The 54,672-nt window shown below is 68.2% G+C and carries 52 protein-coding genes (2 of these 52 running past the window's edge); 13 read left to right on the top strand and 39 right to left on the bottom strand.

Annotated features, from left to right (window positions below):
- A protein-coding gene (locus tag AC07O4_RS24985) for a Bug family tripartite tricarboxylate transporter substrate binding protein (RefSeq protein WP_492741438.1) crosses the window boundary here: on the bottom strand, positions 1–857 show its 5' portion. 127 nt of this gene lie to the left of the window's left edge; 857 of the gene's 984 nt are visible here — the first part of the coding sequence; its start codon is at positions 855–857; its stop codon lies off the left edge, out of view.
- 8 nt (positions 858–865) lie between these two features.
- Entirely contained in the window at positions 866–1,978 is a 1,113-nt protein-coding gene (locus AC07O4_RS24980; protein WP_495305946.1) for an adenosine deaminase family protein, read from the bottom strand.
- A gap of 85 nt (positions 1,979–2,063) precedes the next feature.
- On the opposite strand from AC07O4_RS24980, the gene AC07O4_RS24975 reads away from it, so the two are divergent.
- The gene (locus AC07O4_RS24975) at positions 2,064–2,966 is read left to right on the top strand and encodes a LysR family transcriptional regulator (RefSeq protein ID WP_495305945.1); all 903 of its coding nucleotides are present in this window, start codon (positions 2,064–2,066) and stop codon (positions 2,964–2,966) included.
- Here the strand turns inward: AC07O4_RS24975 and AC07O4_RS24970 are convergent.
- Together AC07O4_RS24970 and AC07O4_RS24965 are read right to left on the bottom strand one after the other, a co-directional pair.
- On the bottom strand, positions 2,963–3,661 hold the full coding sequence (locus AC07O4_RS24970; protein WP_495305944.1) for an N-acetyltransferase: 699 nt from the start codon (positions 3,659–3,661) through the stop codon (positions 2,963–2,965). The genes AC07O4_RS24975 and AC07O4_RS24970 overlap by 4 nt on opposite strands.
- A 406-nt stretch (positions 3,662–4,067) precedes the next feature.
- Positions 4,068–5,288: a polyhydroxyalkanoate depolymerase gene (locus AC07O4_RS24965; protein ID WP_495305943.1), complete on the bottom strand. Its 1,221-nt coding sequence runs from the start codon at positions 5,286–5,288 to the stop codon at positions 4,068–4,070.
- A 91-nt stretch (positions 5,289–5,379) separates the two neighbouring features.
- Here AC07O4_RS24965 and AC07O4_RS24960 point away from each other — a divergent pair, with 91 nt between their 5' ends.
- Positions 5,380–6,036, top strand: coding sequence for a glutathione S-transferase (locus tag AC07O4_RS24960; RefSeq protein ID WP_062476661.1), 657 nt, complete (start codon positions 5,380–5,382; stop codon positions 6,034–6,036).
- 10 nt (positions 6,037–6,046) lie between these two features.
- On the opposite strand, the gene AC07O4_RS24955 is transcribed toward AC07O4_RS24960, so the two are convergent.
- A complete protein-coding gene (locus tag AC07O4_RS24955; RefSeq protein ID WP_495305942.1) occupies positions 6,047–6,874 on the bottom strand; it encodes a helix-turn-helix domain-containing protein in 828 nt (275 codons plus the stop codon).
- A 115-nt stretch (positions 6,875–6,989) separates the two neighbouring features.
- Here AC07O4_RS24955 and AC07O4_RS24950 point away from each other — a divergent pair, with 115 nt between their 5' ends.
- From AC07O4_RS24950 to AC07O4_RS24940, 3 genes are all read left to right on the top strand, one after another.
- The gene (locus AC07O4_RS24950; RefSeq protein WP_495305941.1) at positions 6,990–7,973 is read left to right on the top strand and encodes a tripartite tricarboxylate transporter substrate binding protein; all 984 of its coding nucleotides are present in this window, start codon (positions 6,990–6,992) and stop codon (positions 7,971–7,973) included.
- Between the two features lie 31 nt (positions 7,974–8,004).
- Positions 8,005–9,339 (top strand): Rieske 2Fe-2S domain-containing protein, encoded by a 1,335-nt coding sequence (locus AC07O4_RS24945; RefSeq protein ID WP_495305940.1) that lies wholly within the window; start codon positions 8,005–8,007, stop codon positions 9,337–9,339.
- Between the two features lie 83 nt (positions 9,340–9,422).
- On the top strand, positions 9,423–10,055 hold the full coding sequence (locus tag AC07O4_RS24940; RefSeq protein ID WP_495305939.1) for a phosphoribosyltransferase: 633 nt from the start codon (positions 9,423–9,425) through the stop codon (positions 10,053–10,055).
- Here AC07O4_RS24940 and AC07O4_RS24935 read toward each other — a convergent pair.
- The 6 genes from AC07O4_RS24935 to AC07O4_RS24910 form a co-directional block, all read right to left on the bottom strand.
- The gene (locus AC07O4_RS24935; RefSeq protein WP_095744544.1) at positions 10,052–10,399 is read right to left on the bottom strand and encodes a DOPA 4,5-dioxygenase family protein; all 348 of its coding nucleotides are present in this window, start codon (positions 10,397–10,399) and stop codon (positions 10,052–10,054) included. The two genes, AC07O4_RS24940 and AC07O4_RS24935, sit on opposite strands and share 4 nt — an antisense overlap.
- 7 nt (positions 10,400–10,406) lie before the next feature.
- On the bottom strand, positions 10,407–11,027 hold the full coding sequence (locus AC07O4_RS24930) for a DUF4166 domain-containing protein (protein WP_495305938.1): 621 nt from the start codon (positions 11,025–11,027) through the stop codon (positions 10,407–10,409).
- Positions 11,024–12,064: an SRPBCC family protein gene (locus AC07O4_RS24925; protein ID WP_495305937.1), complete on the bottom strand. Its 1,041-nt coding sequence runs from the start codon at positions 12,062–12,064 to the stop codon at positions 11,024–11,026. Before AC07O4_RS24925 ends, AC07O4_RS24930 begins: the two co-directional genes overlap by 4 nt.
- A gap of 30 nt (positions 12,065–12,094) precedes the next feature.
- The gene (locus AC07O4_RS24920) at positions 12,095–13,036 is read right to left on the bottom strand and encodes an SAM-dependent methyltransferase (protein WP_495305936.1); all 942 of its coding nucleotides are present in this window, start codon (positions 13,034–13,036) and stop codon (positions 12,095–12,097) included.
- 49 nt (positions 13,037–13,085) lie between these two features.
- Positions 13,086–13,517, bottom strand: coding sequence for a thiol-disulfide oxidoreductase DCC family protein (locus AC07O4_RS24915; RefSeq protein WP_495305935.1), 432 nt, complete (start codon positions 13,515–13,517; stop codon positions 13,086–13,088).
- A 69-nt stretch (positions 13,518–13,586) separates the two neighbouring features.
- Positions 13,587–14,189 carry a GbsR/MarR family transcriptional regulator gene (locus AC07O4_RS24910; RefSeq protein WP_139705802.1) on the bottom strand — a complete coding sequence of 201 codons (603 nt, stop codon included), beginning with the start codon at positions 14,187–14,189 and terminating at the stop codon, positions 13,587–13,589.
- 136 nt (positions 14,190–14,325) lie between these two features.
- On the opposite strand from AC07O4_RS24910, the gene AC07O4_RS24905 reads away from it, so the two are divergent.
- The gene (locus AC07O4_RS24905; RefSeq protein WP_492729733.1) at positions 14,326–15,420 is read left to right on the top strand and encodes a PA0069 family radical SAM protein; all 1,095 of its coding nucleotides are present in this window, start codon (positions 14,326–14,328) and stop codon (positions 15,418–15,420) included.
- A gap of 91 nt (positions 15,421–15,511) precedes the next feature.
- Here AC07O4_RS24905 and AC07O4_RS24900 read toward each other — a convergent pair whose 3' ends face one another.
- Positions 15,512–20,617, bottom strand: coding sequence for a DUF5801 repeats-in-toxin domain-containing protein (locus AC07O4_RS24900; protein ID WP_495305934.1), 5,106 nt, complete (start codon positions 20,615–20,617; stop codon positions 15,512–15,514).
- A 286-nt stretch (positions 20,618–20,903) separates the two neighbouring features.
- Between AC07O4_RS24900 and AC07O4_RS24895 the strand changes: the two genes are divergently transcribed.
- The gene (locus AC07O4_RS24895) at positions 20,904–21,734 is read left to right on the top strand and encodes a helix-turn-helix transcriptional regulator (protein WP_495305933.1); all 831 of its coding nucleotides are present in this window, start codon (positions 20,904–20,906) and stop codon (positions 21,732–21,734) included.
- Positions 21,735–21,847: 113 nt separating this feature from the next.
- On the top strand, positions 21,848–22,357 hold the full coding sequence (locus tag AC07O4_RS24890; RefSeq protein WP_493192925.1) for a gluconokinase: 510 nt from the start codon (positions 21,848–21,850) through the stop codon (positions 22,355–22,357).
- A gap of 139 nt (positions 22,358–22,496) precedes the next feature.
- On the opposite strand, the gene gnd is transcribed toward AC07O4_RS24890, so the two are convergent.
- Complete coding sequence (gnd, locus tag AC07O4_RS24885) at positions 22,497–23,918, bottom strand: decarboxylating NADP(+)-dependent phosphogluconate dehydrogenase (RefSeq protein WP_495305932.1); 1,422 nt, start codon at positions 23,916–23,918, stop codon at positions 22,497–22,499.
- Between the two features lie 128 nt (positions 23,919–24,046).
- Here gnd and AC07O4_RS24880 point away from each other — a divergent pair, with 128 nt between their 5' ends.
- Positions 24,047–25,036, top strand: a complete 990-nt coding sequence (locus AC07O4_RS24880) for an AraC-like ligand-binding domain-containing protein (protein ID WP_495305931.1) — start codon at positions 24,047–24,049, stop codon at positions 25,034–25,036.
- A gap of 7 nt (positions 25,037–25,043) precedes the next feature.
- Here the strand turns inward: AC07O4_RS24880 and AC07O4_RS24875 are convergent, their stop codons facing one another.
- From AC07O4_RS24875 to AC07O4_RS24850, 6 genes are read right to left on the bottom strand one after another with little or no spacing between them, the layout of a single operon-like run.
- Positions 25,044–25,829, bottom strand: coding sequence for an SDR family oxidoreductase (locus AC07O4_RS24875; protein WP_495305930.1), 786 nt, complete (start codon positions 25,827–25,829; stop codon positions 25,044–25,046).
- Positions 25,826–26,419 carry a cysteine hydrolase family protein gene (locus tag AC07O4_RS24870; RefSeq protein ID WP_495305929.1) on the bottom strand — a complete coding sequence of 198 codons (594 nt, stop codon included), beginning with the start codon at positions 26,417–26,419 and terminating at the stop codon, positions 25,826–25,828. The genes AC07O4_RS24875 and AC07O4_RS24870 overlap by 4 nt, the downstream gene beginning before the upstream one ends.
- On the bottom strand, positions 26,416–26,901 hold the full coding sequence (locus tag AC07O4_RS24865) for an aromatic-ring-hydroxylating dioxygenase subunit beta (RefSeq protein WP_495305928.1): 486 nt from the start codon (positions 26,899–26,901) through the stop codon (positions 26,416–26,418). Before AC07O4_RS24865 ends, AC07O4_RS24870 begins: the two co-directional genes overlap by 4 nt.
- Positions 26,898–28,253, bottom strand: a complete 1,356-nt coding sequence (locus AC07O4_RS24860) for an aromatic ring-hydroxylating dioxygenase subunit alpha (RefSeq protein WP_495305927.1) — start codon at positions 28,251–28,253, stop codon at positions 26,898–26,900. The genes AC07O4_RS24865 and AC07O4_RS24860 overlap by 4 nt, the downstream gene beginning before the upstream one ends.
- A 23-nt stretch (positions 28,254–28,276) precedes the next feature.
- Entirely contained in the window at positions 28,277–29,242 is a 966-nt protein-coding gene (locus AC07O4_RS24855) for a PDR/VanB family oxidoreductase (protein WP_495305926.1), read from the bottom strand.
- Positions 29,239–30,501, bottom strand: coding sequence for a dienelactone hydrolase family protein (locus tag AC07O4_RS24850; protein WP_495305925.1), 1,263 nt, complete (start codon positions 30,499–30,501; stop codon positions 29,239–29,241). The genes AC07O4_RS24855 and AC07O4_RS24850 overlap by 4 nt, the downstream gene beginning before the upstream one ends.
- Positions 30,502–30,689: 188 nt before the next feature.
- Between AC07O4_RS24850 and AC07O4_RS24845 the strand changes: the two genes are divergently transcribed.
- Positions 30,690–31,877 (top strand): ABC transporter substrate-binding protein, encoded by a 1,188-nt coding sequence (locus AC07O4_RS24845; RefSeq protein ID WP_489057511.1) that lies wholly within the window; start codon positions 30,690–30,692, stop codon positions 31,875–31,877.
- 10 nt (positions 31,878–31,887) lie between these two features.
- Here AC07O4_RS24845 and AC07O4_RS24840 read toward each other — a convergent pair whose 3' ends face one another.
- From AC07O4_RS24840 to AC07O4_RS24820, 5 genes are all read right to left on the bottom strand, one after another.
- Positions 31,888–32,913, bottom strand: coding sequence for an AraC family transcriptional regulator (locus tag AC07O4_RS24840; protein ID WP_495305924.1), 1,026 nt, complete (start codon positions 32,911–32,913; stop codon positions 31,888–31,890).
- 148 nt (positions 32,914–33,061) lie between these two features.
- Positions 33,062–33,781, bottom strand: a complete 720-nt coding sequence (gene arsH, locus AC07O4_RS24835) for an arsenical resistance protein ArsH (protein ID WP_307637953.1) — start codon at positions 33,779–33,781, stop codon at positions 33,062–33,064.
- Positions 33,765–34,196: an arsenate reductase (glutaredoxin) gene (gene arsC, locus AC07O4_RS24830; RefSeq protein WP_495305923.1), complete on the bottom strand. Its 432-nt coding sequence runs from the start codon at positions 34,194–34,196 to the stop codon at positions 33,765–33,767. The genes arsH and arsC overlap by 17 nt, the downstream gene beginning before the upstream one ends.
- Positions 34,197–34,231: 35 nt before the next feature.
- Complete coding sequence (locus AC07O4_RS24825) at positions 34,232–35,518, bottom strand: arsenic transporter (protein WP_495305922.1); 1,287 nt, start codon at positions 35,516–35,518, stop codon at positions 34,232–34,234.
- 303 nt (positions 35,519–35,821) lie between these two features.
- Positions 35,822–36,139: an ArsR/SmtB family transcription factor gene (locus tag AC07O4_RS24820; protein WP_354347296.1), complete on the bottom strand. Its 318-nt coding sequence runs from the start codon at positions 36,137–36,139 to the stop codon at positions 35,822–35,824.
- A 168-nt stretch (positions 36,140–36,307) separates the two neighbouring features.
- On the opposite strand from AC07O4_RS24820, the gene AC07O4_RS24815 reads away from it, so the two are divergent.
- On the top strand, positions 36,308–37,036 hold the full coding sequence (locus AC07O4_RS24815; RefSeq protein ID WP_495305921.1) for an alpha/beta fold hydrolase: 729 nt from the start codon (positions 36,308–36,310) through the stop codon (positions 37,034–37,036).
- A gap of 14 nt (positions 37,037–37,050) precedes the next feature.
- Here the strand turns inward: AC07O4_RS24815 and AC07O4_RS24810 are convergent, their stop codons facing one another.
- From AC07O4_RS24810 to AC07O4_RS24765, 10 genes are read right to left on the bottom strand one after another with little or no spacing between them, the layout of a single operon-like run.
- Positions 37,051–37,671 carry a 3'-5' exonuclease gene (locus AC07O4_RS24810; protein ID WP_495305920.1) on the bottom strand — a complete coding sequence of 207 codons (621 nt, stop codon included), beginning with the start codon at positions 37,669–37,671 and terminating at the stop codon, positions 37,051–37,053.
- Positions 37,668–38,054: a TfoX/Sxy family protein gene (locus AC07O4_RS24805; RefSeq protein ID WP_159272631.1), complete on the bottom strand. Its 387-nt coding sequence runs from the start codon at positions 38,052–38,054 to the stop codon at positions 37,668–37,670. The genes AC07O4_RS24810 and AC07O4_RS24805 overlap by 4 nt, the downstream gene beginning before the upstream one ends.
- Positions 38,051–38,446, bottom strand: coding sequence for a VOC family protein (locus AC07O4_RS24800; protein ID WP_307637958.1), 396 nt, complete (start codon positions 38,444–38,446; stop codon positions 38,051–38,053). Before AC07O4_RS24800 ends, AC07O4_RS24805 begins: the two co-directional genes overlap by 4 nt.
- A gap of 26 nt (positions 38,447–38,472) precedes the next feature.
- A complete protein-coding gene (locus tag AC07O4_RS24795) occupies positions 38,473–38,967 on the bottom strand; it encodes a GNAT family N-acetyltransferase (protein WP_223301265.1) in 495 nt (164 codons plus the stop codon).
- 46 nt (positions 38,968–39,013) lie between these two features.
- On the bottom strand, positions 39,014–39,892 hold the full coding sequence (fghA, locus tag AC07O4_RS24790; protein WP_495305919.1) for an S-formylglutathione hydrolase: 879 nt from the start codon (positions 39,890–39,892) through the stop codon (positions 39,014–39,016).
- On the bottom strand, positions 39,889–40,818 hold the full coding sequence (locus AC07O4_RS24785) for an alpha/beta fold hydrolase (RefSeq protein ID WP_495305917.1): 930 nt from the start codon (positions 40,816–40,818) through the stop codon (positions 39,889–39,891). Before AC07O4_RS24785 ends, fghA begins: the two co-directional genes overlap by 4 nt.
- A 19-nt stretch (positions 40,819–40,837) precedes the next feature.
- Complete coding sequence (locus AC07O4_RS24780; RefSeq protein WP_070059685.1) at positions 40,838–41,944, bottom strand: S-(hydroxymethyl)glutathione dehydrogenase/class III alcohol dehydrogenase; 1,107 nt, start codon at positions 41,942–41,944, stop codon at positions 40,838–40,840.
- A 52-nt stretch (positions 41,945–41,996) separates the two neighbouring features.
- Positions 41,997–42,647 (bottom strand): glutathione S-transferase family protein, encoded by a 651-nt coding sequence (locus AC07O4_RS24775; protein WP_495305915.1) that lies wholly within the window; start codon positions 42,645–42,647, stop codon positions 41,997–41,999.
- Entirely contained in the window at positions 42,644–43,489 is an 846-nt protein-coding gene (locus AC07O4_RS24770) for an aromatic ring-hydroxylating dioxygenase subunit alpha (protein ID WP_495305914.1), read from the bottom strand. The genes AC07O4_RS24775 and AC07O4_RS24770 overlap by 4 nt, the downstream gene beginning before the upstream one ends.
- A gap of 19 nt (positions 43,490–43,508) precedes the next feature.
- On the bottom strand, positions 43,509–44,183 hold the full coding sequence (locus tag AC07O4_RS24765; protein ID WP_495305913.1) for a Rieske 2Fe-2S domain-containing protein: 675 nt from the start codon (positions 44,181–44,183) through the stop codon (positions 43,509–43,511).
- A gap of 170 nt (positions 44,184–44,353) precedes the next feature.
- Here AC07O4_RS24765 and AC07O4_RS24760 point away from each other — a divergent pair, with 170 nt between their 5' ends.
- The gene (locus AC07O4_RS24760; protein ID WP_495305912.1) at positions 44,354–45,352 is read left to right on the top strand and encodes a LysR family transcriptional regulator; all 999 of its coding nucleotides are present in this window, start codon (positions 44,354–44,356) and stop codon (positions 45,350–45,352) included.
- Positions 45,353–45,399: 47 nt separating this feature from the next.
- A complete protein-coding gene (gene aroQ, locus AC07O4_RS24755; protein ID WP_062470706.1) occupies positions 45,400–45,840 on the top strand; it encodes a type II 3-dehydroquinate dehydratase in 441 nt (146 codons plus the stop codon).
- A 172-nt stretch (positions 45,841–46,012) separates the two neighbouring features.
- On the opposite strand, the gene AC07O4_RS24750 is transcribed toward aroQ, so the two are convergent.
- The 5 genes from AC07O4_RS24750 to dnaK form a co-directional block, all read right to left on the bottom strand.
- Positions 46,013–47,587 carry a SpoVR family protein gene (locus AC07O4_RS24750; RefSeq protein ID WP_223301264.1) on the bottom strand — a complete coding sequence of 525 codons (1,575 nt, stop codon included), beginning with the start codon at positions 47,585–47,587 and terminating at the stop codon, positions 46,013–46,015.
- Complete coding sequence (locus tag AC07O4_RS24745; RefSeq protein WP_070059680.1) at positions 47,584–48,876, bottom strand: YeaH/YhbH family protein; 1,293 nt, start codon at positions 48,874–48,876, stop codon at positions 47,584–47,586. Before AC07O4_RS24745 ends, AC07O4_RS24750 begins: the two co-directional genes overlap by 4 nt.
- Positions 48,877–48,957: 81 nt before the next feature.
- Positions 48,958–50,880, bottom strand: coding sequence for a PrkA family serine protein kinase (locus AC07O4_RS24740; protein ID WP_062470701.1), 1,923 nt, complete (start codon positions 50,878–50,880; stop codon positions 48,958–48,960).
- Positions 50,881–51,536: 656 nt separating this feature from the next.
- On the bottom strand, positions 51,537–52,676 hold the full coding sequence (gene dnaJ, locus AC07O4_RS24735) for a molecular chaperone DnaJ (protein WP_095744576.1): 1,140 nt from the start codon (positions 52,674–52,676) through the stop codon (positions 51,537–51,539).
- A 100-nt stretch (positions 52,677–52,776) separates the two neighbouring features.
- Positions 52,777–54,672: the 3' portion of a molecular chaperone DnaK gene (gene dnaK / locus AC07O4_RS24730; protein ID WP_495305911.1), read on the bottom strand. The gene runs 45 nt beyond the window's last position; the window shows 1,896 of its 1,941 coding nt (coding positions 46–1,941); its start codon lies beyond the right edge, outside the window; the stop codon is at positions 52,777–52,779.

The following is a 54,672-nucleotide window of genomic DNA, read 5'->3' as shown; positions in this document are numbered from 1 at the left end:
ACGCCTTCCTCCTGCAGCACCGCATTCAGTTCCTGGTTGAGCCGCGCCACCACGGCCGGCGGCGTCTTCGCGGGCGCGAAGATGCCGGTCCAGCTCACCATGTCGTAGCCCTTGAGGCCGGGCATCTCGTTGAAGGTGGGCACCTGCGCGAGCGCCGGCAGGCGCTGGCTGCCGGTGATGCCCAGGGCCTTCAGGCGCTTGCCGTTCACGTGCGGGATGGCGCTGGTGCTCACCAGCATCGCGAGGTCGACCTGGTCGCCGATGACGTCGGTGGCGATCTGCGCACCGCCGCGGTAGGGCACGTGGGTCACGAAGATGCCGCTGCGCTCCTTGAGCAGTTCCATCGCCAGCTGCAGCACGGTGCCCACGCCCGAGGTGGCGTAGTTGTAGTGGCCCGGCTGGGCCTTGGCGAGCTTCACGAAGTCGGCGTAGCTGCGCACATCGAGGCCGGGGCGCGCCACCAGCACCATCGGCGCGGTGTTGAGCAGGCCGACGGGCGCCAGGTCTTTCAGCGGATCGAAGCGGAAGGCCGAGGGGTTGACCAGCCGGCCGATGGCGATGGCGCTGTCGGGGCCGACCACCAGCGTGTAGCCGTCGGGCGCCGCGCTCACGGCCTTGGCCACGCCGATGGCGCCGCCCGCGCCGCTCACGTTCTCGATGACCACCGACTGCTTGAGTCGCTCGCCCAGGCGCTGCGCCACGAGACGGGCGTTGACGTCCACGCTGCCGCCGGCCGTGTAGGGCACGATCAGCGTGAGGGGCTTGGCGGCGGGCCAGGCCTGCTGGGCGAGGGCGCCCGTGGGCAGGGCGGCGCAAAGCGCTGCGGCGGCGAGGATCAGGCGGCGGTTCGTGGTCATGGCGGGGTTCATCCGGGGAAGGGAGTGGCGGAAGGCGTGGGCTCGCAGGGCAGGCGGGCGCGCAGCGCGTCGAAGTCGACGCTCCATTCGGCGCGCCACTGGCGGCGCTGCGTGTCGTCGATCCAGGCGCCGTCCAGGCCGTTGTGCATGAAGCCGCGCAGGTCGTCCAGGCCGAAGCCGAAGTCGCGCACCATCATCAGCCAGGCGCCCGTGGGCGTGACCTGGTGCAGCGTCGGGTCGTCGGTGTTCGGATGGATGCGCAGGCCCAGGCCGGGCATGCGGCGGATCGGGTGGTCCAGCGCCCAGCGCTCGGGCGGCAGCGTGCGCAGGTAGTAGGAGTTGGTCGGCACCACGGTGAAGATCACGCCGCGCTCGGCGCACTGGCGCGCGAAGTCGGGCTGGTCGACCACCGTGTAGCCGTGGTCGATGCGGTCGACCTGCAGCAGCTCGAGCGCGGTGCGCACATTGGTCCAGGGCATGCCGAACTCGCCGGCGTGCGCGGTGGTCTTCAGGCCGGCCTTCTTCGCATCGGCATACGCGCGGGCGAAGAGCTCGGGCGGCCGGTCGTTCTCGCGGTAGTCGATGCCGATGCCGATCACCTCGTCGCAGCGGTGGGCCCGGACCCACTCGACCATCTCCACGGCCGCTTCGGCGCTGGCCTCGCGGTCGATGGCGGCGATGAGCCGTCCGGTGATGCCGAACGCCTGCTGCGCATCGTGGATCGCGCGGACGATGGCGCCCTGCGCGAGCGGGTAGGCAATGCCCGAGCCGTGCACCGTGCCGGTCGGGTTCCAGAAGAACTCGGCGTAGCGCACCTGGTGCGAGGCCGCGTCCTGCAGGTATTCGAGCGTGAGCTGGTACAGGTCGTCGGCGCTGCGCACCAGCTGGGCGTCGAGCGCGCGCAGCACGCGCAGCACGCCCACGGGCTTTTCGCCGCGCGTGTAGAAGCCGTCGATTTCCGCGTCGGCCAGCGGCGCGCCGGCGCGCCGGTTGAGCTGGCGGAAGGTGTCGTGGCGCACGGTGCCGAAGAGGTGGCAATGCAGCTCCACCTTGGGAATCGCGCGCAGCATCGCTTCGAGCGTGAAAGGAGCGGCGGCGGGCGCAGGCGCGGCAAGGGTCATGCGGCGCAGTCTAGGCAGTGCGTGCTCATAAGGAAAATTTTGAATTTCTATAATTTGATTCATTGAATCGATAACCAGGACGCCCATGGCCGCCTTGCCCCTGCGTGCGCTCACGCTGCGCCAGCTGCAGTGTTTCTCGGTGCTGGTCGAGGAAGGGCACTTCGGCCGCGCGGCGCGCCGGCTCGCCATCACGCAGCCCGCGCTGAGCAACGCGATCAAGCAGATGGAAAAGCTGCTCGGCACCGAGCTGCTGACCCGCTCCACCCACCGGCTCGAAATCACGCCCGTCGGCGCCGAGGTGCTGGCGCGCACCAATTTCCTGGTCCACACCTTCGAGGTGGCGCTGCGCGACATCGAAAGCACGGTGCAGCGCGGCCGGGCCTATGTGCGCGTGGGCGTGATCCCCTCGGCCAGCGCGCGCGTCGCGGCGGCGGCGGCCGGGTTCCTGCAGCAGCGCGCCGAGATGGAGCTGGCCTGGCGCGACGCGCCCTCCACGGTGCTGCTGGCCGAGCTGCGCAGCGGCCAGCTCGACATGGCCGTGGCCGCGATCACCGAGCCGCCGGGTGGCCTGGAATGCATCGACCTGTTCCGCGACCCGCTGGTGCTCGTGGTGCGCAGCGACCATGCGCTGGCGGTGGCCGGCGAGGCGCGCTGGGAGGCCATCGGCAGCGAGCGCCTCGTGCTGTTCGAAAGCGGCAGCATGCCGGCGCTGGGCGACCCGGCGCGCGCGCAGTTCGCGCAGGGCGCGCAGCCGTACCGCGTGAGCTATTCCGAAACGCTCTACGCACTGGTGCGCAGCGGGCAGGCGCTGGGGCTGATGCCGCAGCTGTACACCTCGTCGCTGCGCGACCCCGAGCTGGCCGTGGTGCCGCTGTCGGCGCCGCGCATCGAGCGGCGCGTGGTGCTGGCCTACCTGCCGGGGCCGATGCGCAACGTGGCGGCGCAGGAGCTCATCGGGTTTTTGCGTGAGCGGTTGCCGCAGGCCTAGGCAGTCTCGAACATTGCCATGCGCGTTTCGCTGCCGAAGCGCTCCAGCGTCCAGCCTTCGCCGAGCATGAACATGCGCGTGTGCAGCTGTGACAGCGTGTCGCCGTCCACCTCGTCGCCGAGATAACTCAAGCGCTTCTCGCGCAGATCGACGAAGCCCGTCGTGTAGTCACGCCCCAGGCGCAGCCACAGCGCGTGCGCGCCCGGCGACTGGCGCGCGCCGCTCATCAGGCACATGCCGCTGCCCAGCGCCCAGCGGTACACGGCCGTGGCCAGGCCGCGCCGCTGGTAGGCGGGGTCGTACTGCGAATGCGGCGCGCGGATGTGGCGGTCGGCGCGGCGGTCGAGTTCGATCAGGCGGTTGAATACGGTGTAGCCGACCAGCCGCTGGTGGCGCACGTCCTCGATGTACACGTAGGTCTCGCCATCGGCCTCGCGAAAGCGCGCGCGCAGGTCGGGGTCGTCCAGGCGCAGCGCGGGCAGGTCCTGCACGCGCTCGCCCATGGCGCGCATGCGCTCGTACACGGGCGTCAGCGGCTCGCTCGGGCGGCCCTTCTTCGGATCGACGTCGATGCGCAGCTCGGCCGGCCGCAGCAGGCGGCGGCGCAGCGCGTCGAACGACAGCCACGCGGGCCAGGGCGGCAGGGCAGGCGAAGGCGAAAAAGGAACGGAAGGGGAGCAGGCAAGAGCCACCACGGGGAAATCCTCACGACGAAACACGACGGCGAAGCGGGCGAGGTCCTTCCGCACGGCACGGGGCCGGAGGCGGGAAGAAGGTCGGACGCTGGGGGAAGTGGTGCGTCGCCCGGGCGGATCAGAGCCAGGACGCGCGACCGCGCGGGGCGGGTGCCCGACGGTCGATGTGCGCTGAAGAAAAAAGGAGGCTGACCGCCGGGCTCAGGGATGTGCGAGGGTCTGCTGCGACCTCGCCGTCATCGCCGCGGGTGCGCGCACGCGCGCGTCGCCCGGGGCCGCAGAGGCCGCCGCGCGATCGAAACCGGGGATGAAAACCATGACGTTCATAGGGTCGATTGTAGGAAGCCGGGGGTGTTCGGGCAACCAAAGCCCCCGCGGTCTCTGCCAGATTGAACGCGGGTTGCGCTCAGTGCAGTTCGTCGGCCGCGTGGATCGTCTCGCGCACGCGCGGGTAGATCTGCGTGTTCCATTTGCTGCCGCTGAACACGCCGTAGTGCCCCACGCCGGCCTGCAGGTGGTGCGTCTTGAGGTACGGGCGGATGCCGCTGCACAGGTCTTGCGCGGCCACGGTCTGTCCGACCGCGCAGATGTCGTCGCGCTCGCCTTCCACCGTGAGCAGCGCGGTGCGCCGGATCGCCGCGGGGTTCACCGTGCGCCCGGCCACGGTGAGCACGCCGCGCGGCAGGTCGTAGGTCTGGAACACGCGCTCGACGGTCTCCAGGTAGAACTCGGCCGGCAGGTCGTTCACCGCCAGGTACTCGTCGTAGAAGTCGGCGATGGTGCGGGCCTTGTCGAGTTCGCCCTCGACCAGCAGGCGTTCCATGTCCTCGAACTGCTTCTTGTGGCGCTCGGGGTTCATGCTCATGAAGGCCGTGAGCTGCAGGAAGCCCGGGTACACGCGCCGCATCGCGCCCGCATGCGGCCACGGCACATGGCTGATGAGGTTGCGGCGGAACCAGTCGATGGGCTTGCTGGTCGCGAGCACATTCACGCCGGTCGGGTTGATGCGGCAATCGACCGGGCCCGCCATCAGCGTGAGGCTGCGCGGCGTGGCCGGGTGGTCGTCTTCCGCCATGAGTGCGGTCGCGGCCAGCGCGGCCACGCAGGGCTGGCACACGGCCACCATGTGCGCGCCCGGGCCCACGGCCTCGACGAAGCGCATCAGTTGCAGCGTGTAGTCGTCCAGCCCGAAGCGGCCCTGCCACAGCGGCACGTCGCGTGCGTTGTGCCAGTCGGTCAGGTACACGTCGTGGTCGCGCAGCAGCGTGCGCACGGTTTCGCGCAGCAAGGTCGCGAAATGGCCCGACAGTGGTGCGACCAGCAGCACGCGCGGGTGCACCGCTTCGGTGTGCGCCTTGCGAAAGTGCAACAGCGTCCCGAAAGGCGAGACCAGCGCGGCCTCTTCGTGCACGGGCACCTCGGTGCCGTCGACCACCACGCTGTCGATGCCGTAGGCCGGCCGCGTGTGGGTGAGCCGCATGCGCGAGAAGACCTCGCAGCGCGCGGCCATGCGCCGCAGCGCGGTGCGCTCGGTGCCGTCCTGCCAGAGGGCGCGGCCCAGGTACTGCGCGGTGAGCCGCCATGGCGAGAGCAGGTCGGCCTGGTTCTGGTAAGCGCGGTACAGCATGCACGGGCTGCAGGCAAGTTGCGGGCCAACACGCACGGCAACTCGTGGCACGGCGCTTGCACACAGCACGCATCGTCCAAGGAGTGTCGCGATGGCCAAACCCGTTCTCACGATCAGCAGCAAGAACTACGGCGCCTGGGCGCTGCGCGGCTGGCTGATGTGCAGGCTCGCGGGGCTGGACTTCAGCGAGAAGGTCATCCCGCCCGACGACCCGGCCATGAAGGCCGAGATGCTGCTGCTGTCGTCGTCGATGCTGGTGCCTTCGCTGCAGCACGGCGGCATCAAGGTGTGGGACACGCTGGCCATCGGCGAGTACCTGAACGAGATCAAGCCCAAGGCCGGCCTGCTGCCCGCCGACGCCGCGGCGCGTGCGCACTGCCGCGCCATCTGCGGCGAGATGCACTCGGGCTTTGCCTCGATGCGCGGCGCGCTGCCGATGAACATCAAGGCCCGCTTCAAGAACTTCAAGGTGTGGTCGCGCGCGCAAGGCGACATCGACCGCATCGTCGCCATCTGGCGCGAGTGCCTGAAGGCCTACGGCGGGCCCTTCCTGTTCGGCAAGCAGCCCGGCATGGCCGACGCGATGTACGCGCCCGTGGTCACGCGCTTCCTGAGCTACGACGTGGCGCTGGACAGCGTGTGCGCCGCGTACTGCAAGCGCGTGATGGAGCTGCCCGCCATGAAGGAATGGGTGGCCGCCGCGCTGCAGGAGCCCGACGAGATCGACGAGCTCGACGCGGAGTTCTGAGGCTGCTTCTTCACGCGCTCGCGGGCGGCAGGCCGAGGCCGTCCTGCCGCAGCCGGCGCTCGATGCTTTGCGCGGCCTGCTGCAGGTCGCCCAGGTGCGCCGACACGATCTCGCGCTCGCTCTTCACCGCCGGCAGCCACGCGCAGCTGAGGCAACCCACCACCTGCTCGCCCAGCCGCACCGGCACCGACACGGCGCCGAAGCGGTCGGGCGAATCGAGGCTGGTGGACGTGGGGTCGCGCGCGGCGTAGCCCTGGTCGCGTGCGTGCGCCACCATGCGGCGGATGCTGTCGGGGCGCCGCGCGCCGCGGTCGAAGTCGTTCGGTGAACGCGCCAGCGCGGCGAGGATTTCTCGTCGCTCATCCTCGGGGCAGAACGCGAGGTAGCAGCGCCCGAGCGACGACAACAGCATCGGCGGACGAAAGCCCAGCGCGCGGTAGTTCACCGCGAGGCCGTTGCGCGGCCGGTCGGTGTCGAGGATGAGCATCGCCGTGCCGTCGCGCACGCCCAGGTCGATCGGCCACGGCACCAGCCGCTGCAGCGTGGCGCGCGGCGATGCGGCCAACGCCGTGAGGCGTGTGCGCCACGCTGCAGCAGCCCCTGACTGGCCAGTGGCCGAGGTGGGCACGTAGCGCTTCTCCAACTCGTTGCGCTCCACCCATCCGGCCTGCTGCAGCGTCTTCAGGATGCGCAGCAGCGTGGCCTTCGACAGGCCGGTCTGCCGGTGCAGCTCCTGCAGCGTGACGGCCGACGAACGCTGGATGGCCAGCATCACGTCGAGCCCACGGCGCAGGGCGTCGATCGACTTCACGCTGTGCGCGCCGCTGGTGTCCGACATGCCGCCTCCGAAGAAAAAAGGTTCACTCAGTGAAACTATATCTTCTGGCCGCGCGGCGCCATTCCTACAGTCCGACGACACCCCCACGTCGTCTCACCGAGAAGGAAAACGCAAGATGTTCCACCAACGAAACATGGTCCGTGCCGCTGCAGGAGCCATTCTTTTGCTGTGCGCCGCGACAGCGGCGCTGGCGCAATCGTGGCCCGCGAAGCCGGTCACGCTGGTCGTCGCCTACCCGGCCGGCGGCGACACCGACGCCATCGCGCGCACCTACGCCGAGAAGCTCGCGCAGCGCCTGGGCCAGCCGGTGCTGGTCGACAACCGCCCCGGCGCGAGCGGCATGATCGGCAACGCCTGGGTCGCGAAGGCGCCGGCCGACGGCTACACGCTGCTCTTCACGCCCAGCACCTTCCCTATCGCGCAGCACGTGCTCAAGGCCGGCCCCGGCGTGGCGCACGACGTGGTGAAAGACTTCACCCCCATCGTCAAGACCGGCAACATCCCGGTGCTGATGGTCACGGCGCCCACGAGCGGCATCCAGAACGTGGCGCAGCTCGTGGCCGGCGCCAAGGCCGGCAAGGCCTTCACCTACGGCACGCCGGGCGCGGGCTCGCCGATGCACATCGCGGGCGAGCTCTTCAACAAGGACGCCGGCGTGGCCATTGCGCATGCGCCGTACCGCGGCGTGGCGCCGGTGGTCAACGACACGCTGGGCGGCCACGTGAGCGTGGGCTGGATCACGCCCGGCGCGGTGGCGGGCCACATTGCCGCCGGCAAGCTGGTGCCGCTGGCCGTGGCCGAGCGCCAGCGCACGAAGCTCATGCCCAACGTGCCCACCTTCCTGGAGCTGGGCTACCGCGACATGGACGTGAGCGCCTGGATGGGCCTGCTCGGCCCGAAGGCGATGCCGGCCGAGGTCGTGCAGACGCTCAACCGCCACGTCAACGAGATCCTGAAGATGCCCGACGTGCAGGCCCGCATGGCCGCGCTGGGCATCGAGCCCGTGGGCGGCGAGCCGGCCGTGCTGGCCCGCCAGATCGCCGACGACGACCAGCGCTTCGGCCGGCTGGTGCGCGAGTTCGGCATCCGCGCCGACTGACCCTACACACCCTCAGACAAGGAGACGATGCATGTTGAGCGAAGAAAAGAACCGCCTGCTGACCGAAGTCGGTCCGGGCAAGCCCATGGGCGATTACCTGCGTCGCTACTGGCACCCGATCGCCGGCGCCAGCGAGTTCGACGACAAGGCCGTGAAGCCGCTGCGCATCCTCGGCGAGGACCTCGTGCTCTACAAGGACCTGAGCGGCAACTACGGCCTCGTCGACCGCCGCTGCCCGCACCGCAACGCCGACATGTCGTACGGCTACGTGGAGAAGTGCGGCCTGCGCTGCAGCTACCACGGCTGGCAGTACGACACCAGCGGCCAGTGCATCCACCAGCCCTTCGAAGAAACGCTGGACCCCGACGCGCGCATGCGCAAGAACACGAAGATCAAGGCCTACCCCGTGCAGGAAAAGGCCGGCCTGCTGTGGGCCTACATGGGCCCGCAGCCCGCGCCGCTGCTGCCCGACTGGGAACTCTTCAACTGCAAGAACGGTTTCGCGCAGGCCGTGTTCGCCGAGATTCCCTGCAACTGGTTCCAGTGCCAGGAAAACTCCATCGACCCCGTGCACTTCGAGTGGACGCACAACAACTGGACCACGCGCCTGCAGGGCGACGAAGGCCCCTACGTGCCTACGCACCTGAAGCTCGCCTTCGAGGAGTTCGAGCACGGCTTCGTCTACAAGCGCCTGCGCGGCGGCGAGCGCGAAGACAACGTGATGTGGACCACCGGCCGCGTCACCCTGTGGCCCAACGGCTTCTTCCTCGGCCACCACTTCGAATGGCGCGTGCCCATCGACGACCACCACACGCTGAGCGTGCTGTGGGTGCTCAGCCGCGTGCCCACCGAGCAGGAGCCCTATGTGCAGGAACGCATTCCCTCGTGGTACGGCCCCATCAAGGACCCGGCCACGGGCCGCTGGATCACCAGCCACGTCGCCAACCAGGACTTCGTGGTGTGGGTGGGGCAGGGCACCGTGACCGACCGCACGCGCGAGAAGCTGGGCCAGAGCGACAAGGGCATCGTGATGATGCGCCGGCGCTTCTTCGAAGAACTCGAGTCGATGCAGTCCGACCCGGCGCACGAGCCCAAGGGCCTGATCCGCGACCCCGAAAGGAACCGCGACGTGTACCTGCCCTCGGCCTGCCGCGACGAGATGCTGCACGGCCTGTCGCGCGAGGAGCTGGCGGCGCATCCGCTGCTGGGGCCGTACCTGAAGGACTTCTTCGGGCAGGCCGGGCAGCCCGACGACGTGCGCGCGGCGTATGAGCAGGCCATCGGGCAGAAGGTCGAAGGGGCGCAGTTCTTCAAGGTCCACGGCGGCACATCGGACGCCGAGGTGGAAACGCAAGAGGCTGCGTAACGCACGCCGCGATCCGGGTCTTTGCGCCGGGGCTCGCCTCGACGCGAACAGCGTGTGAACATCCCCTGTCGGGAGCACACGCCGTGAAGTTTCGTGATCGCGCACAGGCCGGCCGCCAGCTCGCTGCGTTGTTGCAGCGGCGCGGCGGTTTTGCGGACGCCGTGGTGCTGGCGCTGCCGCGCGGCGGCGTGCCGGTGGCCTTCGAGGTGGCCCGTGCACTGCGCTTGCCGCTCGACGTGCTGGTGGTGCGCAAGCTGGGTCTGCCCGAACAACCCGAGTACGCCTTCGGCGCGCTCGCGGGCGACGGCGTGCCCGAGATCGACGAACACCTGGTGCGCACGCTGGACCTGCGTCCTTCGGAGATCGATGCCGTGGTCCGTGCTGAACTCGCCGAGTTGGCGCGCCGCACGCAGGTCTATCGCGGCGATCGCCCTGAGTGCGATGTGCGCGGCCGCACGGTGCTCGTGATCGACGACGGACTCGCCACCGGTGCCACGATGCGCGCCGCGGTTCGCGGGCTGCGGCGGCAGGGCGCCGGCAGCGTGATCGCCGCCGTGCCCGTGGCGTCGCCCGAGGCCTGTGAGACCTTGCAGCGCGAAGCCGACGACGTGCTGTGCGTGCGCTGTCCCACGGTGTTCCGGGCGGTTGGCGCCTGGTATGAAGACTTCTCGCAGACGACGGATGAAGAGGTCTGCGCGCTGCTGGCGCAGGCCTAGCGCCGGAACATCCGCAGATCGAGCGCGCTCTCTTCGCCCAGCCACATCGCATGCGCCGTGTGGTCCGCGAAGTCGTCGCCGGTCACGCCGTGCACGAACACGTCGAGGCCGTTGCGGTTGGCGTCGAGCCAGCCGATGACCTCGTCGAACTCGGCGGCGTCGAAGGCCAGCTGGCAGCTCCAGTGCGGGTGCGGGCCGACGAGGCGTTCGTGCACGCGACCCACCACCACCATCAGCTCGCGGCCGGCGCGCTCGCTGAGTTCGCGCGCCTGCGCCAGCGTGGCGGGGGCGAAGTAGATGTGGGCGTGGTACTGGGCGTAGAGGTTTTCGGGGCGGCGCGGCATGGTGGGCTCATTGTGAACCGAGGCGGAAGCGTCCGCTGTAGCGAAACACGTCGCCGAACCAGCGGTGGCGCAACAGCATCTTCATCGTGAAGTGCTCGGGATCGGATGGATCGGGCCGCTCCTCGACGTAGGCAGTGCCGAGAAAGAGGCCCAGCGGCAGCGGAATGCGCAGCCCCGCGAGGCGCCAGATGTAGCCCCGGTCGCGGAACACGAGCGCGCCGTCTTCCGCGCTCACCGCCAGGCGCATGCCGATGCCGAAGCGCACGTATTCGATCACCTCGCTGCCCTGTGCCGCGTCGTGCTCCATGTGCGATCGGAAATGAAAAGGCGGCCTGCCCGGGAAGTGGAAGACGCGGTCCCAGTAGAGGTGGGCGTTGTCAGGGTGGCAGCGGTAGTGCACCTCGATCGGCACCTGGGTACCCTGGTGCGGAACCAGCGCGCCGAACAGCCGGCCGAAGGGCATCAGCAGCGCGGCCCAGGGGGCGTGCCAGACCTCGCTCATCGTGCCGCGCACGCACACGTAGTCGTCGGAGAACGGCGCCATCGTGTAGTGCCGGCGAATCACGTCGCCGAGCCGGTCCCATGCGGGGCCGAGTGCCTGCTGGAAGACGGGGGGCGCGCTGCTCATCCCGCCACCGCCTGGGTGGCTTCGCTGCGCGCCTTGTAGAAGCGCAGGATGTTCTCGGAGGCGTCGCCCAGCAGGAACTGCATGACCGGGTCCGCATACCAGTTGAAGCGCGTGCTCAGCCGCCACGACACCGCGACGCGCAGCTCGGTGCCGCCGTCGCGCGGGGTCAGGGTGTAGGTGGCGTCGCGCAGGTCGAAATACTGGCCGCCGATCATCACGTGGTCGTCGAGCGCGCCGGCGGGGAAGGAGTCGGGCGTGAAGCGGAAGCGCCACTTCAGCAGGCGGTTTGGCTGCCACTCGGTGACGACCTCTTCGAAGTGCACGTTCTTCTGCCACTGCACCTGGCGCACGCGGCCCTCGGGCGTGTCGACGGTCACGCCCGACACCGGCATCGGCACGCCGACGCGGTAGGCCCATGCGTCGCCGACTTCGCTGGGGCGGATGTCGCGCGCGGCGTTGAGCTCGTGCCACACGCGGTCGGCCGGCGCTGCGATGAAGAGCGTGCGCGAGGTGTTCGAGAATTGGTCGGGGTTGGGCCATTGCGGCTCTATGCCGCCGAGCAGCAGCGGCACCAGGGCGACGCTGTACAGCGCGGGCTTCGGCCAGTTGGTGATGCGGCACACGATGCCCATGGCCAGCCCGCCGACGCTGCCCATCACCGCGAACAGCGGCACGATGAAGGCGGCGCAGATGATGCCCTCGATGAACACCATCAGCGTGCCACCGACGAACAGCGCGGTGGCCACCCACGGCGCCCAGAGGTAGTAGCCCCAGCTGCGCCGCTCGATGCGCTCGGCCAGGTACACCGTGACCGCGCCGCATGCCGCGGGCGCGAAGTAGACGAAGGAGCCCAGCATGGCCGAGAAGGGTTTGCCGGGGCCGCCGCTGAAGACGAGGCGCAGCACGAGCGCCAGCGCCGCGCCGGCGAACATGGGCCAGAACCAACCGAAGGGCATGCCGCGCACGGGCTTGGGGGCCGGCACTTCGGCGTTGGCTGGCAGGTCGGCGAGCTTGCTTTCTTCGGGGTCTGTGCGCATGGAAATTTCTTCTCCTCGTTTTGTGCGTTTTCAGCTGGCACTGCGCCGGGCCGTCACCATGGCGTAGTCGAAGTCGCGCCAGAACATGCCCAGCGCGAGCGCGCAGTAGCTGGCGACGATGTGCTTGCGGCGCCAGGGGCTGAGCCTGCCGCGGGCCTTCCACAGTTCGGCCAGCGTGAAGCGCGTGGCCAGCACGGGGATGTGCAGCGCGCTCGGTGCCACGCGCCAGCGCAGCGACGTGAATGCAATGTCCTCGAAGCCGTGCGCGCGCAGCGCGGCCGTGAAGTCCTCGCGCTGGGCCAGCGTGGGCACGGCCCAGCTGTCGGCCCAGAGGCGGTGCAGCCAGCCCGCGAGGCGGCCCGGCCGGCGGCGCAGCAGGAAGCCGTCGACCACCACCAGCCGCGCGCCGGGCTTGAGCAGCCGCGCGGCCTCGCGCACGAAGTCGGCCTTGGCGGTGCCCTCGGCATAACAGGCGCTTTCGAGCGCCCAGGCGCCGTCGGCCTGGGCGGCGGGCAGGCCGGTGCGGGTGTAGTCGGCCTCGACGTGCGCGACGCGGTCGGCCACGCCGGCCCGCGCGTCGAGCCGCGCGGCGATGCCGTTCTGCACCGGCACGTTGGTCACGGTGACCGCATGCAGCGTGGGGTCGTCGCCGACCAGCGTGCGCGAGGTGGCGCCGGCGCCGCAGCCGAGGTCGAGCACGCAGCGCGGGCCGGTGGTGGCCGTGTCGAGCCACAGTGCGCGGCCGACGGTGCGGTTCATCTCGATCAGCATGCCCTCGCGCCGCAGCGGGTTCAGGCCCAGGCGCCAGAAGCCGAAGTGCATGTTGTAGCTGGGGCTCCAGGCGCGGTAGTCGTCGGCGACCTCGGTGAAATAGTCCTGCGTGTCCTCGCGGCTCACGTGGCCTTCGACGGCAGGCGGCGCAGGCCGCGCGGTGCCGGGCAGGCGGAAGTCGGGCTGGAAGACGTCGGGCATCGAAAACTCCTTCAGGCGTGAGCGGGTGGTGTGTGACAGCGTGGGTTTTTTAGAGCTTGCAGTGGTCGTCGGCGCATGTCGCTGGCGCGATCGCACCGTGCCCCGCGAGCCGCAGGACCAGCCAGCGCGGCAGCCGGTAGCGGTTGCGGGCCAGCACTGCATACGCGCGGTCGGCCAGCCGGCCGACCACCGGCAGGTCGAGCACGGCGCCGCCGGCCGGCAGGCCCACCGCGGCGCGACAGGCGCGGATGGCGTCGACGCCCACGCGCAGCCGGCCTGCGGCATCGACCGCGTGCAGCGAACGCATCAGCGCCTCGCGCGGCGCCGGGCCGTCCGAAAAACCGGCGGGCGAGCAGTCGACCAGGCGCAGCCGCTCGGCACTGTCGCGCGCCTGCATGGCGCCCATTTCGGCCGTGCACAGCGGGCAGGTGGCGTCGAAGTAGACCGTGAGCGGGTAGGTGGCGGGGGCGAAGCGGGTCATGGTGCTTTTGGTTCTCGATATTTCAGTCAAAACAGAAATAAGAAGGCAAAAAAAAGGACGCGGCCTTTCTCAGATCATGGGCAGGCTGGCGTGGTGCGCGTCGGGGTCGTCGCCCTTGCCGGCGCCAGGAGGGGCGGGGGGCGGTGCGCTGTCGCCGCGCACGAACTTCTGCACGCTGGCGCCCAGCGTGAGCACCTTGTCGAGCGTGCCGGGCGACAGCCGCAGCATCTCGTCGGCCCAGGTGGCGAGCTTGGTCATGAGGTCCATGGTGGAGCGGATGCGGTCCTGCGCATCGGGCGGCTCCTTCTGGAAATCGGGGCTGGAAACGATCTCGCGCAGCACGCGGATGGTGGGGTCGAACTCGCGCTCCTTGCGCTCGCGCACCACGGTGCGGAACAACTCCCACACGTCGACGCTGGTCTCGAAGTAGTCGCGCCGGTCGCCCAGCGTGTGGGTGACGCGCACGAGGTTCCAGGCCTGCAGTTCCTTCAGGCTGTTGCTGACGTTGGAGCGGGCCACGCCCAGCGTTTCCGACAGCTCTTCGGCGTGCATCGGCTTGCCGTGCGCGAAGAGCAGGGCGTGGATCTGCGAGACCGTGCGGTTCACGCCCCACATGGAGCCCATCTCGCCCCAGTGCAGGACGAACTTGCGTTGAATGTCGGTGAGTTCCATGGCGCCGAGTTTAGGAATTCCTGAATTTCTGTCAAGACAGAAACAAAAAAACCGCTGCATGGTGGCCGCAAAAGTGAAATACTGTATGAATAAACAGTTGTTCGACTTGTTTCCTGTTTCCTTCCAAGGACTCGCCATGCCCGCCGCCCAGGTTCCCATCCACATCATCAAGGGCCGAGGCGCGGCCACGCGGCTCGCGCACCGGTTCTCCAAGGACGAACGCGACGCCTTCGACGACGGCTGGGGCACGCTGGAAGACGGCGAAGCCGAGGCCGCAGGGCTGCTGCCGCTGGCCACCGAGGTGCGCTTCGAGGACGTGAAGTCGGTGCTCAGCAGCAACGAGTCGCCCGACATCCCCTTCGATCGCTCGCTCAACCCGTACCGCGGCTGCGAGCATGGATGCATCTACTGCTTTGCGCGGCCCACTCACAGCTACCTGAACCTGTCGCCCGGCCTCGACTTCGAGACCAAGCTGATCGCCAAGCGCAACCTCGTCGAGGTGCTGCGCGCCGAACTCGGGCGCAAGGGCTACCGTCCCAGCAACCTCGCGATCGGCACCGCCACCGACTGCTACCAGCCGATCGAGCGCGAGCTGCGGCTCACGCGCGGCGTGATCGAGCTGCTGAGCGAGGTGCGGCATCCGTTCGCGCTGGTCACCAAGTCGAGCGCGGTCGAGCGCGACCTCGACCTGATCGCGCCCATGGCCGCCGACCGGCTCGCGGCCGTGTACGTCACGATCACCACGCTCGACGGCGAACTGGCGCGCAAGCTCGAGCCGCGCGCCGCCGCGCCGCACCGGCGGCTGCGCACCATCCGCACCCTGGCCGAGGCCGGCGTGCCGGTGGGCGTGAGCGTGGCGCCGCAGATTCCCTTCATCACCGAAGACATGGAGCAGGTGCTCGAAGCGGCCTGGGAGGCCGGCGCGCGCAGCGCCTTCTACACGGTGGTGCGGCTGCCATGGGAGGTGGCGCCGCTCTTCAAGGAATGGCTCGAACTGCACTACCCGCAGCGCGCCGAGCGCGTGATGGCGCGCATCCACGAGATGCGCGGCGGCAAGGACTACGACGCCGACTTCGCCACGCGCATGAAGGGCAGCGGCCTGTGGGCCGACCTGATCCACCAGCGCTTCCAGAAGGCGACGCACCGGCTGGGCTTCAACCGCGAGCGGATCGCGCTCGACACCGGCGCGTTCCGCCCGCCCGGCGCGCAAGGGCAGGGCAGCCTGTTCTGAGTGCGAGCAACGCTGACGCGCCCCGGCCCGGCCGCTGCGGCTGACGAGGGCGGTCGCTAGGGCCGCCCTCGCTTCCACGCAATGCCCGGGCCTACATGAAGAAGTCGTCCAGCGGTGGCGGCGCCACGACACCCACCAGCTGCACTTCGAAGTCGGCGGTGCCGTTGCCGTCGATATCGGCCTGCAGCGTCTGGGTGGCGACGTCGAACCTCAGCTGTCCGGCCACGTTGGTGAACGCCGCATCGCCGAGGTAGCTGAAGGCGTCGTCCGCGTTCGCGTTGCCCGAAATGGCGTCGATGCCCGACAGGTCGAGCGTGTCCGCACCGCTCATGAATCCGGTGACCACGTCCCGGTTCGCACCGGCCGCACTCTCGGCCACGGCATTGAAGTCGTAGATATCGTTGCCATCGCCCCCGGTGAGCGAGTCCTTGCCCAGTCCGCCGGTCAGCGTGTCGTTGCCGCCGCCGCCGTTGAGCGTGTCGTTGCCCGTGCTGCCCTGGATCGCTTCGTTGTCCGCGCCACCGGTGAAGGCGGTGCCGCCGACGATGCCGACGTCCAGCACCTGCGTCGCGGTGGCGTCGCCGTCGGCGTCCTTGACCGCCAGCGAGAACTGCAGGTTGGCGTCGAGCTGGCCGCTGTTGAGGGTGACGAAGCCGATGTCCGAGATCTTGATGACGTCGTTGTCGGACGTGGCCGCTTCGGGGTTGGCCGTGCCCGGTGTTCCCGAGAATTCCTGCAGCGTGGTGCTGTTGCCGCCGGCCCCGGTCAGTGCATTGAGGTTGATGGCCGTGCCCGTCACGCCTTCGGTCGACACCAGCAGCTGTGCCCCTTCGATGACGTAGTTCTCGGTGCCGGTGTTGAAGTCGTTCGACTCGATGATGACCGCGCCGTCGTTGTTGTCCAGCGAGATGCTGTACGGGGCCGGGATGGTGCCGCCGGATTTGATGATGTCGGCGTTGTCGATGATGATGGCCTTCGTCGTGCGGCTGCCGTCGTCCGGGTCCACCAGCTTGAGCACGAGCACCAGGTCCTCGCTGCCGATGCCGTCGAACTTGAGGAACATGCCGGCGGCCTGCGTGGTCGGCGTCGCAGTCGTGAAGCCGAACGGGTTCGCGGCGAAGAAGTCGAGGTCCAGCACCTCGCCCTGCTGGATCGTGTCGCCCGCCACGCCGTTGGCCAGGTTGGACACGCTCACCCACGTCCCTGCCTGCTTGAACAACTCGCCGTTCACGAAGGCGGTTCCGTTGGCCGTGCCCAACGGGGCTGCTGGAGCGATCGCCTGGATGTTGTTGGCACCGGTGCCGCCGCCCGGTTCGCTGTAGCCGGTGAACTGCACGAAGAAGTTGCTGCTCAACTGGGCCACCGACACGTCGGGCTGCGTCTGGTCGACCGTCGATGTGCCCACCGTGTAGCCGGTGAAGCCCAGCGCCTGGCCGGTCGAGACGGTGTTGAAGCCCGCGATGGGCGCATTCAGCGCGAGCGAGTAGGTGCCGTTCACCTTGTCGAAGCTCAGCGTGCCGGTTGCGTTGGTGGTGGTGGCCGAGCCCGGGTCCGGCTTGTAGCTGAAGCTGACGGCGAACGAGGCGCCCGTCGCCGTCTCGGACGACCAGGTCACCGTCGGGCTGGTGATCGCCGCATTGCCCACCGTGCCGGTCAGCGTGATCGCTGAAAAGTCGGAGTTGGAGACGCTGTAGCTCGACCGCGCGTCGGCGCCGATCTCGTAGTCGAAGGTGCCGGTGCCGCCAGGTGACGGGTTGCTGGTGTTCGCGTAGATGAGGTCGGTGCGGGCCAGGATGGTCGGGCCGTCGTCCTCGAAGTTCAGGGCCTGGCCGATGTTCAGGAAGTCCGAGCCCGTGTTCTGGTCGCCATCTTTGTCGGTGATGGTGTCGGTGCGGGTCAGCACGACCAGGTCGGCCGCGGCCAGCGTCTTCGAGTCGTCCGGGTTGGTGGCGTCCGGGTGCACGACGGCGCGCTGCTGGTCGAGCGTGACGAGGCCCGCGGCGTTCACGCTGACGGTGAAGACCAGCAATCCGCTGCCGACCGTGCGCCCTTCGACCACGCCGCCGGCGGTGAGGGTCAACACCACGCTCTGGTTGCTGAGCGTGTCGACCAGGCCCGAGGCAACGCCCGCGCTCTTGACGCTGAGCGCGTAGGCGCTGGTGACCGTGCCTGCGCCGTCCGCGCCGTAGGTCGGCGTGCTGGTGAAGTTGTCGGCGAAGCTGGCCGATGCGTTGGTGGCCAGGATGGTTTCGTCCACCGTCAGTGGATCGGCGGCCGCCGTGTCGGCCACCGTGATGCTCGGCCCGTCATCCTCGAAGTTCAAGGCCTGGCCGATGTTGAGGAAGTCCGCGCCCGTGTTCTGGTCGCCGTCCTTGTCGGTGACGGAGTCGGTGCGCGTCAGCACGATCAGGTCGGCCGCGGCGAGCGTCTTCGAGTCGTCCGGGTTGGTGGCGTCCGGATGCACGACCGCGCGCTGCTGGTCGAGCGTGACGAGGCCCGCAGCGTCCACGCTGACCGTGAAGACCAGCGCACCGCTGATGGCGGTACGCCCTTCGACCACGCCGGCGTTGACGGTCAGCACCACGCTCTGGTTCGTCAGGGTGTCGACGAGGCCCGAGGCGACGCCCGCGCTCTTGACGCTCAGCGCGTAGGCGCTGGTGACCGTGCCTGCGCCGTCGGCGCCGTAGGTCGGGGTGCTGGAGAAGTTGTCGGCGAAGCTGGCCGAGGCGTTGGTGGCCAGGGCGCTCTCGTCCACCGTCAACGCGTCGGGGGGCGCCGTGTCGGCGACCACGATGCTCGGGCCATCGTCCTCGAAGTTCAGGGCCTGGCCGATGTTCAGGAAGTCCGAGCCGGTGTTCTGGTCGCCGTCCTTGTCGGTGATGGTGTCGGTGCGGGTCAGCACGACCAGATCGGCCGTGGCCAGCGTCTTCGAGTCGTCCGGGTTGGTGGCGTCCGGATGCACGACGGCACGCAGCTGGTCGAGCGTGACGAGGCCCGCAGCGTCCACGCTGACGGTGAAGACCAGCGCACCGCTGATGGCGGTGCGCCCCTCGACCACGCCGGCGTTGACGGTCAGCACCACGCTCTGATTCGTCAGGGTGTCGACCAGGCCCGAAGCGACGCCCGCGCTCTTGACGCTGAGCGCGTAGGCGCTGCTGGTCGTGCCTGCGCCGTCCGCGCCATAGGTCGGCGTGCTGGAGAAGTTGTCGGCAAAGCTGGCCGACGCGTTGGTGGCCAGGGCGGTTTCGTCCACCGTCAATGCGTCGGGCGGTGCCGTGTCGGCGACCGCGATGCTCGGGCCGTCGTCCTTGAAGTTCAGGGCCTGGCCGATGTTGAGGAAGTCCGAACCCGTGTTCGGGTCGCCGTCCCTGTCGGTGATGGTGTCGGTGCGCGTCAGCACGATCAGGTCGGCCGCGGCCAGCGTCTTCGAATCGTCCGGGTTGGCGGTGTTCGGATGCACGATCGCACGCACCTGGTCGAGCGTGACCGTGCCGGCGGCGTTGACGCTCACCGTGAAGACGATGTCGCCCGTGGCGGCCGCCGCGGCGTCCGTGCCCTGGCGTCCCTCGACGACGCCCGAGGCATTGAGGAACAGGAACACGCTGTTGCCGGTGGCCACGTCGTCCAGCCCGGAGTCCGCGCCGCTGGTCTTCAGGCTCAGCGCGTAGGTGCTGCTGACCGTGCCTGCGCCGTCCGCGCCGTAGCTCGGCGTGCTGGAGAAGTTGTCGGCGAAGCTGGCCGACGCGTTGGTGGCCAGGGCGCTCTCGTCCACCGTCAATGCGTCAGGGGGCGCCGTGTCGGCCACCGCGATGCTTGGGCCGTCGTCCTCGAAGATCATCTGCGAGCCGATCTGCGCCGTGGCGGTGGACGACCTCAGCAGCCGGAAGCCCCCGATGTCGAAGTCCGCGTGCGTGTTGCCCGAGGCATTGAGGGCCGCCCCGTTCTCGATGAGCACGCGGTTGTGGTCCGCCGACGTCGTGTATTCGATCGATTGGCCGGCCACCACGCCGGTGATGGTCGCGACGCCGCCGGTGATGCTGATGGCGAGGCTCGAACTCAGTCCGCCTTCGGCACCGGCCGAGAAGGTTTCGAGCACGGCCCCGGTGACGGAATTGAGCACGCGCACGCTGGTGATCGCCACCGTCGCGTCGCCCGCATAGCCATCGATGAAGCTGTTGCCGGACTCCGCCGCCGTGCTGAAGGCCGAGATCTTGACCTGGGCACTCTTGCCGCTTTGCAGCTGCACCACGTCGAAGTCGGCGGTCCTCGCGCCGAACATGCCGGTGAAGTCGATGTTCGACTCCAGGTCGGCCTCGTTCTGGTCCAGGTTCGGAATGGTGACGTCCGCCCGGGCGCCCGTCACGAACGTGAAGCGGATGCCTTCCTGCTCGGTGATCATCTGGCTGTTGGTGCCGAACGTGGTCGGTCCGCCCGCCTTGCTGGTGTTGATCGTGTCGCCGGTCGAGATGTTGATGTCGTCGGCGGTGCTGTTGGGGTTGGCACCGGACTGGTTGGCCGGGTCCTTGCCGGTCGCGATGATCGACACGTTGGAGATCCGGCCATCGACGATGGTCGGACTGCCGGTCGTGAACATCAGGAACAGGTTCTGGCCGGAGGGCGCGTCCGCGAGGTTGAACTCCGTGTCCTGGCTGACGCTGACGAAGACCTTGTCCGTCAGGTCGATCGGATCGTCGGCGTTGGCCGCGTCGGGGTTCGACATCGCTTCGTACTGGACGGTCCAGATCTTGGCGCCGTTCACCGGGCTGCCGGTTTCTTCCAGGTAGGCGGCGAACACGACGGCATTGAGGGCGGTCTTTCCGTAGACGACGTTGTTGTTGGTCGCGTCGGTGTACAGGAAGATGTCTTCGCCGTCGGCGGTGTTGAGGCCGCTGTCCAGGCCGTTGAGCGGCGCGCCGTTCGCGTCCGTGAAGGACATGTCGGTGACCGTGCCCGTCACGCTGAACGTGAAGGCGTTGGTGCCGGTGTTGGTCCCGTTGTAGCCACTCAACGCCGCGTTGATGGCGGTGCCGACGCCTTGGGCCGCCAGGCGGGTGCTGAAGGCGGTGGGCAGCGAACTTGCGGAGATGTCATTGTCGTTACTGTCGCCGGCAGCAGCGGGAGTAGCGGCAAGGTTCTGCAAATTGGCGGATTCATCCAGGGTGACGGTCGAGCCGGCCGTCAGGTTGAGCGCAGCCATGGGAACTCCTTGGTTGAAAAGATGCGCCGACTGGAATCAGTGCTCCCGATTGACCTGCATGCACTGGCGATCAACCACGTTCACATATCAGCAGAAAGGGATGCTGAACCGCCGGGCTGCGCCCTGTCCATAGGATAAAAGTTGTCACCCACTGGGTGATGTGCCGCGCCGATCGCGCGCCCTTACCCTTTGATACCTTGCGAGGTCGGCAGACCTGTCGGTGCAAATTTGTGGTCTTTATCATTAAGCTCCGGCTGCCTCCCAATAGGCACCTCGGAGGGAAACCATGGAACAAGTCCCACTGCCGTCTGCTGGGCTGGAACCTGCGTGGAACGCAGACCCGCTGCCGTTCATGCAGGGCTTGCGTCCCCTGTCGCCATTCGCGCCCTCCGTGCCACCCGCGCTGTTGGCATCGGACTGCTTTCAACCGGCGTTCCCCGACCTCCCTTGCCCTGCGGCCGATCTCCGCGTGCCGGTGCTTGTCGCCACCGGCACCGGCCGCGCGTCACCGCGGTTCGGGCAGGGCCTGCTGGCCTCGCGGCAGCGGGCAGGGCGCATGTACGAGGTCGCGTGCGTGCAGGTGAACAGCCTCTTCGAGCTGGTAGCCCGCTGCCGGCCGCAGGCGCCTCGTCTGCTGCTGGTGGACATCGCGCTGATGGCGCCGGAGAGCGTCGCCAGCCTGGACGGTCTGCGCCGCCGCTTTCCCGCCACCGACTGGCTCCTCGGGTGGGAGGCGCCGTCCCCGCAGGGCCTGGACGCTGCGATCCGCAGCCAGGCGCGCGGCAGCGTCGAGTGGGCCGCGAGCGCCGAGCAGTTGGCGCAATCGCTGGATGCCGTGCTGGCGGGTACCCTGGGCTTTCCGGGGCCGGTGGTGCAGGCGCTGTACCTGTGCGTGCTGCGCGCGAAGGCCAGCGGCGGGCGGCCGGCGTCCGGCGGCACCACGCCGGCCTTCCGGCTGACCGCACGGGAAGACGAGGTGCTGTCGCTCATGCACCGGGACATGACCAACAAGCAGATCGCCGAGCGGCTCGGCATCAGTGTCAACACGGTCAAGAAGCACCTTGCGCACGTGTTCGCGAAGCAGGGGCCGCACAGCCGGCGCTGGCACCTCGTCTGAGCCGTGGCCGGCACCGGCTTTGCGCCCACCCGGGCGCCGACGCGGTAGATTCGTGACCGCGCGTGCCGGCTCCGGCACGCGCCTGTCAGCTTCAACAAAGGTCAAGGGTGCGCATGAACAGGGTCTGGCTCGTGGTGATGGGGGTTTCGGGCTGCGGCAAGTCCAGCATGGGCGCGGCGCTGGCCACGGCGCTCGGGCTGCCGCTGATCGAGGGCGATGACCACCACCCGCCCGCCAACGTCGACAAGATGAGCCGCGGCATCGCGCTCACCGACGCCGACCGCGCCGGCTGGCTGGCCACGCTGGGCCGCGCCCTGGCCGACGCGCCGCAGGGCGCCGTCATGACCTGCTCCGCGCTCAAGCGCAGCTACCGCGACCAGTTGCGCGCCGCCGCGCCGGGCCTGCGCTTCGTGTTCATGCAGATCGACCGCGCCGAAGCCGAGCGCCGCGTGGCCGCGCGCGCGGGCGCCGGGCTGCACATGTTCCCGGCCAGCCTCGTGGCCAACCAGTTCGCCACGCTCGAATCGCCGGTGGGCGAGGCCGGCGTGCTGGCGGTGGATGCGACGGCGCCGCTGGCGCAGTCGGTCGGCGTGGTGCGCGACTGGCTGGCCGACGCCGGCTGAGTCGCATCACCTGAAGAGGCGGCGAGCGGGCATTCACCAGAAACACCGCGGAACCGGCTTTGCCGGGCCGCTGGTGTTGCCCCCGGTAGGGGGTTGGCGAAGCGACACGAAGTGCGCGAAGCCTGGGGGCGAGCCCAATTTATTCGATGACTTCGGGCCAGTCCGTGTGGAAGAACTGGCCCTCCGGCTTGTCGACACGCTCGTACGTGTGCGCCCCGAAGAAATCGCGCTGCGCCTGCAGCAGGTTCGCGCTCAGGCGCGCCGTGCGGTAGCTGTCGTAGTAGGCCAGCGAGGCGCTGAAGGCCGGCACCGGAATGCCGTTGCTCACCGCCAGCGCCACCACTTCGCGCCAGCTCTGCTGCGTGCGGTTCAGCAGGTCTTGAAAGAACGGATCGAGCATCAGGTTGCCCAGCGCCGGGTCGCGGCGGAAGGCGTCGGTGATGCGGTTCAAAAAGCGCGCGCGGATGATGCAGCCGCCGCGCCAGATCGAGGCGATGCCGCCCAGGTCGAGCGGCCAGCCTTTCTTCTCGCCCATGGTCTGGATCAGGTCGAAGCCCTGCGTGTAGCTGATGACCTTCGAGGCGTAGAGCGCGTCGTGCACCTTGGCCACCAACGCCTTTTTTTCCAGCGACAGTGCGATCTTCGGCCCCTGCAGCAGCTGGCTGGCCGCCACGCGCTGCTTCTTCTGCGACGACAGCACGCGCGCCTCGACGGCGGCGTTGATGGTGCTGATGACCACCGCGTTCTCGGCCGCGTTCAGCAGCGTCCACTGGCCCGTGCCTTTCTGGCCGGCCTTGTCCAGGATGAGGTCGACCACCGGCTGGCCGGTTTCGGGGTCTTTCTGCTCGAGCGCCTTGGCGGTGATCTGGATCAGGTAGCTCTGCAGCTCGCCCTCGTTCCATTCGTTGAAGATCGCGGCCATCTCGTCGGTCGTGAAGCCGGCCGCCTTGAACAGGCTGTAGGCCTCGCAGATCAGCTGCATGTCGCCGTACTCGATGCCGTTGTGCACCATCTTCACGTAGTGGCCCGCGCCGCCCGGGCCGATGTGGATCACGCAGGGTTCGCCGTCGACCTTGGCCGCGATGCTCTCGAAGATCGGCTTCATCACCTCCCAGGTCGACGCCGGGCCGCCCGGCATGATCGACGGCCCCTTGCGCGCGCCTTCCTCGCCGCCCGACACGCCTGCGCCGATGAAGCGCAGGCCCTTGCTCGCAAGGTAGGCGTCGCGGCGTTCGGTGTCGGTGTACAGGCTGTTGCCGCCGTCGATGACGATGTCATCCTTGTCGAGCAGCGGAATGAGCTGCTCGATCACCTGGTCGACCGGCGCGCCGGCCTTCACCATGATCTGGATCTTGCGGGGCTTGGCCAGGCTCTGGACGAATTCTTCGAGCGTCTTCGCGCCCACCAGCTGCTTGCCGGGGTGGGCGGCAAGGAAGGCCTCGGTGGTGGCCTCGGTGCGGTTGTAGACGCTGACCTGGAAGCCGCGGCTTTCCACGTTCAGCACCAGGTTCTGTCCCATCACGGCCAGGCCGATCAATCCGAAATCGCTTTGCTTGCTCATGTGTGCCGGGCCCTTCGTGCGTGTGCGGTGGATGAAGCGGGCCATTGTGCCGGGCGCCTGCGCGGTGCGGCGTCGGAGGGCGTCTATACCCGCTTGGCAAACGGGCCCGGGCTGGCTATGTTGGCGGGATGACTTCCGCCGCCATGCCCGCAGCCCCTGCTGCGATCCACACCTGGTCGACCGACACCGTGCCGCCGCCGCAGCGGCTGGACTACTGGATCGGCGCGGTCTGCGAAGGCTTTCTCGAAATGGACGTGACCAGCCCGCTGGCCGGTGGCTTCGGCGCCTCGCTCGAATCCGCGCCGCTCGGGCCGCTGCACGTGAACCGCGTGCGCGGCAGCGCGCAGGACGTGTACCGCACGCGCCGCGCCATCGCCCACAGCCGCCACAACTTCTACTACCTGCTGTGCAAGGCCGACTCGCCCTGGGTCGCGGTGCAGGAAGAGCGCTCGGCGCGCCTGCTGCCCGGCGACGCGGTGCTGGTCGATTCGCGGCGCTGCTACGCCTTCCACCTGCAGCAGTCGGCCGACACGGTGTCGATCGAGCTGCCGACCGCGTGGGTCGAGTCGTGGCTGCCCGACGCCGGCGACCACGTGGCACGCCGCATCGACGGCCACAGCGGCTGGGGCGCGGCACTCAGCGGCTTCGCGCAGGCGCTGTCGCCCGAGGTGGCCCTGCGGCCGCCGCTGCCGGCGGCGCTGCTGGCAGACCAGCTCGGCGGCCTGCTGGCCCTGGCGCTCGGCCCGGGAGGCGGTGGGGCGATGCCCGACCCGTGCGGCCGCGCCGCCTTGCGCCAGCGCGTGCTCGACGCCACCCGCGAGCGCCATGCCGAGCCGGGCCTCACGGCCGCGGCCGTGGCGCAGGGGCTCGGCATCTCGGAGCGCAGCCTGCATCGCTGTCTCGCGGAAGGGGGCGAGGGCGCGACGACGTTCGCGAACGCGCTGGCCGCCTGCCGCATGCAGGTGGCGCAGCGCATGCTGGCCGATGCGCGCTTCGACCGTCTGAGCGTGGCGCAGATCGGCCTGCGCGTCGGGCTGGCCGACGCCTCGCACTTCGTGCGCCTGTGCCGCCGGCACCTGGGCGGCACGCCGGGGGCGCTGCGGCAGTCGCGCGGCTGAGCGCCGGCTACGCCTCGAACCAGTCGCGTGCCGACCGCCCCTGGTCCGGCCCCAGCATCGAAAAGCCGCCATCGACCGGGATGTCGGCACCGGTGACGAAGCGCGCCGCGTCCGAGCACAGGAACAGCACCACCTGCGCCACGTCGTCGCCGTCGCCCACGCGGCCCAGCGGATGCATCGGCGCGCCGACGCGGTCGGCCCGTGCGCGGTCGCCGTCCGCCATGCGCGACAGCGCGTCCGACCAGGTCCAGCCCGGCGACACCGAGTTCACCCGCACGCCCCGCGGCGCCAGCGTGGCGGCCTGGTTGCGCGTGAGCTGCAGGATGGCGGCCTTGGCCGCCGGGTACAGCGCCCGGCCCGCCGCGCCGAACTTGCCGCCGACGCTGCCCATGTTCACGATGGCGCCGCCGTGCGCGGCCAGCGCGTCGGCGGTCTTCTGCACCAGCATCGCGCCGGAGACCAAGTTGACGTTCAGCGCGCCCAGCCAGTCGGCGCGCGCGGCATCCAGGCCTGCATCGCCGTAGACCACGGCGTTGTTGATGAGGAAGTCGATGCGGCCTTCGGAGCGCAGCGTGCCAGCCACGAGCGCATCGAGCGCGTCGTCCGAGGCGATGTCGCAGGCGACGAAGCGGCAGCCCGCGCCCACGTCGGCCGCCAGCGCGGCGCCGCGCGCTGTGTCGATGTCGACTGCCACCACGCGCGCGCCGGCCTGCACGAAGGCGCGCACGATGGCACTGCCCAGCAGCGCGGCGGCGCCGGTCACGATCGCGACCTTGCCCTGCAGCGGGGTCATGCGTGGCCTCCCATCTGCGCCACGGCCTCATCCACGCGCACCACGTCCGCGAGCATCGCCAGGGTTTCCAGGCTTGCCGCCTGCAGGTGCGCCTGCGCGGTGCTGCAGGCGTCGGCGACCACCGCCACGTCGTAGCCCAGGTCGCTCGCATGGCGCGCGCCGTGCTCGACCACGTGGTTGGTCGCGATGCCAGCCACGTACAGGCGGCTGGCACCGGTGGCACGCACGGCGTCTTCGAGCCCGCTGGCCCAGAAGGGGTTGTTGCGCTTGTGGGTGACGACGGCCTCGCCCGGCCGCGGCGCGAGTTCGTCGTAGAAGCCCGCGCCCCAGCTGCCTTCCTGCACCGCGCCGCTCTCGGCCACGCGGCGGAACAGCGTGCAGTTGCGCAGGCAGTCGGCGTAGTCCGGCGCGAAGGCGATGCGCACGAAGATCACCGGCACGCCGTTCGCGCGCGCCCCGGCGATGAGCCGCGCGGCCGAGGCGATGAGGCGCGGGCGCGCCGGGTCGTCGGCGGCCACGCCCACGCGCACCTTGCCGTCGACGTGCAGCACGTCGTTCTGGTAGTGCATCGCCAGCAGCGCGGCCTTCACAGGAACACCTGCAGGGCTTCGTGCGGTGCGTCGCAGTTCACGAGGTCGACGCGCTTGGTCTGGATGCGCCAGCCGTCGTCGGCGCGGCGCAGCGTGTGCAGCACGCTGCCGCCGAAGGTGCGCTGTTCGGTCTTGCGCCACTCCAGCAGCAGGAACGTCGAGCGCACGGTGCAGCCTACGTCGTCGCGTGCTTCGAGCGCGATGTTGCCCAGCACGTGCACGGTGCGCGTGGGCGGCTGCTGCGAATAGGCGCGGGCCTGCTCGAGCCGCCGCGCGCGCATCGAGCGCAGCAGGGCGTCCTCGCAGAACAGCGACGCGTGGTTGAGGTGGTCGGCCTGGCCGTGCACCAGCGGTACCCAGTACAGGCCGTCGGGCGTGAAGAGCTTCTGCCATTCGTCCCAGCGGTGCTCGTCGAGCAGGCGTGCTTCGTGGTGCAGGAACTGTGTGAGGTCCTGCTGTTCGTTCCAGTCGCGGAAGTTCATTCGGCGCTCCCAGCCTGTGCACCCGTGTCGACGCCCATGTACCCGGCCCACGCCGCGAACATGTTGCGCGAGGGCATCTCGCTGTTGCCGTTGGACGCGCGCCCGCCCGGCAGCGGCTGGTCGCGCCCGGCGGCACGGTGCATGCTGACCCAGTCACCGCCGTCCGAGCCCAGGCCTTCCTGCACGCGGTTGTAGGCCTCCAGGTCGTCGGGCATCACGTTCGACGAGGGCGAGTTGACGATGTTGGTGTACTTGAGCGTGCGCTGGAAGGTGGCCTCGGGCGCACCCTTCAGGCGGAAGCTGAAGATCTCGACCAGCGTGCGGTCCACCGACAGCGGCCGGATCACGCGGATCTGCTGGAACGAGGTGTGCGGCGAGCAGCTCGGGTACACGATGGTGTTGTGCCGGTTCACACGCAGGATCTCGTCGGTGCGCTCGGCGCCCTTCGCGGCTTCGAGCGAGGCCACGTAGGCCAGGCTCACCGGGTCGGTCGGCGGCACGAAGATGCCTTCCATGAAGCCGTGGCCGTGGTCGTAGCCCTTGAGCTCCAGCTTCTCCCAGAACTCCAGCGGCTCGCCGTTGCCGTCGACGATCACCACCTCGAAGGGCTTGGGCGTGCCGGCCGGCATGGCCTCGTGCTCTTCCTTGGCCGCGCGCCACGACGACTCGTGCGTGGCCACGGCGTGGATGGTGTCGTGCAGGTTCTCGAAGAAGATCTTCCAGTTGTTGCGCTGGATCACGCGCTGAACGCCGCCGGCCACTTCCACTTCGCCCTCGGGCGCGCGGTCGCAGAAGTTGTCGAGCGACGTGGCCACGCCGCCCAGGAACTCTTTCAGCTCGGGTCCGTCTTCCGACAGGCTCGCGAACACGAAGCCGCGGTGCGAGGCCACGCGCGCCACCTTGCGCACGCCGTACTGCGGGTCCTTCAGGTCGAGCGCGGTGCATTCGTAGCCGCTGCGCAGCGGCACCGACAGCAGGCTGCCGTCGCACTTGAAGGTCCAGCCGTGGTACAGGCAGCGCAGGAACTTGCCGGCGCTGCCGCTGCCGTCGGGCACGAGCTTGGCGCCCTTGTGCGGGCAGCGGTTGAACATCACATGCACCTGGCCGTCGGTGTGCCGCACCATCACCACGGGCTCGCGGCCCAGGCGGGTGGTGAAGTAGTCGCCGGGCTTGGGCACCTGGCTTTCGTGGCCGATGTAGATCCAGGCCTGGCCGAACACGCGGTCCATTTCCAGCTCGAAGATGGCGGGGTCGGTGTAGACGCGCTTGTGCACGCGGTCGGGCTGCACGAGCGACTGGATGTCGATCGGGTTGGTCGCCGCCATGGGGATGATGGGGATCACGGAATTCATCGGGTGGGTCTCCTGAAACGTCGTCAGATGTCGAGCACCAGGTGCGGCGTCTTGGCGCGCGACACGCAGGTGCACAGGGTCTTGCCGTCCGCCTTCTCGCGCGGACTGAGGTTGTGGTCGCGGTGGTCGGGCACGCCCTCGACCACGTCCACCACGCACACGCCGCAGTCGCCCTGGCGGCAGTCGTACAGCGGGTCCAGGCCCGCGGCGATGAGCACGTCGAGCAGGCTCTGGTCGGGCGCCACGGTCAGCGTCTTGCCCGAGCGCAGCGTGCGCACCTCGAAGGGCGCGTCGCCCGCCTGCTCGATGGCACCGGCGAAGAGTTCGAAATGCACGTGGTCGTCGGGCCAGCCGAGCGCGCGGGCGGTGTCGACCACGGCCTGCACCATGCCGCGCGGACCGCACACATGCAGGTGGCGACCGGGCACGGGCGCGGCCAGCAGCGCGCGCAGGTCGAGGCCGCGTGCCGGGTCGCCGCCGTCGTGCACCACGGTGCCACCGAGCGCGCGAACCTCGTGCAGGTAGGCCGTGGCTTCTTCGCTGCGCGTGGCGTAGACGAACTCGAAGGGGCGCGCTTCGACCGCGAGCGAGCGCGCCATGCACAGCAGCGGCGTGATGCCGATGCCGCCGGCAATGAGCAGCGGCGGCGCGCTGCCCGCGTGCAAGGCGAAGTCGTTGCGCGGTGCGTGCGCGGCCAGCGCGGTGCCCGGTTGCAGCGCGTGCATCCAGGCCGAGCCGCCCGCGCCCTGGGGCTCGCACAGCACCGCGATCTCGCAGCGGTCGGAGCCGTCGTGCGGCTTGGCGAGCGAGTAGGCACGCTGACCCGGGTGGCCGTTGGCCTGCACCACCTGCACGCCCAGGTGCGCGCCCGGCGTGAACGGCGGCAGCGGCTCGCCATTCGCCGAGCGCAGCACGAAGGCCTTGATGGCCGGCGTGAGCGGCGTGACCGCGTCCACGACCAGCGCCAGCATGTCGGAGGCGCCGCTCATCCCAAGGGCAGCGCCGGGTCGGCGATGGTGAGGCCGGTCGATTTTTCCCAGCGCGGCATCAGCGTGTTCGACGGCTGCGTCTCGTCGACCAGCTTGCGTGCCGTCTCGGCGCCGGCCACGGGCAGGCCCTTCGGATCGAGCAGGCCGATCTGCACCAGCACGCTGGCCTGGTCCCAGTAGATGTGCTCGTGGTACAGCTTGTCGCCGCGGAACTTCACGATGGCCACGAGCGGAATCTCCACCGGCTTGCCGGTGGGCGCGATGCCCGGCAGCAGCCAGTCGATCTCGACCGTGTGGGTGAAGCTGAACAGCATCTCGTCCACGATCTGCGTCGCGCCCACGGTGCGCGAGATGGGCGTGAGTCGCGTGTCGGGCGGTGTGCTCGGAATGAAGTGGTGCTTGTAGAAGCGCGACAGCTCCTTGGCACCCACGCCGCCGGTCATGGTCGGGATGTGGTTCACGTAGGGCTCGCTCACCATCGTGGCCATGGTGGCGACCACGTCGCGCGTGGCGAACTCGTACTCGCAGTGCTTGTCCCACAGCGCCGAGAGGTCGTACACCGGGCCGATCGCGTCCTTGAACAGCGCCATCGAGCGCTGGTGCGCCATGAGCGTGGAGGGCTTGTCGAAATGGTCGCCGCCGGTGCGCGCAAACGCATGGTCGACGCCAGGGTAGACATGCATCTGCGCATCGGGCTGGCCGGCGAAGGCTTCGAGCACCTGGGCGCGGGCCTCGGATGGGCAGAACTGATCGAGCTCGGCGAAGTGCAGGGCGATCGGGCATTTGATTTGCGGCACGAGGTCGAGTGCGCCTTCGATGCCCACGCCGTAATAGCCCACGGCCGCGTCCACGCCCGAATGCGCGGCGGCCAGGTAGGCCAGCTTGCCGCCGAGGCAGAAGCCCAGCGCGCCGACCTTGCCGGTGCAGGCCGGGTGCGCGCGCAGCGCCTTCACGCTCGCCGTGACGTCGGCCACGCCGGCTTCGATGTCGAACTTCTGGAAGAAGCCGAAGGCGCGCTGCCAGTCTTCGGGCGAGTAGCCCAGATCGACACCGGGCTCCATGCGCCAGAACAGGTCGGGCGCGAGCACCACGTAGCCTTCTTCGGCGTAGAGGTCGGCCACCTCGCGCACGTAGGCATTGACGCCGAAGATCTCCTGGCACAGCACGATGCCGGGGCCGCGCCCCGAGGCCGGCAGGGCCAGGTAGCCGCCAAAGGTCTGGGTGCCGTCGCCGGCCGGGATGTCGATGGTGTCGCTCATCGGTTCGTCTCTCGAAGTGGTGGGGTCGGCGGCGATTCTGGGGAGCGCGCCGGGGCGTTGTCTGTCCATTTCGTGCAGCGGTTTGCGCCGCACGAAACGGATAGCGGGGCGTCGCCGCCGCACAGAGACTGCGCCCTGCATTTGCTGCCCCCCCCACGTTCAACGAACTCACCCCGAGGAGACCTTTCATGTCGCAGGCCACGCCCCGATCCGTCTTGTGCGCGCTCACCGTCCTGGTGGGCGCGCTGGCTTTACCCGCGCAGGCGCAGACCGTGAAAGTCGGCCTGGCGATGGACCTGTCCGGCCCGTTCGCCGTCGGCGGCGCCGAGGCCAAGGCCGGCTTCGCCGTGGCGATGAAGCAGCTGGGCGGCAAGCTCGGCGGCGTGCCGGTGGAGTTCGTCGAGGCCGACACGGCCGGCAACCCCGAGATGGCGCGCCAGGTGGTCGAGCGCATGCTGCTGCGCGACAAGATCGACCTGTTCACCGGGCCCGTCGGCTCGTCGGTCGCGCTGGCCGTCGGCCCGCCGCTCTTCGCCGCCAAGGTGCCTTATCTGTCGAGCAACACCGGCCCGAGCGACTATTCGGGCGCGCGCTGCAACCCGTACTTCTTCGGCGCCTCGTACCCGAACGACGCGTACTACGAGTCGGCCGGCAAGTTCGCGAGCGACAAGGGCTTCAAGAAGGTCGCGATGATCGCGCCCAGCTACCCCGGCGGCAAGGACGCCATCAACGGCTTCAAGCACACCTTCAAGGGCGCCGTGGGCGACGAGCTGTACACCAAGCTCGGGCAGCTCGACTACTCGGCGGAGCTGGCGCAGATTCGTGCGTCGAAGCCCGATGCGCTGTACTTCTTCCTGCCCGGTGCGATGGGCGTGAGCTTCATCAAGCAGTTCGTCGGCGCGGGGCTGTCGAAAGACGTGGCGCTGATCTCCACCGCTTTCTCGGCCGACGAGGACATGATCCCCGCCGTCGGCGAGCCGATGCTGGGCCTCTTCAACACCGCGCACTGGTCGTTCGACCTCGACAACCCGGCCAACCAGCGCTTCGTGGCCGCGTTCCGCCAGCAGAACAACGGGCGCAACCCGTCGTTCTATGCCGGCCAAGCCTACGACGTGCTGATGGCGATGGATGCGGCCGTGCGCGACGTCGGCGGCAAGGTGGCCGACAAGCCCGCGCTGCTCAAGGCGATCAAGGCGGCGAACTACAAGTCGGTGCGCGGCGATTTCCGCTACGGCCCCAACAACTTCCCGATCCAGAACTACTACCTGCGCGTGGTCGCCAAGGACGGCAGCGGGCGCATCGCCAACAAGGTGATCGGCACCGTGCTGGAGCGCTACCAGGACCGCACCGCCGCGCAGTGCGCGATGAAGTCCTGAGGATGTGTGTTCAGTGCCGCGCGGCAGGCAGCCGCGCGGGGTCGCGTGAGGTGTCGCGCGGCAGCTGCCCGAAGCGCTCGCGGTAGCAGGCGGCAAAGCGGCTCAGGTGCGAGAAGCCGCAGTTCAGCGCCACCTCGGTGACGCTGGCGCCGTCGTGCCGCGCCAGCTGCGCGTGCGCGGCATCGAGCCGCATGTTGCGCAGCACCTCGCCGGGCGAGAGGTCGCGGTGGCGCCTGAAGAGCAGTGCGAGGCCGCGGCGCGTGACGCCCGCGGCCTGTGCCACGTCTTCGAGCGAGAGCAGCGAGTCGAGCCGCTCGCGCATGAATTCTTCGGCCCGGCGCAGCTGCCGCAGGCTGGTTTCCTCGCTGCCGCGCTGCGCGTCGGCATGCCGCTGCAGCACCGAGTTCGGCCGGTGGCACAGCAGGTAGAGCATGAGGTTGTCTTCGCAGTGCGCGAGCCAGCGCGGGTCGTAACGCTCGAACTCGGTGGGCGGCAGCAGCGAAGCCAGGCTCGCCACCATGCGGCACCACTGCGTGCCCGCCGCGTCGTCCAGGCGCAGGGGCATGTCGAAATCGATCTCGCCCACGGTGTCGCCGCCGCGCAGCGCGAAGGCATGGCGCGCCACCTCCTGCAGGCGGCTGAGTTCGATCTTCAGCATCAGCTGTTCGCAGTCGGCGTGCCAGCGCAGGCGCACCGGCTTGTGGGCGGAAATGATGGCGCCCTGGCCGGGGTGGATCTGCAGCGTCTGCCCGCCGGTGTGGATGTCGGCACGGCCGCGCAGCGGCATCTGCACCAGCACGAAGTTGCCGAGCGCGTCGGGCTCGATGTCGACATCGCAGCCGTAGCGCAGGATGCACAGCGACAGTGCGCTCATCTCGGCGCGGCAGAAGATCGCATCGACATCGCCCGAGCGCCACACGCTGCGGTGCGGCTTCAGCTCATGGGCCACGCGCGCGTGCGTCTCTTCGGCCTCGCGCGAGCGGAAGACCTCGCGCCTGTACAGCGGGGACAGTTGCTGACTCGACCATGCGTCCATGGACACTCCTGCGGGGCCAAAGTGGGGGAAAGCGACGGAAACGGACGCTTTTTTCTACGCTGGAATCTACGTGGGTGCGCCGCGCGCCGCCATGGGAGTTGCCCGGGCAACGGGCGTCCCCGTTGCAAGAAGCTTGCCGGCCCTGTGTCTAAATGCTGCGCAGGTTGACCCGCTTGGACAGGGCCTCCGCGCTCTCGCGCCGCTCGCTGTAGCGGTCGACCAGATGGTCCGCGCAGTCGCGCGTGAGCAGCGTGAACTTGACCAGCTCTTCCATCACGTCGACCACGCGCTCGTAGTAGGGCGAGGGCTTCATGCGGCCCGCGTCGTCGAACTCGAGAAAGGCCTTGGCCACCGACGACTGGTTGGGGATGGTGATCATGCGCATCCACCGGCCCAGCACGCGCAGCTGGTTCACCGCGTTGAACGACTGCGAGCCGCCCGACACTTCCATCACCGCGAGCGTCTTGCCCTGCGTGGGCCGCACCGAGCCGACGGCCAGCGGAATCCAGTCGATCTGCGCCTTCATGATCCCGGTCATCGCGCCGTGGCGTTCCGGCGAGGTCCACACCATGCCTTCGGCCCACTGCGCGAGATCGCGCAGCTCCTGCACCTTCGGATGGTCTTCGGGTTCGCCGTCGGGCAGCGGAAGGCCGCGCGGGTCGTAGATGCGGGGCTCGGCGCCCATCGCGCGCAGCAGGCGCGCGGCCTCTTCGGTCAGCAGGCGGCTGTAGGAGCGCTCGCGCAGCGATCCGTACAGCAACAGGATGCGCGGCGCGTGCGTGGCGCGTTCGGCGGGCAGAAGCTCCTGCAGGCGGGGAACATGGAACGCATCGGCGTCGACGTGTGGCAGATCAGGGCTTGGCGACACGCTGGCCTTTCGCGTCGATCACGGCTTCGCCGTCTTCCTTGGCGAACGCGCCTTGCTGCGGCCTGGGCAGGATGTCGAGCACGGCTTCCGAAGGGCGGCACAGGCGCGTGCCCAGTGGCGTGACGACGATGGGGCGGTTGATGAGGATCGGGTGCTGCAGCATGAAGTCGATGAGCTGTTCGTCGCTCCACTTCGGATCGCCCAGGTCCAGTTCGTCGTACGGCGTACCTTTCTGGCGCAGCACCTCGCGCACGGGCACGCCCATTGCCGCGATGAGCTGTGTGAGCGTGGCGCGGTCGGGCGGGGTCTTCAGGTACTCGATGACGGTGGGCTCGTCGCCCGTGTTGCGGATCAGCGCGAGCACGTTGCGCGAGGTGCCGCAGGCAGGGTTGTGATAGATGGTGATGTCGCTCATGGCAGGCTCGTTGGAGAAGAAGAAAGAAAAATGGGTCAGCCCAGGCTGAGGCGCAGCGCCAGCGCGGCGAGCGTGGCGGCCAGCACGGGCAGGGTCAGCACGATGCCGATGCGGAAGTAGTGGCCCCAGGTGATGGTCATGCCCTTCCTGGCGAGCACGTGCAGCCACAGCAGCGTGGCCAGGCTGCCGATGGGCGTGATCTTCGGACCGAGGTCGCAGCCGATCACGTTGGCATAGACCATGGCCTCCTTCACGAGGCCGACCGCGCCTGAGGCCTCGATCGACAGCGCGCCGACCAGCACGGTCGGCATGTTGTTCATGACCGAGGAGAGCACCGCCGCGAGAAAGCCGGTGCCCATGGCCGCGCCCCAGACGCCGCCTTGCGCGAACAGGTTCAGCAGCGTGGCGATCTGGCCGGTGAGCCCGGCGTTGCGCAGCCCGTAGACCACGAGGTACATGCCCAGCGAGAAGACCACGATCTGCCAGGGCGCGCCGCGCAGCACCTGGCGCGTGCCGATCACCGGGCCGCGCGCCGCCACCGCGAGCAGGATCACCGCGCCGAAGGCGGCCACGGCGCTCACCGGCACGCCCAGCGGCTCCAGGCCGAAGAAGCCCACGAGCAGCAGCGCGAGCACGACCCAGCCGGCGCGGAAGGTGTCGCGGTCGCGGATCGCGTCGGCGGGCTTCTTGAGGCGGGCCATGTCGTAGTGGGCGGGAATGTCGCGCCGGAAGCACCACAGCAGCACGCCCAGGCTCGCGAGCACGGCCGCGACGTTGACCGGCACCATCACCGAGGCGTATGCGTTGAAGCCGATGCCGAAGAAGTCGGCCGACACGATGTTCACGAGGTTCGACACGATGAGCGGCAGGCTGGCCGTGTCGGCAATGAAGCCCGCCGCCATGACGAACGCCAGGGTGGTGGCCGGCGTGAAGCCGAGCGCCACGAGCATCGCCATCACGATGGGCGTGAGGATCAGTGCTGCGCCGTCGTTGGCAAAGAGGGCCGAGACCGCGGCGCCCAGCAGCACGATGAAGGCGAACAGCCGCCGGCCGTTGCCGCGTCCCCAGCGCGCCACGTGCAGCGCGGCCCACTCGAAGAAGCCGGCTTCGTCGAGCAGCAGGCTGATGAGGATGACCGCGATGAAGGTCGCGGTGGCGTTCCAGACGATGGCCCAGACGACGGGGATGTCGGTGAGCTGCACCACGCCGAAGAGCAGGGCGATGACGGCGCCCAGGGAGGCGCTCCAGCCTATGCCCAAACCGCGTGGTTGCCAGATGACGAGCACGAGCGTGAAGATGAAGATGAGGAGGGCGGGGATCATGTTCTTCTGTTCAGGGCGTGTGCACAGGCCACCGGGTACTTCCCTCCGCGAATGTCCCCCGCCCTTCGGGCTCCTCCTTGATTTCGCTGCGGGAAGCACCCGGTGTCCTGCGCACGGGGACGCGCTGTTGGTGTGCGCCGATCAACGACTGCACTGCCCCATGCTCACGTCGATGGGGTGCCTTGCGCAGCGAAATCAAGGGGGAGGCCGCAGGCCGGAGGACATTCGCGGAGCAAGGTGCCCCGTCGGCGGGAGCACGCCAGAGCGCACGCACGCTGCGTGCAACAGCACAAGCTTTCATGGTCAGCAGTCGCAGGTGCTCGCCGGAAGACAGGCTTCCCCCTGGCAGCAGTTCTCGGTGAGGTAGCCGAGCAGGCCGTTCATCCGCTCGAACGACGCGCGGTAGATGAGGTTGCGCCCCTGGCGCTCCTGCGAGACCAGGCTCGCGTTCACCAGCTCCTTGAGGTGAAACGACAGCCCCGTGGCCGACACCGCCAGCGCTTCGGTCAGCGCACCCGGCGTCAGCCCGTCGGGCCCCGCGACCACCAAGGCACGGAACACCCGCAGGCGCACGGGTTGCGCGAGTGCGCCCAGGGCGCGGACCACATCGTTTTCTTCCATTGTTCAAGTATCTTTGAATTATTGAATCGAGGCAACCCGAAAGACCAAGAGACCGGTGGCACGAATCGGCCATCGCCCTGGCAGGCAGCGGCCATCCACGACGTACCGCTTTTTCTACAGTCGCCTTCGGCTCATCCCCCAACGACGCATTCAACGAAGGAGACACCCATGTCCGACACCTATGTTCTGGTTCACGGCGCCTGGCACACCGGCGCCGAAATGGAGGCCGTGGCCGACGGCCTGCGCGCGGCCGGCCACACCGTGCATTGCCCCACCGTGGCGGGCAACAACCCCGGCGACGACCGCGCGGGCACCGGCCTGGCCGATGCCATTGCGTCGGTGGTCCGCTTCATCGAGGGCAAGGACCTCACGCAGGTGCGGCTCGTGGGCCACAGCTACGGCGGCATGGTGATTTCGGGCGTGGCCGACCGTATCGCGGCGCGGCTGCGGCGGCTGGTCTACATCAATGCCTTCGTGCCGCTCGACGGCGAGGCGCTCAACGACATGGTGCCGCCGCATTACGTGACCATGTTCGACGCGGTGGCGGCCGCCAACAAGAACGCCGTGATGCTGCCCTTCGAGATCTGGCGCGAGGCCTTCATCAACGACGCCGACCTGCCGCTGGCGCAGTCCGCCTACGACAAGCTCAACCCGCACCCGTACCGCACCTTCACCGACAAGATCCAGCTGAAGCAGCCGCTGGCGGCGCTGGCGCTGGGCAAGTCGTACGTCAATTGCCAGCAGGACACGGCGCTGCCGCACAGCCTGCCGTGGCATCCGCGGCTGTCGGAGCGGCTGGGGTTGTTCCGGCTCGTGGAGTGCCCGGGCAGCCACGAGATGTTCTTCTCGAACCCGCAGCGGCTGGCGCAGGCGATCCTCGAAGCGGGGCGCGACTGACGGAAGGCGCCCGGTCAGCCGTTCGGGAAGAGCGCGTCGAACACGCGCAGCGACGCATAGGCGTCGTTGGCCGCGTAGCGGATCTGCGACTCGGTGAGCTGCTTGTGCGCCCAGTTCGAGGTGGTCGCCTTGCGCGACTTGGCGAAGCGGCGGTTGAACATCAGCGCCACCGCCGTCTTCACGCCCACCGAGCGGCGGTAGCCGCGCCGGCGGAACTCGTCGTCGATGTCGAACACGGCCTGCGGCGCAATCGCCAGCCGCAGGCGGATCAGCGACAGGTCGCTCGAAAGGCCGAAGCCGACCTTGCGCAGTTCGGTGGACGCGAGCAGGCCCGCGACCACGGGGTTGCATTCGTCGCGGTGCAGCTGGAACAGCCAGGCCGTGTCGCGCGTGGCGAACTGCACGACGTGCGGGCCGGTCGACACTTCGTTCTTCGCGAAGGTGGGGCGCGACTCGGTGTCGAAGCCCGCCACGCCGGCGTCGAGCAATTCGCCCGCGGCGCGCTCGGCTTCGGCGAGCGAGGTGACGACCACGATGTCTTTCAGGTCGAGGCTGTCGAAGGGGTCGAGCAGCGCGATCTGTTCACGTTCGGGAAGGGGCGGGAGCCGGTGGCTGTTGTTGTGGGGGGCGTTCACCGGGTCTTCGCCTTCGCGGCCTTGGGGGTTGTCTTGGGTTTGGGCTTCTTCGGCTTCGGCGGCTGGCCCGAACGCAGCGCAGCCTCGTAGGCCAGGCGGCCCCAGCGCGCGGCTTCCTCGCGGTCTTCGAACAGGTCGGCCGGCGCGAGGCGGTACGACATCGGCATCTCCTTGCCCTCGCGCACGTAGGTGAAGGGCGGCAGGTTCAGCGCATCGAAGTGCGCGGCGCTGCCGGCATCGGCCTTGAGGTACAGCGTGTCCTTGGCGACGAGCGCGATCATGCGGCCCTCGTGCCACACGCCGTGGCCGCCGAACATGCGGCGGGTCTCGATGCGGCCGAGGCGCTCGAAGGTCTCGTGCAGGCTTTGAACAAACGCACTCATGCCGTGATCTCGATGCGGTTGCCGTCCGGGTCGAGCACCACGCTCTCGTAGTAGCCGTCGCCGGTGCGGCGCGGTCCGTCGAGCAGCGGATAGCCGTCGGCCTTCAGCCGCTGCGTGAGCGCATCGACCTCGGCGTCGGAGCCGACCGAGATCGCCAGGTGCGTCCAGCCCATGCGCTGCGCACCGGCCTCGGCGACCACGGGAGACAGGGTGCTCGTCGTCATGGCCTCGATGCGCGCGCCGTCGCCCAGGCTCAGGAAGCACGAGGCGAAGCCCTTGGCCGGATTGACGTAGCCGGCGCCGGCGGTGGCGCCGAAGTAGTCGACGTAGAAGCGCTTGCAGCGTTCGAGGTCGGTGGTCCAGAGGGCGATGTGGTCGATGCGGATGCGCATGGGGCAGGAAGGAAGTGCGGAGGGTGTCAGCCCGTGCGCCAGGGCGCGCGGGTGGGCGACCAATGGTAGGCGATGCGTTCGCGCCCGCTGCCAGGGTGCCGGTCGACCACGCCGCGCACGAGGCCGTAGCGTTCGTAGAAGCGCTGCGCCTCGGTGTTGGTGACGGCCACGTGCAGCCGCCAGCCGTGCGGCATGCGCACGCAGGCCTCGTCGAGCAACGCCTTGCCCAGGCCCTGGCTGCGCAGGTGCGGTTCGACGAACAGCTGAGCCACGTACTCGCGCGCCGTGAGCAGCACCATGAAGGCCAGTACCTGGCCGTCGCGCTCGGCCAGCACCACGTCGGCGGGCGGGATGAATTCGGTCTGTACGCGACGCAGCCAGTGGCCGATGGGCTCGACGTGGACGGCGCTGCGGTTGGCCGACACCCAGGCACGGCGCCAGATGCCCGCGAGCACCATGTTCTCTTCGGCGCCGCCATCGCGCGAGCGCAGCTGGAAGGCAGGAATCTGGGCAGCGGACATGCGGACCATGATAGCCACGCCGGGTGCGGACCGCACCCCTTTGTGCTCAGCCGTTCAGCGTCTGCGCATGGTGCGCGATGTGGTCCGCCATGAAGCTCTGGATGAAGTAGTAGCCGTGGTCGTAGCCCGCATGGCGGCGCAGCGTGAGCGGCTGGCCGGCGGCGAAGCAGGCGGCCTCGAAGGCCTCGGGGTGCAGCTGCTCGGCGAGGAATTTGTCGGCCAGGCCCTGGTCGATGAGGATGCCCTGCGGATAGGGCGCCACGGTCTGCGATTGCATCAGCGCGCTGGCGTCGTGCGCGAGCCACTGCGCGCGGTCGTCGCCCGGTTCACCCAGGTAGCCGGCGAAGGCCTTCTGGCCCCACGGGCACTGGGTGGGCGCGCAGATCGGTGCGAAGGCCGAGAGCGACTTGAAGCGCCCCGGATGCCGCAGCGCCAGCGTGAGCGCGCCGTGGCCGCCCATCGAGTGGCCGAAGATGCCGATGCGCTCGCCGTCGATGGGAAAGTGGCGGGCCACCAGCGGCAGCAGCTCGTGCACGATCCAGCTTTCCATGCGCCAGTGCGTGGCCCAGGGCTCGGCGGTGGCGTCGAGGTAGAAGCCGGCGCCGATGCCGAAGTCCCAGCTGTCTTTTGCGCCCGGCAGGCTTTCGGGTTCCGTGCCGCGCGGGCTGGTGTCGGGCGCGATGAGCGCAACGCCCAGGCTGGCGGCCATGCGCTGCGCGCCGGCCTTCACCGCGAAGGTCTCTTCGTTGCAGGTCAGGCCGGCAAGGTAGAGCAGGGCGGGCACGCGCGTGTGCGCGGCCTGCGGCGGCAGGTAGACCGAGAAGCGCATCGGCAGGCCGATCTCGTGCGAGGGGTGCTCGACGAAGCGCTGCACGCCGCCGAAGGCGTGGTGTTCGGAAAGAAGGGTGGGGGCGGTGTCGGTCATGAAGAAGAGATCGTCTGGCTGCGCAGCGCGGGCACGAGTTCGAGCACGGCGTCGGCGAAGGTGCGCGGTGCTTCCTGCGGCAGGTTGTGGCCTGCGCCGGGCACGAGGCGGTGCGAACGCGGTCCGCTGAAGCGGTGCGCATGGGCCGAGGCATCGGCGGGCGGTCGCACGCCGTCGTCGATGCCGTCGAAGGTGATGGCGGGCACGGTGATCGTCGGCTGCGCGGCAAGGCGGCGTTCGATGTCGGCATAGGCCGGGTCGCCGGGCACGAGGCCGAAGCGGTGGCGGTACGAATGGATCACCACGTCCACGAAGTCGGGGTGCTCGAAGGCGGCGGCGCTGCGATCGAAGGTGGCGTCGTCGAACCGCCATGTCGGTGACCACAGCTGCCACAGCAGCTTCGTGAGGGCCTTGCGGTCCTTCGCGAGGCCGGCGCGGCCGCGTTCACTGTGGAAGTAGTACTGGTACCAGAGACTGTGCTCGTTGGCGGGCGTGTCGGGTTCCATCGCCTTGGCGATGTTCTGGATGTTGTAGCTGTTGAGCGAGACCAGCCCCGCGCAGCGTTCGGGCCACAGCGCCGCCACCACGCAGGCGGCGCGGCCGCCCCAGTCGTAGCCGGCGAGCACGGCACGCTCGATCTTCAGCGCGTCGAGCAGCGCGAGCAGGTCGGCGCCGAAGGCCGCCTGTTCGCCCGAGCGCGGCGTGGCGTCGGCGAGGAAGCGTGTGGCGCCGTAGCCGCGCATGTACGGCACGATCACGCGGCAGCCTTGATCGGCCAGCATCGGCGCGACTTCGGCGTAAGTGTGAATGTCGTACGGAAAGCCGTGCATCAGCAGCACGGGCGGGCCGTCGGCGGGGCCGGCTTCGTAATAGGCGATCTCGAGGACGCCCGCTTCGATGGTGCGCAGGGGTTCCATGCGGTTCATGGCGGGCGCCTCCTCGGGCTTAGTACAGGACCACGCCACGAATGGATTCGCCGCGCTTCATCAGGTCGAATCCCTTGTTGATGTCTTCCAGCGGCATGGTGTGCGTGATCAGGTCGTCGATGTTGATCTTGCCTTCCATGTACCAGTCGACGATCTTCGGCACGTCGGTGCGTCCGCGCGCGCCGCCGAAGGCCGAGCCTTCCCACTTGCGGCCGGTGACCAGCTGGAACGGGCGCGTGCTGATCTCGGCGCCGGCCTCGGCCACGCCGATGATGATGCTGCGGCCCCAGCCCTTGTGCGTGCATTCGAGCGCCTGGCGCATCACCTGCGTGTTGCCGATGCACTCGAAGCTGTAGTCGGCGCCGCCGTCGGTCAGCTGCACGATGGCGTCGACCACGTTCTCGGTGGTCTTGGGGTTGATGAAGTGCGTCATGCCGAACTGGCGGGCCATGGCTTCGCGCTCGGGGTTCAGGTCGACGCCGATGATCTTGTCGGCGCCCACCATCTTGGCGCCCTGGATCACGTTCAGGCCGATGCCGCCCAGGCCGAACACCACGACGTTCGCGCCGGCTTCCACCTTGGCCGTGAAGATCACCGCGCCGATGCCGGTGGTGACGCCGCAGCCGATGTAGCAGACCTTGTCGAAGGGCGCGTCTTCGCGGATCTTGGCCAGCGAGATTTCGGGCGCGACCGTGTAGTTGCTGAAGGTGCTGGTGCCCATGTAGTGGAAGATGGGCTTGCCGTCGAGGCTGAAGCGGCTGGTGGCGTCGGGCATGAGGCCCTTGCCCTGCGTGCCGCGTATCAGCTGGCACAGGTTGGTCTTGCGGCTCAGGCAGAACTTGCACTGGCGGCATTCGGGCGTGTACAGCGGAATGACGTGGTCGCCCTTTTTCAGCGTGGTGACGCCGGGGCCGACGTCGACCACGATGCCCGCGCCTTCATGGCCCAGGATGGCGGGAAAGATGCCTTCGGGGTCGGCGCCCGAGAGCGTGTAGTAGTCGGTGTGGCAGATGCCGGTGGCCTTGATCTCGACCAGCACTTCACCGAACTTGGGGCCCTGGAGGTCCACGGTTTCGATGGTCAGGGGTTGGCCTGCTTGCCAGGCGACGGCGGCTTTGGTTTTCATGGGATTCGGTTCTTCAGAGAGCGGAGGGGGACAAGGATACTCAGGCGAGCCTTCAGGCGGGGCCAGCCGGGAAGATACCCGACATGCCCACAAAGCCCGGCAGGTGACGAAAGTCCCAGACCCAGCGGCGCAACGCGGGAAACTCGTCGAGCGAGATGCCGCCTTCGCCCGCCAGCGCCACGTACGGAAAGCAGGCGAGGTCGGCAATGGTCGGCTCGGGCGCCGCCACGAGCCAGCGCAGGCCGGTGGCGGCGTGCTGCTCGGCCAGATGGTCGTCGAGCACGCGGAAGGCCGCGCGCGCGCCGCGCCGGCAGGTCTCGATGTCCAGGTGCGTGTAGCCCAGCGCGTCGTGCAGCCGGGCGGCCGAGGCGGTGCGCGTGATCTCGTCGGCCATGGCGAGCCACATCGCGACCTGGCCGCGCAGCTTCGGGTCGGCGGGGTACCAGCGCTGCCGTGCGTCGTCGTAGCGGCTCGCGAGGTAGACCAGGATGGCCTGCGCGTCGCGCAGCACGAAGCCTTCGTCGTCGATCACGGGGAGCTGGCCGAGCGGGTTGATCTGCGCGAGGAATCGTGCGGACTTGTGTTCGCGACCCGGATGGAAGTCGACCGGCACGCTCGCGTGGTCCACGCCGAGCCACAGCAGCATCTGCCGCACCTTGAAGCAGTTGCCCGAGAGCGGGTAGTCGTAGAGCTGGACAGTCATGCGGCGGCCCTCGCGGTGCCGAAGCGCATGCCGCGCTCGCGCAGCCAGCGGCGGTAGGTGACGGAGGTGGTGTCGCCGCGCGTGGGCGTTTCGGCGCGGCCTTCGAGCGGCATGCGCTTGAAGGCGTGGTTCTCCAGGATCGGCTTGTCCTGTCCGAAGATGGTGTGCTGGAAGGCGATGAGCTCGGCGTCGGTCGACACGTCGTCGAAGTAGGCCAGCAGCGTGTGGGCGATGACGTGCTCGTCGTCCACCGGCTGCAAGAAGAGGCCGATGGCGTCGAGCTTGTCGGGCCGGTGGCTCGACTTGTAGAGCATGGCCGAGAAGGGCTGCATCACGCGGTACTTGTAGAACACCTCGCTGCCCGTGTCGTGGGCGGCGGAGGCGCGGGGTTGCCAGAAGCGGCAGTCGGTGGCCCAGATCTCGTCGGTGGCGGCGTCGACCTCGACGTTGTACTTGGCCACTTCGGTGTGCGGCACCTTGCCGAGGTAGTCGGGGTGTACGAAGGGAAAGTGCGCCATGTCCAGGAAGTTCTCGATCACGCGCAAGCCCGACACGGCCACGCCGAGCCCACCGCAGTCGACGATGCGGCGGCCGGGTTCGTCGTATTCGGGGAAGGCGAACAGCGGGCGCGCCGGGCGGCCGCTGGGGCAGACCCAGAGGAAGCCGTAGCGCGATTGCACGGTCAGCGCGTCGGTGCCGAGCCGGGCGTGCGGCGTGCCGTCGGCGTCGGTCTGCAGTTGCAGGGTTTCGCCGAGCAGCCGTACCGTGCGTGGCAAGCCGCCGACGGGGCCGACGACGAGCCAGTCGTCGAGCATGTTGGGATCGTCGGTGACGAAGGGCATGTTGCTTCTTTCTTCCTGTTCAGTGCGAGGCGGCGGCTTCGATGTCGCTGCGCAGCTGGCGCGCCGCGCGGTGCACCCGGGCCATCGCGTCGGAGCCGGGGGCCGCGTCGGTCCACAGGTGCAGGAAGCTCAGCTGCGGTTGGGCGTCGAGCAGCAGCGCGGCGACGGGCGATTCGCCCAGCGTGCCTTGCCATGCATCGGGCGTTCCTGTCGGTGCGAAGCCATGCGGCGCCAGCGCAGCGCGCACCTCGGACGCGGCCGCGCGCAGCGTCAGCGTGCGGGCGAGGTGCCAGCCGGCGGGCACGGCGTCGGCCAGCTCGGCCGGCGCAGACGGCCCGTCGGCCGCGAGGCGCACCCACAGCATGCCCGCCGCATCCGCCGTGGCGAACACCTTGGCGCAGACGTTGCGCGGCGCCTGCATGGCCGGGTGCGCCGGGATGCGCACGCAGGTGCCGCTGCCGGCCTCGTACTGCCAGCCGTGGTACGCGCAGGCCAGGCGGTCGCCGCCGGTCACCTGGCCGAGCGTGAAGCGCACGCTGCGGTGCGGGCAGCGGTTCTCCCAGGCCTGCGGCGAGCCATCGGCCGCGCGCCACAGCGCGAGCTCCTGGCCTTGCGCAAAGCCGGCGACGATGTTGGCGCCGGCGCGCACCTCGGCGGAGGGCGTGACGGGGTGCCAGGTGGCGGAAGGGTTCATGGGTCTTGATCGTGGGGCAGCGGGAAAGGGCGCCGCGAATCGGCATAGCATCGGCCATGCCCTTGTCGGCGGTGCCGCCTACCGTAGCGTGTCCGCCGCACCGATGAAAGCCCCATGCCAAGACGCTCCTTTTCATTCCTGCAACGACGGCCCGCGCGGCGGTGGCGTCCATGACCGCAGGGCGCATCGACCTCGCGCTGGTCGAGGCCTTCGTGCTCGTGATGAAGAGCGGCAGCCTCACCAAGGCCGAGAGCCTGTCGGGCGTGTCGAAGGCGACGCTGAGCCGGCAGCTCACGCGGCTGGAGGAACTGCTCGGCGCCCAGCTGCTGCTGCGCAGCTCGCGCCGCATCGCCCCCACGGAAGCTGGGCGTGCGTTCTTCGCACGCTGCGAGGGGCTGCTCGGCGAGGTGAGCGGCCGGCTGGAAACGGCGCGCACCGAGGTGCAGGAGCTCACGGGCGGGGTGTCGGGGCGGCTCACGCTGCTGTCGGACACGCAGTTCAGCACCTCCTTCGTCTGCCATGTGGTGCGGATCTTTCTCGAATCGCACCCGAACGTGCGCTGCCAGCTCGACGTGGCGAACGGCGCGCAGGCCCCGCAGATCGGCGAGGTCGACTGCTATGTGGGCTCGGCGCCGCCCGACCTGCCGGACCTGGTCGCCAAGCTGCTGGGCCGGTTGGCCTACGGCCTGTACGCCAGCCCGCAGTACCTGGCGCGGCACGGCACGCCACACACGCCCGAGGCGCTGGCGCAGCACCGGATGATCGCGATGCGCGAGCCCTCGGGCCCGCCGTCGCCGCTGCGGCTGGTGTCGCAGCAGGCCTCGGGGCGCCACGTGGTGCGCACGGAGCCGGTCTTCGAGACCAACGACCACTGGGTGATGAAGACCTTCTGCATCGACGGCCTGGGCATCGCGCCGCTGCCGGTGTTCTTCGCCGGGCCCGAGGTGGCGCAGGGCGTGCTGGTGCCGGTGCTGCCGCAGTGGCCGCCGGAGGCGCGGCGGCTGTACTGCGCCTACCAGCGGCAGCGCTACATGGGGCAGAAACTGCGGGCGTTCGTCGACCTGATGGCGCGCTGCGTGGCGGACATCGGCTCGTACAACCACTACGTGGGGTCGACCGCGGCGGTGTCGCCTTCCGCGCGCCGGGCGCGGTCGGCGGCGCGACCATAATCGGCTTTCTTCTTCCTGCATCCGCCAGCTTCCTTCACCGATCCATCATGAAGAAAATCCTCGTCCTCAACGGCCCCAACCTCAACCTGCTCGGCACGCGCGAGCCCGAACAGTACGGCCGCGACACGCTCGCCGACGTCGAACGCCTGTGCAAGGAGACGGGCGCGAAACTCGGTGTCGAGATCGAGTGCCGCCAGTCGAACCACGAAGGCGTGCTGATCGACTGGGTTCAGGAGGCGGGCCGCGAAGTGGCTGCCGGGAACATGCTGGGCGTGGTGATGAACCCGGGGGCCTACACCCACACATCCATTGCACTGCACGACGCCATCAAGGGGGCGAGCGTGCCGCTGATCGAGCTGCACATCTCGAACGTGCATGCGCGGGAAGAGTTTCGCCACCACTCGTACATCTCGCCTGCGGCGCGCGGGATCATCGTGGGGCTGGGGGTGAAGGGGTACACGCTGGCGATTGCTGCGCTGGTTCCCTGAGGTTGCCTTCGGGGGCGTCCGCAGGACACCGGGTACTTCCCTCCGCGAATGTCCCCCGCCTTCGGCTCCTCCTTGATTTCGCTGCGGGAAGCACCCGGTGCCCTGCGCACGAGGGCACGCTCTGCTGGGGTGAACGGCTGATAGACAGCCGCTCTCTTTGTATCGCAGCGTCTCAGTAGGTCTGCTTGGGTGCGGCAGCCTTCCAGCTGCGGCTGACCCGGCCTGCGCTGTCGACGCTTTCCAGGTGCACGTCGAAGCCCCAGAGCCTTGCGACGTGCTTCAGCACTTCTTCGGCGTTGTCGTTCAGCGGCAGGTTGTTGCGCTGCGTGTGGCGCAGCGTGAGCGAGCGGTCGCCGCGCGTGGCCACGCTCCAGACCTGGATGTCGGGCTCGCGGTTGCCGATGTCGTACTGGCGTGACAGTGATTCGCGCAAAGCCTGGTAGCCGCTGTCGTCGTGGATGGCCGACACCTCGAGCTCCGATTCGCTTTGGTAGTCGCGGATCGAGAACAGGCGGAAATCGCGCATCGTCTTCGGGCTGAGGAACTGGCCGACGAAGCTCTCGTCCTTGAAGTTGCGCATCGCGTAGTCGAGCGTCTTGACCCAGTCGGTGCCCGCGAAGTCGGGGAACCAGCGGCGGTCTTCGTCCGTCGGCTTTTCGCAGACGCGGCGCAGGTCGGTGAACATCTTGAAGCCCAGCGCATACGGGTTGATGCCGCTGTAGGCGCGGTGGCCCACAGGCGGCTGGAACACCACGCTGGTGTGCGAGCTGAGCCATTCCATCATGAAGCCGTCGTCCAGCTGGCCGCGGTCGTACATGGTGTTGAGCAGCGTGTAGTGCCAGAAGGTGGCCCAGCCTTCGTTCATGACCTGGGTCTGGCGCTGCGGGTAGAAGTACTGCGCGATCTTGCGCACGATGCGCACCACCTCGCGCTGCCACGGCTCGAGCAGGGCGGCGTTCTTCTCGATGAAGTAGAGCAGGTTCTCCTGCGGCTCGGGCGGAAAGCGGCGCGCGGCTTCCGACTCGGCGGCTTGTTCGCTCTTGCGCGGCAGCGTGCGCCACAGGTCGTTCACCTGCTGCTGCATGTGGCGCTCGCGGTCGGTGCGCTGCGCGCTCTCCTGTGCCAGCGAACGCTTCTGCGGACGGCGGTAGCGGTCGACGCCGTAGTTCATGAGCGCATGGCAGGAGTCGAGCAGGTCTTCCACCGCATCGAGGCCGTGGCGTTCCTCGCACTCGGCGATGTAGTGCCGCGCGTAGACGAGGTAGTCGATGATCGACGACGCGTCGGTCCACATGCGGAACAGGTAGTTGCCCTTGAAGAAGCTGTTGTGGCCGTAGGCCGCGTGCGCGATCACCAGGGCCTGCATGGCCATGGTGTTTTCTTCCATGAGGTAGGCAATGCACGGATCGGAGTTGATGACGATCTCGTAGGCCAGCCCCATGTGGCCGCGCTTGTAGTTCTTCTCGGTGGAAATGAACTGCTTGCCGTACGACCAGTGCCTGTAGATCATGGGCATGCCCACGCTGGCGTAGGCGTCCATCATCTGCTCGGCCGTGATCACCTCGAGCTGGTTCGGGTAGGTGTCCAGGCCGAAGCTCCTCGCCGTCTTGGCGATCTCGGTGTGGTACGTCTCGATGAGCTCGAAGGTCCAGTCGGACGGGCTGGGCAGGCGCTCGAGGCGGGAGGTGGGCAGGTCGGTGCTGCGCGGCAGGACAGGGGCCCCGGGAGGGCGTTCGGTGGTGATCATGCGGGCACCCCTTCCTTCTTGAACAGGTCGCGGAACACCGGGTAGATGTCCTGCGCGTCCGACACCTTGCGCATGGCGAAGTTGGGCGCCACGCCTTCGAGCTGCTGGTACTCCTGCCACAGGTTCTGCTCGGTCTCGGCCACCTGCACGTAGGCGTAGTAGCGCACCACGGGCAGGATGTTGTCGACCAGCAGTTCGCGGCAGCGGCCGCTGTCCTGGTGCCAGTTGTCGCCGTCGCTGGCCTGGGCGCCGTACACGTTCCATTCGCCGCTGGCGTAGCGGGCCTTGATGATCTCGTCCATGAGCACCAGCGCGCTCGACACCACGGTGCCGCCGGTCTCTGTGGCGTGGAAGAACTCTTCCTCGGTCACTTCCTGCGCCTGCGTGTGGTGGCGCAGGAACACGAGGTCGATGCGCTCGTAGTGCCGTGTGAGAAACAGGTACAGCAGCATGAAGAAGCGCTTGGCCATGTCCTTGCGCGCCTCGTCCATCGAGCCCGACACGTCCATGAGGCAGAACATCACGGCCTTGGCGCTGGGCACGGGCGTCTTCACGCGGTTGCGGTAGCGCAGGTCGATCGGGTCGATGTAGGGCACGTGCCGCATGGTGCGGCGCAGCTCGGCAATGAGATCCTCGGTCTCGCGGATTTCCTTCTGGATCAGCGCGGTCTCAACCTGTGGATGCGCTTTCAGGACCAGGAGGTGTGCCTCCAGGCGCTTCAGCTCCTTGCGCGGTTCGCCGCCCAATGCAATGCGCCGCGCGAGCGCGCCGCGCATCGAGCGCACCACGTGCAGGTTGTTGGGCGAACCGTCGCTGGTGAAGCCGGCGCGGTGGCTCTTCCATTCGGGCACTTCGGCGATCTGGGTGCGCACGAGGTGGGGCAGCGCAAGGTCGTCGAAGAAGACGCGCATGAACTCCTCGCGCGTGAGGCGAAAGACGAAGTCGTCCTCGCCTTCGCCGCTGTCGCTGGCCTCGCCGCTGCCCGAGCCGCCGCCCCCCTGGCCCTCGGGGCGCGCGATGCGATCGCCCTTGAGGTATTCCTGGTTGCCGGGGTGCACGTACTCGCGGTCGCCGCCGCGCGCGTGGCCGAACACCGGCTCGGAGACATCGTGGCGCGGCAGGGTCACGTCTTCGCCTTGCTCCAGCTCGCGGATGTTGCGCCCGCTGACCGCGCGCCGCACCGCCTCCTGGATCTGGCCCTTGTAGCGCCGAAGGAAGCGCTCGCGGTTGCCGATGGACTTGTTCTTGCCCGAGAGCCGACGATCGATGATCTGCTGCAGGATGGCCACGATGTTTTCAAAGCTCCTTGCAAAACGGTGGACGGTGCGCTGGTTAGGTCCTTCGCACGCGTCCGTTGTTCCCGCTGTCCGCTATGAACTCTTGCGCACCCGCAGGTACCACTCGCACAGAAGCCGGACCTGCTTGGCCGTGTAGCCCTTCTCGACCATGCGGGTCACGAAGTCTTCGTGCTTCTTCTGCTCGTCGGCACTGCTCTTGGTGTTGAAGCTGATCACCGGCAGCAGTTCTTCGGTGTTGGAGAACATCTTCTTCTCGATGACTGCGCGCAGCTTCTCGTAGCTGGTCCACGCCGGGTTGCGCCCCGCGTTGCCGGCCCGTGCGCGCAGCACGAAGTTGACGATCTCGTTGCGGAAGTCCTTCGGGTTGCCGATGCCGGCGGGCCGCTCGATCTTCTCGAGCTCGCCGTTGAGCGAGGCCCGGTCGAACACTTCGCCGGTGTCGACGTCGCGGAACTCCTGGTCCTGGATCCAGTAGTCGGCGTAGGTCACGTAGCGGTCGAAGATGTTCTGGCCGTACTCGCTGTAGCTTTCCAGGTAGGCGGTCTGGATCTCCTTGCCGATGAACTCGGCATAGCGCGGCGCCAGCAGCTCCTTGATGTAGCTGATGTACTTCTGCTCGGTTTCCGGCGGAAACTGCTCGCGCTCGATCTGCTGTTCGAGCACATACATCAGGTGCACCGGGTTGGCGGCCACCTCGGTGCTGTCGAAGTTGAAGACCTTGGAGATGATCTTGAAGGCGAAGCGCGTGGAGACGCCGCTCATGCCTTCGTCGACGCCCGCGTAGTCGCGGTACTCCTGGATCGACTTGGCCTTGGGGTCGGTGTCCTTCAGGTTCTCACCGTCGTACACCTGCATCTTGCTGAAGGTGCTGGAGTTCTCGGGCTCCTTCAGGCGCGTGAGCACCGACAGCTGCGCCATCATGCGCAAGGTGCCGGGCGCGCACGGGGCCTTGGCCAGCGAGGAGTTGCGCACCAGCTTCTCGTAGATCTTGATCTCTTCGGAGGCACGCAGGCAGTACGGCACCTTCACGATGTAGATCCGGTCGAGGAAAGCCTCGTTGTTCTTGTTGTTGCGGAACGCCTTCCACTCGCTCTCGTTGCTGTGGGCCAGCACGATGCCGTCGAAGGGAATGGCGCCGAAGCCTTCGGTGCCCTTGAAGTTGCTTTCCTGCGTGGCCGTGAGCAGCGGGTGCAGCACCTTGATGGGCGCCTTGAACATTTCCACGAACTCGAGCAGGCCTTGGTTGGCCAGGCACAGGCCGCCGGAGTAGGCATACGCGTCGGGGTCGTCCTGGGCGTAGGTCTCGAGCTTGCGGATGTCGACCTTGCCGACCAGCGAAGAGATGTCCTGGTTGTTCTCGTCGCCGGGCTCGGTCTTGGCGACCGCGATCTGGCGCAGCACCGAGGGGTAGCGCTTGACCACCTTGAACTGGCGGATGTCGCCGCCGTACTCCTCGAGGCGCTTGACGGCCCAGGGCGACAGGATGCGGTTCAGGTAGCGCACGGGGATGCCGTACTCTTTTTCGAGGATCTCGCCGTCTTCGAGGGTGTCGAAGAGCCCGAGGGGCGATTCGTTCACCGGGGAGCCGTGGATCGCATAGAAGGGCACGTGCTCCATGAGCTGCTTCAGGCGCTCCGCGATCGAGCTCTTGCCGCCGCCGACGGGCCCCAGCAGGTAAAGGATTTGCTTCTTTTCTTCGAGTCCCTGCGCGGCGTGGCGGAAATAGGACACCACCTGCTCGATGGCATCTTCCATGCCATAGAACTCCTTGAACGCCGGATAGATCTTGATGACCTTGTTCGCGAAGATGCGCGAAAGACGGGGGTCATTGCGGGTATCTACCAGTTCCGGCTCGCCAATGGCCTGGAGCATTCGTTCGGAGGCCGTTGCATATGCCGTCGGATCGCGTTTGCAGATATCCAGATATTCCTGCAGCGAGAGAACTTCCTCGCGGGTGCGTTCGTAGCGGGCTGCAAAGTTGCTGATCACGTCCATGGTCGCGCCTCCTTCAGGTCGGCGGGGCTTTTGACCCCGATGCCTACAGCCAGAGACTGCGTCGCTCCTCTTGGAAGAGGGGCCCCGCCCATGGCCGTATGCCGTGGAAAACTCCCTTACACACTATCTACACAATCGGTTCAATCAGCATAAAGCAAAGAATGAACCGGGCAAATGTTTTATTTATTCTGAACCCCTCTGCCGAGTAAAGTTCCTCGGAAAACAAGGAACTTCTATTCGTGTTTCTGTTAAATTGAAAAGCTCGCGCTCGCGTAATTGTCCCCGGATGAAATGACTATGCCGAATGGCTATCGTCCTCATTGAAATTCTGTGGCGAACACCTTTCCTAATTGAACCCGGGTTCAATAAAGCCGATGCCTTTCAGCAATAACGCGCGACCTGTCGTTTGGTTTATTGCATATCCAAAAAAACATTAAAGCAATCCCCGCGCCACTCCTGTGGCGAGTGGCTGGCGCATGGCAACGTGGGAAGACAACGCGGGCGCCGGTCGGCGGCGTTCCGCAACGGTGCGGGGAGCACCGTTCGCGTGCCTGGCGCGCCGCCGGAGGGCGGAGGCGGCCGAAAGAGGGCACGCAGCGGGCCGACAGGGCGTCGGCCCGTCGCTGACGAGCGTCGTCAGCGCGTCAGCAGCAACATCAGCTGAAGAATTCCTTGGCCTTGTCGAACCAGCCCTTGTCGGTCGGGCTGTGCTTCTCGCCACCCTTCTTGAGCGATTCGTCGAGTTCCTTGAGCAGCTTGCGCTGGTGCTCGGTGAGCTTCACCGGCGTTTCCACGCGCACGTGGCAGTACAGGTCGCCCGGGTAGCTCGAACGCACGCCCTTGATGCCCTTGCCGCGCAGGCGGAACTGCTTGCCGCTTTGCGTGCCGTCGGGAATGTCGATGGCGGCCGCGCCTTTGAGCGTCGGCACGTTGATCTCGCCGCCGAGCGCTGCAGTGGTGACGCTCACGGGTACCACGCAGTGCAGGTCGTCGCCGTCGCGTTCGAACAGGTCGTGCTTCTTGAGGCGGATCTCGATGTACAGGTCGCCGGGCGGCCCGCCGTTGGTGCCGGGCTCGCCGTTGCCGGTGCTGCGGATGCGCATGCCGTCGTCGATGCCGGCCGGAATCTTCACTTCGAGCGTCTTGTTGTTCTTGATCTTGCCCTGGCCGTGGCACACGGTGCACGGGTCGGGAACGATCTTGCCGCTGCCGTGGCAGGTCGGGCAGGTCTGCTGCACGCTGAAGAAGCCCTGGCGCATCTGCACGGCGCCCGCGCCGTGGCAGGTGGTGCAGGTGATGGGCTTGGTGCCGGGCTTGGCGCCGGAGCCGTGGCAGGTACCGCAGTCGTCCCAGCTCGGGATGCGGATCTGGGCGTCCTTGCCCTCCGCGGCTTCCTCGAGCGTGACTTCCATCGCGTAGCTCAGGTCGCTGCCGCGGAACACCTGGCGTCCGCTGCTGGTGCGGCCACGGCCGCCACCGCCGAACACGTCGCCGAAGATGTCGCCGAAGGCTTCCGCGAAGCCGCCGAAGCCTTCCGCGCCCGGACCGCCGCGCATGTTGGGGTCGACGCCGGCATGGCCGTACTGGTCGTAGGCGGCGCGCTTCTGGCCGTCCGACAGCATCTCGTAGGCTTCCTTCACCTCCTTGAACTTGGCCTCGGCGTCCTTGCTGGTGTCGCCGTGGTTGCGGTCGGGGTGGTGCTTCATCGCAAGCTTGCGATAAGCCTTCTTGATTTCGTCCTCGTTCGCGTTCTTGGGAACGCCGAGGGTTTCGTAGTAGTCGCGTTTGGTGGCCATGGCAGCAGATTCGGTCGGGCGGCGGGAACTCGGGGAACTGGAAGCGAGAAAGGCTGGAGCACCTGTTCAGGTGTTCCAGCCTTGCATGAAGGGCAGGGGATCAGCCCTTCTTCACTTCCTTGACTTCGGCGTCGACCACGTTGTCGTCAGCCTGGGCATGTGCCGCAGCTTCCGCGCCTGCCGGGCCGGTGGCTGCCGAGGCGCTGGCCGCGGCGGCCTGCGATTCGGCATACATCTTCTCGCCGAGCTTCTGGCTCGCGGTCATCAGCGTGTTGGTCTTTTCCTCGATCGCGGTCTTGTCTTCACCCTTGAGGGCTTCTTCGACGTCCTTGATCGCGGCTTCGATCGCGTCCTTCTCGGCGGCTTCGAGGCTGGCCCCATGCTCGCCGAGCGACTTCTTCACGCTGTGCACCATGGCTTCGCCCTGGTTGCGCGCCTGCACGAGTTCGAGCTTCTTCTTGTCGTCTTCGGCGTTGAGCTCGGCGTCCTTCACCATCTTCTGGATCTCGTCTTCGCTCAAGCCCGAGTTCGCCTTGATGGTGATCTTGTTTTCCTTGCCGGTGCCCTTGTCCTTGGCGCCCACGTGCAGGATGCCGTTGGCGTCGATGTCGAAGCTCACCTCGATCTGCGGCGTGCCGCGCGATGCAGGCGGAATGCCCTCGAGGTTGAACTCGCCCAGGGCCTTGTTGCCCGAAGCGATTTCACGCTCGCCCTGGAACACCTTGATCGTCACGGCCGGCTGGTTGTCTTCGGCGGTCGAGAAGGTCTGTGCGAACTTCGTCGGGATCGTGGTGTTCTTCGTGATCATCTTGGTCATCACGCCACCCATGGTCTCGATGCCCAGCGACAGCGGGGTCACGTCGAGCAGCAGCACGTCCTTGCGGTCGCCCGAGAGCACCTGGCCCTGGATGGCGGCGCCGACAGCCACGGCTTCGTCGGGGTTCACGTCCTTGCGCGGTTCCTTGCCGAAGAAGGCCTTCACCTTTTCCTGCACCTTGGGCATGCGGGTCATGCCGCCGACCAGGATCACGTCGTTGATGTCGCTCACGCTGATGCCGGCGTCCTTGATGGCCAGGCGGCAAGGCGCGATGGTGCGCTCGACCAGCTCGTCGACCAGGCTTTCCAGCTTGGCGCGGGTGAGCTTGATGTTCAGGTGCTTCGGACCGGTGGCATCGGCCGTGATGTACGGCAGGTTGATGTCGGTCTGCGCGCTGTTCGACAGCTCGATCTTGGCCTTTTCAGCGGCTTCCTTCAGGCGCTGCAGGGCCAGCACGTCCTTGCTCAGGTCGACGCCTTGTTCCTTTTTGAACTCGCCGATGATGTAGTCGATGATGCGCTGGTCGAAGTCTTCGCCGCCCAGGAAGGTGTCGCCGTTGGTCGACAGCACTTCGAACTGCTTCTCGCCGTCGACGTCCGCGATCTCGATGATCGACACGTCGAAGGTACCGCCGCCCAGGTCATACACGGCGATCTTGCGGTCGGCCTTGTCCTGCTTGTCCAGGCCGAAGGCCAGGGCTGCAGCGGTGGGTTCGTTGATGATGCGCTTGACGTCCAGGCCCGCGATGCGGCCGGCGTCCTTGGTGGCTTGGCGCTGTGCGTCGTTGAAGTACGCCGGCACCGTGATCACGGCTTCGGTCACGGCTTCGCCGAGGTAGTCTTCGGCGGTCTTCTTCATCTTGCGCAGGATGTCGGCGCTGACCTGCTGCGGAGCCATCTTCTTGCCGCGCACTTCCACCCATGCGTCGCCGTTGTCGGCCTTGGCGATGGTGTAGGGCATCAGGTCGATGTCCTTCTGGACTTCCTTTTCCTCGAACTTGCGGCCGATCAGGCGCTTGATCGCGTACAGCGTGTTCTTGGGGTTGGTGACGGCCTGGCGCTTGGCCGAGGCACCGACCAAGACTTCACCGTCTTCCTGGTACGCGACGATCGACGGCGTGGTGCGCGCACCTTCCGAGTTCTCGATCACACGCGTGGTGTTGCCTTCCATGATCGACAC

The organism is Variovorax sp. GW821-FHT09D04, from assembly GCF_059416405.1.
The sequence above is the reverse complement of the archived record's forward strand: the minus strand, read 5'-3'. Positions and strand labels throughout refer to the sequence as shown.

What these genes read in the sequence shown, in the direction of transcription:
- AC07O4_RS24980 (WP_495305946.1), bottom strand. Translation starts at nt 1,978, where the DNA reads ATGACCCTTGCCGCGCCTGCGCCCGCCGCCGCTCCTTTCACGCTCGAA.
- AC07O4_RS24975 (WP_495305945.1), top strand. Translation starts at nt 2,064, where the DNA reads ATGGCCGCCTTGCCCCTGCGTGCGCTCACGCTGCGCCAGCTGCAGTGT.
- AC07O4_RS24965 (WP_495305943.1), bottom strand. Translation starts at nt 5,288, where the DNA reads ATGCTGTACCGCGCTTACCAGAACCAGGCCGACCTGCTCTCGCCATGG.
- AC07O4_RS24960 (WP_062476661.1), top strand. Translation starts at nt 5,380, where the DNA reads ATGGCCAAACCCGTTCTCACGATCAGCAGCAAGAACTACGGCGCCTGG.
- AC07O4_RS24955 (WP_495305942.1), bottom strand. Translation starts at nt 6,874, where the DNA reads ATGTCGGACACCAGCGGCGCGCACAGCGTGAAGTCGATCGACGCCCTG.
- AC07O4_RS24950 (WP_495305941.1), top strand. Translation starts at nt 6,990, where the DNA reads ATGTTCCACCAACGAAACATGGTCCGTGCCGCTGCAGGAGCCATTCTT.
- AC07O4_RS24945 (WP_495305940.1), top strand. Translation starts at nt 8,005, where the DNA reads ATGTTGAGCGAAGAAAAGAACCGCCTGCTGACCGAAGTCGGTCCGGGC.
- AC07O4_RS24935 (WP_095744544.1), bottom strand. Translation starts at nt 10,399, where the DNA reads ATGCCGCGCCGCCCCGAAAACCTCTACGCCCAGTACCACGCCCACATC.
- AC07O4_RS24930 (WP_495305938.1), bottom strand. Translation starts at nt 11,027, where the DNA reads ATGAGCAGCGCGCCCCCCGTCTTCCAGCAGGCACTCGGCCCCGCATGG.
- AC07O4_RS24925 (WP_495305937.1), bottom strand. Translation starts at nt 12,064, where the DNA reads ATGCGCACAGACCCCGAAGAAAGCAAGCTCGCCGACCTGCCAGCCAAC.
- AC07O4_RS24920 (WP_495305936.1), bottom strand. Translation starts at nt 13,036, where the DNA reads ATGCCCGACGTCTTCCAGCCCGACTTCCGCCTGCCCGGCACCGCGCGG.
- AC07O4_RS24915 (WP_495305935.1), bottom strand. Translation starts at nt 13,517, where the DNA reads ATGACCCGCTTCGCCCCCGCCACCTACCCGCTCACGGTCTACTTCGAC.
- AC07O4_RS24910 (WP_139705802.1), bottom strand. Translation starts at nt 14,189, where the DNA reads ATGGAACTCACCGACATTCAACGCAAGTTCGTCCTGCACTGGGGCGAG.
- AC07O4_RS24905 (WP_492729733.1), top strand. Translation starts at nt 14,326, where the DNA reads ATGCCCGCCGCCCAGGTTCCCATCCACATCATCAAGGGCCGAGGCGCG.
- AC07O4_RS24900 (WP_495305934.1), bottom strand. Translation starts at nt 20,617, where the DNA reads ATGGCTGCGCTCAACCTGACGGCCGGCTCGACCGTCACCCTGGATGAA.
- AC07O4_RS24895 (WP_495305933.1), top strand. Translation starts at nt 20,904, where the DNA reads ATGGAACAAGTCCCACTGCCGTCTGCTGGGCTGGAACCTGCGTGGAAC.
- AC07O4_RS24890 (WP_493192925.1), top strand. Translation starts at nt 21,848, where the DNA reads ATGAACAGGGTCTGGCTCGTGGTGATGGGGGTTTCGGGCTGCGGCAAG.
- gnd (WP_495305932.1), bottom strand. Translation starts at nt 23,918, where the DNA reads ATGAGCAAGCAAAGCGATTTCGGATTGATCGGCCTGGCCGTGATGGGA.
- AC07O4_RS24880 (WP_495305931.1), top strand. Translation starts at nt 24,047, where the DNA reads ATGACTTCCGCCGCCATGCCCGCAGCCCCTGCTGCGATCCACACCTGG.
- AC07O4_RS24875 (WP_495305930.1), bottom strand. Translation starts at nt 25,829, where the DNA reads ATGACCCCGCTGCAGGGCAAGGTCGCGATCGTGACCGGCGCCGCCGCG.
- AC07O4_RS24865 (WP_495305928.1), bottom strand. Translation starts at nt 26,901, where the DNA reads ATGAACTTCCGCGACTGGAACGAACAGCAGGACCTCACACAGTTCCTG.
- AC07O4_RS24860 (WP_495305927.1), bottom strand. Translation starts at nt 28,253, where the DNA reads ATGAATTCCGTGATCCCCATCATCCCCATGGCGGCGACCAACCCGATC.
- AC07O4_RS24855 (WP_495305926.1), bottom strand. Translation starts at nt 29,242, where the DNA reads ATGAGCGGCGCCTCCGACATGCTGGCGCTGGTCGTGGACGCGGTCACG.
- AC07O4_RS24850 (WP_495305925.1), bottom strand. Translation starts at nt 30,501, where the DNA reads ATGAGCGACACCATCGACATCCCGGCCGGCGACGGCACCCAGACCTTT.
- AC07O4_RS24845 (WP_489057511.1), top strand. Translation starts at nt 30,690, where the DNA reads ATGTCGCAGGCCACGCCCCGATCCGTCTTGTGCGCGCTCACCGTCCTG.
- AC07O4_RS24840 (WP_495305924.1), bottom strand. Translation starts at nt 32,913, where the DNA reads ATGGACGCATGGTCGAGTCAGCAACTGTCCCCGCTGTACAGGCGCGAG.
- arsC (WP_495305923.1), bottom strand. Translation starts at nt 34,196, where the DNA reads ATGAGCGACATCACCATCTATCACAACCCTGCCTGCGGCACCTCGCGC.
- AC07O4_RS24825 (WP_495305922.1), bottom strand. Translation starts at nt 35,518, where the DNA reads ATGATCCCCGCCCTCCTCATCTTCATCTTCACGCTCGTGCTCGTCATC.
- AC07O4_RS24820 (WP_354347296.1), bottom strand. Translation starts at nt 36,139, where the DNA reads ATGGAAGAAAACGATGTGGTCCGCGCCCTGGGCGCACTCGCGCAACCC.
- AC07O4_RS24815 (WP_495305921.1), top strand. Translation starts at nt 36,308, where the DNA reads ATGTCCGACACCTATGTTCTGGTTCACGGCGCCTGGCACACCGGCGCC.
- AC07O4_RS24805 (WP_159272631.1), bottom strand. Translation starts at nt 38,054, where the DNA reads ATGAGTGCGTTTGTTCAAAGCCTGCACGAGACCTTCGAGCGCCTCGGC.
- AC07O4_RS24800 (WP_307637958.1), bottom strand. Translation starts at nt 38,446, where the DNA reads ATGCGCATCCGCATCGACCACATCGCCCTCTGGACCACCGACCTCGAA.
- AC07O4_RS24795 (WP_223301265.1), bottom strand. Translation starts at nt 38,967, where the DNA reads ATGTCCGCTGCCCAGATTCCTGCCTTCCAGCTGCGCTCGCGCGATGGC.
- fghA (WP_495305919.1), bottom strand. Translation starts at nt 39,892, where the DNA reads ATGACCGACACCGCCCCCACCCTTCTTTCCGAACACCACGCCTTCGGC.
- AC07O4_RS24785 (WP_495305917.1), bottom strand. Translation starts at nt 40,818, where the DNA reads ATGAACCGCATGGAACCCCTGCGCACCATCGAAGCGGGCGTCCTCGAG.
- AC07O4_RS24780 (WP_070059685.1), bottom strand. Translation starts at nt 41,944, where the DNA reads ATGAAAACCAAAGCCGCCGTCGCCTGGCAAGCAGGCCAACCCCTGACC.
- AC07O4_RS24775 (WP_495305915.1), bottom strand. Translation starts at nt 42,647, where the DNA reads ATGACTGTCCAGCTCTACGACTACCCGCTCTCGGGCAACTGCTTCAAG.
- AC07O4_RS24770 (WP_495305914.1), bottom strand. Translation starts at nt 43,489, where the DNA reads ATGCCCTTCGTCACCGACGATCCCAACATGCTCGACGACTGGCTCGTC.
- AC07O4_RS24765 (WP_495305913.1), bottom strand. Translation starts at nt 44,183, where the DNA reads ATGAACCCTTCCGCCACCTGGCACCCCGTCACGCCCTCCGCCGAGGTG.
- AC07O4_RS24760 (WP_495305912.1), top strand. Translation starts at nt 44,354, where the DNA reads ATGACCGCAGGGCGCATCGACCTCGCGCTGGTCGAGGCCTTCGTGCTC.
- aroQ (WP_062470706.1), top strand. Translation starts at nt 45,400, where the DNA reads ATGAAGAAAATCCTCGTCCTCAACGGCCCCAACCTCAACCTGCTCGGC.
- AC07O4_RS24750 (WP_223301264.1), bottom strand. Translation starts at nt 47,587, where the DNA reads ATGATCACCACCGAACGCCCTCCCGGGGCCCCTGTCCTGCCGCGCAGC.
- AC07O4_RS24740 (WP_062470701.1), bottom strand. Translation starts at nt 50,880, where the DNA reads ATGGACGTGATCAGCAACTTTGCAGCCCGCTACGAACGCACCCGCGAG.
- dnaJ (WP_095744576.1), bottom strand. Translation starts at nt 52,676, where the DNA reads ATGGCCACCAAACGCGACTACTACGAAACCCTCGGCGTTCCCAAGAAC.